Annotated in this window: 39 protein-coding genes, 1 tRNA gene and 6 pseudogenes; 20 read left to right on the top strand and 26 right to left on the bottom strand. The window is 69.5% G+C overall.

All coding sequences use genetic code 11. From position 1 onward, the window contains the following. Positions 1-295 precede the first annotated feature (295 nt). Positions 296-1,834, bottom strand: coding sequence for a flavin-containing monooxygenase (locus ACZ49B_RS32570; protein ID WP_468312957.1), 1,539 nt, complete (start codon positions 1,832-1,834; stop codon positions 296-298). Between the two features lie 203 nt (positions 1,835-2,037). Here ACZ49B_RS32570 and ACZ49B_RS32565 point away from each other — a divergent pair, with 203 nt between their 5' ends. Together ACZ49B_RS32565 and ACZ49B_RS32560 are read left to right on the top strand one after the other, a co-directional pair. After that, positions 2,038-3,735: an SWIM zinc finger family protein gene (locus ACZ49B_RS32565; protein WP_468312954.1), complete on the top strand. Its 1,698-nt coding sequence runs from the start codon at positions 2,038-2,040 to the stop codon at positions 3,733-3,735. 133 nt (positions 3,736-3,868) lie between these two features. After that, a complete protein-coding gene (locus tag ACZ49B_RS32560) occupies positions 3,869-4,453 on the top strand; it encodes a hypothetical protein (RefSeq protein WP_468312951.1) in 585 nt (194 codons plus the stop codon). A 171-nt stretch (positions 4,454-4,624) separates the two neighbouring features. Here the strand turns inward: ACZ49B_RS32560 and ACZ49B_RS32555 are convergent, their stop codons facing one another. Then, positions 4,625-5,176 (bottom strand): YbaK/EbsC family protein, encoded by a 552-nt coding sequence (locus ACZ49B_RS32555; RefSeq protein ID WP_468312948.1) that lies wholly within the window; start codon positions 5,174-5,176, stop codon positions 4,625-4,627. 524 nt (positions 5,177-5,700) lie between these two features. Here ACZ49B_RS32555 and ACZ49B_RS32550 point away from each other — a divergent pair. Further along, complete coding sequence (locus ACZ49B_RS32550) at positions 5,701-6,096, top strand: hypothetical protein (RefSeq protein ID WP_468312976.1); 396 nt, start codon at positions 5,701-5,703, stop codon at positions 6,094-6,096. Positions 6,097-6,364: 268 nt separating this feature from the next. Here ACZ49B_RS32550 and ACZ49B_RS32545 read toward each other — a convergent pair. Continuing rightward, positions 6,365-6,526: pseudogene (locus ACZ49B_RS32545) on the bottom strand (IS630 family transposase); the annotation flags it as partial. A gap of 215 nt (positions 6,527-6,741) precedes the next feature. Between ACZ49B_RS32545 and ACZ49B_RS32540 the strand changes: the two are divergent. Next, the gene (locus ACZ49B_RS32540) at positions 6,742-7,956 is read left to right on the top strand and encodes an IS110 family RNA-guided transposase (RefSeq protein ID WP_468312945.1); all 1,215 of its coding nucleotides are present in this window, start codon (positions 6,742-6,744) and stop codon (positions 7,954-7,956) included. A 149-nt stretch (positions 7,957-8,105) separates the two neighbouring features. On the opposite strand, the gene ACZ49B_RS32535 is transcribed toward ACZ49B_RS32540, so the two are convergent. Beyond that, on the bottom strand, positions 8,106-9,071 hold the full coding sequence (locus ACZ49B_RS32535; protein WP_468312942.1) for a hypothetical protein: 966 nt from the start codon (positions 9,069-9,071) through the stop codon (positions 8,106-8,108). Next, positions 9,062-9,346 carry a hypothetical protein gene (locus ACZ49B_RS32530; RefSeq protein ID WP_468312939.1) on the bottom strand — a complete coding sequence of 95 codons (285 nt, stop codon included), beginning with the start codon at positions 9,344-9,346 and terminating at the stop codon, positions 9,062-9,064. The genes ACZ49B_RS32535 and ACZ49B_RS32530 overlap by 10 nt, the downstream gene beginning before the upstream one ends. A 727-nt stretch (positions 9,347-10,073) precedes the next feature. Between ACZ49B_RS32530 and ACZ49B_RS32525 the strand changes: the two genes are divergently transcribed. Then, positions 10,074-10,571 (top strand): hypothetical protein, encoded by a 498-nt coding sequence (locus tag ACZ49B_RS32525; protein ID WP_468312936.1) that lies wholly within the window; start codon positions 10,074-10,076, stop codon positions 10,569-10,571. On the opposite strand, the gene ACZ49B_RS32520 is transcribed toward ACZ49B_RS32525, so the two are convergent. Beyond that, positions 10,543-11,289, bottom strand: a complete 747-nt coding sequence (locus ACZ49B_RS32520; protein ID WP_468312932.1) for a DUF4238 domain-containing protein — start codon at positions 11,287-11,289, stop codon at positions 10,543-10,545. The genes ACZ49B_RS32525 and ACZ49B_RS32520 overlap by 29 nt on opposite strands. A gap of 93 nt (positions 11,290-11,382) precedes the next feature. On the opposite strand from ACZ49B_RS32520, the gene ACZ49B_RS32515 reads away from it, so the two are divergent. Further along, a protein-coding gene (locus tag ACZ49B_RS32515) for an IS5 family transposase (protein ID WP_468312929.1) occupies positions 11,383-12,206 on the top strand; the annotation gives its coding sequence in 2 pieces (ribosomal slippage) (positions 11,383-11,706 and positions 11,709-12,206; 822 coding nt in all). A gap of 4 nt (positions 12,207-12,210) precedes the next feature. Then, complete coding sequence (locus ACZ49B_RS32510; RefSeq protein WP_468312927.1) at positions 12,211-12,537, top strand: hypothetical protein; 327 nt, start codon at positions 12,211-12,213, stop codon at positions 12,535-12,537. Between the two features lie 204 nt (positions 12,538-12,741). Here ACZ49B_RS32510 and ACZ49B_RS32505 read toward each other — a convergent pair whose 3' ends face one another. Continuing rightward, positions 12,742-14,049 carry a serpin family protein gene (locus ACZ49B_RS32505; RefSeq protein ID WP_468312924.1) on the bottom strand — a complete coding sequence of 436 codons (1,308 nt, stop codon included), beginning with the start codon at positions 14,047-14,049 and terminating at the stop codon, positions 12,742-12,744. A 387-nt stretch (positions 14,050-14,436) separates the two neighbouring features. Then, positions 14,437-14,913, bottom strand: a complete 477-nt coding sequence (locus ACZ49B_RS32500; RefSeq protein WP_468312921.1) for a hypothetical protein — start codon at positions 14,911-14,913, stop codon at positions 14,437-14,439. A gap of 577 nt (positions 14,914-15,490) precedes the next feature. Here ACZ49B_RS32500 and ACZ49B_RS32495 point away from each other — a divergent pair. Continuing rightward, positions 15,491-15,564: transfer RNA gene (locus tag ACZ49B_RS32495), tRNA-Asp, on the top strand. On the opposite strand, the gene ACZ49B_RS32490 is transcribed toward ACZ49B_RS32495, so the two are convergent. Beyond that, positions 15,525-15,926: an anthrone oxygenase family protein gene (locus ACZ49B_RS32490; RefSeq protein WP_468312970.1), complete on the bottom strand. Its 402-nt coding sequence runs from the start codon at positions 15,924-15,926 to the stop codon at positions 15,525-15,527. The two genes, ACZ49B_RS32495 and ACZ49B_RS32490, sit on opposite strands and share 40 nt — an antisense overlap. After that, complete coding sequence (locus ACZ49B_RS32485) at positions 15,926-16,381, bottom strand: hypothetical protein (protein ID WP_468312919.1); 456 nt, start codon at positions 16,379-16,381, stop codon at positions 15,926-15,928. The genes ACZ49B_RS32490 and ACZ49B_RS32485 overlap by 1 nt, the downstream gene beginning before the upstream one ends. A 360-nt stretch (positions 16,382-16,741) precedes the next feature. Between ACZ49B_RS32485 and ACZ49B_RS32480 the strand changes: the two genes are divergently transcribed. After that, the gene (locus ACZ49B_RS32480) at positions 16,742-17,695 is read left to right on the top strand and encodes a PIN domain-containing protein (protein ID WP_468312916.1); all 954 of its coding nucleotides are present in this window, start codon (positions 16,742-16,744) and stop codon (positions 17,693-17,695) included. A gap of 469 nt (positions 17,696-18,164) precedes the next feature. On the opposite strand, the gene ACZ49B_RS32475 is transcribed toward ACZ49B_RS32480, so the two are convergent. Then, positions 18,165-18,443 (bottom strand): hypothetical protein, encoded by a 279-nt coding sequence (locus ACZ49B_RS32475; protein ID WP_468312914.1) that lies wholly within the window; start codon positions 18,441-18,443, stop codon positions 18,165-18,167. 1,240 nt (positions 18,444-19,683) lie between these two features. Here ACZ49B_RS32475 and ACZ49B_RS32470 point away from each other — a divergent pair. Then, positions 19,684-19,950, top strand: a complete 267-nt coding sequence (locus ACZ49B_RS32470; RefSeq protein ID WP_468312912.1) for a hypothetical protein — start codon at positions 19,684-19,686, stop codon at positions 19,948-19,950. Between the two features lie 39 nt (positions 19,951-19,989). Continuing rightward, positions 19,990-21,315: a hypothetical protein gene (locus ACZ49B_RS32465; protein WP_468312909.1), complete on the top strand. Its 1,326-nt coding sequence runs from the start codon at positions 19,990-19,992 to the stop codon at positions 21,313-21,315. Between the two features lie 128 nt (positions 21,316-21,443). Here the strand turns inward: ACZ49B_RS32465 and ACZ49B_RS32460 are convergent. From ACZ49B_RS32460 to ACZ49B_RS32440, 5 genes and pseudogenes are all read right to left on the bottom strand, one after another. Further along, positions 21,444-21,686: pseudogene (locus ACZ49B_RS32460) on the bottom strand (transposase); the annotation flags it as partial. Between the two features lie 465 nt (positions 21,687-22,151). Continuing rightward, the gene (locus ACZ49B_RS32455) at positions 22,152-22,502 is read right to left on the bottom strand and encodes a hypothetical protein (RefSeq protein ID WP_468312905.1); all 351 of its coding nucleotides are present in this window, start codon (positions 22,500-22,502) and stop codon (positions 22,152-22,154) included. A gap of 84 nt (positions 22,503-22,586) precedes the next feature. Further along, positions 22,587-24,791: pseudogene (locus ACZ49B_RS32450) on the bottom strand (polymorphic toxin type 30 domain-containing protein); the annotation flags it as partial. 96 nt (positions 24,792-24,887) lie between these two features. After that, positions 24,888-25,421 (bottom strand): hypothetical protein, encoded by a 534-nt coding sequence (locus ACZ49B_RS32445; protein WP_468312902.1) that lies wholly within the window; start codon positions 25,419-25,421, stop codon positions 24,888-24,890. A gap of 362 nt (positions 25,422-25,783) precedes the next feature. After that, a complete protein-coding gene (locus tag ACZ49B_RS32440; protein WP_468312900.1) occupies positions 25,784-26,170 on the bottom strand; it encodes a hypothetical protein in 387 nt (128 codons plus the stop codon). A gap of 955 nt (positions 26,171-27,125) precedes the next feature. On the opposite strand from ACZ49B_RS32440, the gene ACZ49B_RS32435 reads away from it, so the two are divergent. After that, positions 27,126-27,506, top strand: a complete 381-nt coding sequence (locus tag ACZ49B_RS32435; RefSeq protein ID WP_468312897.1) for an endonuclease — start codon at positions 27,126-27,128, stop codon at positions 27,504-27,506. A gap of 14 nt (positions 27,507-27,520) precedes the next feature. Here the strand turns inward: ACZ49B_RS32435 and ACZ49B_RS32430 are convergent, their stop codons facing one another. From ACZ49B_RS32430 to ACZ49B_RS32420, 3 genes are all read right to left on the bottom strand, one after another. Then, the gene (locus tag ACZ49B_RS32430) at positions 27,521-28,117 is read right to left on the bottom strand and encodes a hypothetical protein (RefSeq protein ID WP_468312895.1); all 597 of its coding nucleotides are present in this window, start codon (positions 28,115-28,117) and stop codon (positions 27,521-27,523) included. Positions 28,118-28,768: 651 nt separating this feature from the next. Beyond that, entirely contained in the window at positions 28,769-29,131 is a 363-nt protein-coding gene (locus ACZ49B_RS32425; protein ID WP_468312892.1) for a hypothetical protein, read from the bottom strand. Positions 29,132-29,933: 802 nt separating this feature from the next. Next, positions 29,934-30,380: an anthrone oxygenase family protein gene (locus ACZ49B_RS32420; protein WP_468312890.1), complete on the bottom strand. Its 447-nt coding sequence runs from the start codon at positions 30,378-30,380 to the stop codon at positions 29,934-29,936. A 91-nt stretch (positions 30,381-30,471) separates the two neighbouring features. Here ACZ49B_RS32420 and ACZ49B_RS32415 point away from each other — a divergent pair, with 91 nt between their 5' ends. Next, complete coding sequence (locus tag ACZ49B_RS32415) at positions 30,472-31,050, top strand: TetR/AcrR family transcriptional regulator (RefSeq protein ID WP_468312887.1); 579 nt, start codon at positions 30,472-30,474, stop codon at positions 31,048-31,050. 429 nt (positions 31,051-31,479) lie between these two features. On the opposite strand, the pseudogene ACZ49B_RS32410 reads toward ACZ49B_RS32415, so the two are convergent. From ACZ49B_RS32410 to ACZ49B_RS32400, 3 genes and pseudogenes are all read right to left on the bottom strand, one after another. Next, positions 31,480-31,848 (bottom strand): annotated as a pseudogene (locus ACZ49B_RS32410) (GmrSD restriction endonuclease domain-containing protein); the annotation flags it as partial. 82 nt (positions 31,849-31,930) lie between these two features. Beyond that, a complete protein-coding gene (locus ACZ49B_RS32405; protein WP_468312973.1) occupies positions 31,931-32,176 on the bottom strand; it encodes a hypothetical protein in 246 nt (81 codons plus the stop codon). Between the two features lie 79 nt (positions 32,177-32,255). Continuing rightward, positions 32,256-32,462 (bottom strand): annotated as a pseudogene (locus ACZ49B_RS32400) (hypothetical protein); the annotation flags it as partial. 117 nt (positions 32,463-32,579) lie between these two features. Between ACZ49B_RS32400 and ACZ49B_RS32395 the strand changes: the two are divergent. The 4 genes from ACZ49B_RS32395 (at position 32,580) to ACZ49B_RS32380 (ending at position 33,989) form a co-directional block, all read left to right on the top strand. After that, on the top strand, positions 32,580-32,819 hold the full coding sequence (locus ACZ49B_RS32395) for a hypothetical protein (RefSeq protein WP_468312885.1): 240 nt from the start codon (positions 32,580-32,582) through the stop codon (positions 32,817-32,819). Continuing rightward, positions 32,816-33,082 (top strand): hypothetical protein, encoded by a 267-nt coding sequence (locus ACZ49B_RS32390; RefSeq protein WP_468312882.1) that lies wholly within the window; start codon positions 32,816-32,818, stop codon positions 33,080-33,082. The genes ACZ49B_RS32395 and ACZ49B_RS32390 overlap by 4 nt, the downstream gene beginning before the upstream one ends. Positions 33,083-33,286: 204 nt before the next feature. Continuing rightward, positions 33,287-33,730, top strand: a complete 444-nt coding sequence (locus ACZ49B_RS32385) for a DUF732 domain-containing protein (RefSeq protein WP_468312880.1) — start codon at positions 33,287-33,289, stop codon at positions 33,728-33,730. Positions 33,731-33,821: 91 nt separating this feature from the next. After that, positions 33,822-33,989 (top strand): hypothetical protein, encoded by a 168-nt coding sequence (locus ACZ49B_RS32380; protein WP_468312877.1) that lies wholly within the window; start codon positions 33,822-33,824, stop codon positions 33,987-33,989. A 37-nt stretch (positions 33,990-34,026) separates the two neighbouring features. On the opposite strand, the gene ACZ49B_RS32375 is transcribed toward ACZ49B_RS32380, so the two are convergent. Continuing rightward, entirely contained in the window at positions 34,027-35,124 is a 1,098-nt protein-coding gene (locus tag ACZ49B_RS32375) for a MerR family transcriptional regulator (RefSeq protein WP_468312966.1), read from the bottom strand. 67 nt (positions 35,125-35,191) lie between these two features. Here ACZ49B_RS32375 and ACZ49B_RS32370 point away from each other — a divergent pair. Then, a pseudogene (locus tag ACZ49B_RS32370) lies at positions 35,192-35,353 on the top strand (zinc finger domain-containing protein); the annotation flags it as partial. 67 nt (positions 35,354-35,420) lie between these two features. After that, positions 35,421-35,639: a hypothetical protein gene (locus tag ACZ49B_RS32365; RefSeq protein WP_468312874.1), complete on the top strand. Its 219-nt coding sequence runs from the start codon at positions 35,421-35,423 to the stop codon at positions 35,637-35,639. On the opposite strand, the gene ACZ49B_RS32360 is transcribed toward ACZ49B_RS32365, so the two are convergent. After that, positions 35,611-35,889, bottom strand: coding sequence for an LbetaH domain-containing protein (locus tag ACZ49B_RS32360; protein ID WP_468312963.1), 279 nt, complete (start codon positions 35,887-35,889; stop codon positions 35,611-35,613). The two genes, ACZ49B_RS32365 and ACZ49B_RS32360, sit on opposite strands and share 29 nt — an antisense overlap. A gap of 92 nt (positions 35,890-35,981) precedes the next feature. Between ACZ49B_RS32360 and ACZ49B_RS32355 the strand changes: the two genes are divergently transcribed. Then, positions 35,982-36,305 (top strand): hypothetical protein, encoded by a 324-nt coding sequence (locus ACZ49B_RS32355; RefSeq protein WP_468312872.1) that lies wholly within the window; start codon positions 35,982-35,984, stop codon positions 36,303-36,305. Positions 36,306-37,180: 875 nt separating this feature from the next. On the opposite strand, the gene ACZ49B_RS32350 is transcribed toward ACZ49B_RS32355, so the two are convergent. Further along, positions 37,181-37,528: a hypothetical protein gene (locus tag ACZ49B_RS32350; RefSeq protein WP_468312869.1), complete on the bottom strand. Its 348-nt coding sequence runs from the start codon at positions 37,526-37,528 to the stop codon at positions 37,181-37,183. Positions 37,529-38,586: 1,058 nt separating this feature from the next. Next, positions 38,587-39,846: a protein-glutamine gamma-glutamyltransferase gene (locus ACZ49B_RS32345; protein WP_468312866.1), complete on the bottom strand. Its 1,260-nt coding sequence runs from the start codon at positions 39,844-39,846 to the stop codon at positions 38,587-38,589. Positions 39,847-40,387 lie beyond the last annotated feature (541 nt).

The following is a 40,387-nucleotide window of genomic DNA, read 5'->3' as shown; positions in this document are numbered from 1 at the left end:
ACGCCACCCCCGCAACTACCTGGCCTTCCTCGGCCTCGCAGCAGCCATCTGCTGCTACAAGCGACTTGTCCGCCTCACCACATAGGACATGGTCTAAACACGAGGGCCTGGCACCCGATGCCAGCGGGTGCGCGGCCAGCGTAGGGACCGGCACGAAAACCGAGACCGGCGTGCGCGCACCGCCGAGCCGCCTGCCGGTGTCGTTCAGCGCCTGCTGTTTCTTCGGCCAGGCCGGCTGGTGACGTCGACGATGGTCTACTCCCCTGGTCCACGGCCCTGAGCCGACCTGCGCGTACTACGGCCTGCCCGACGGGGCCGCCGGCAGGCCGTCCTGCGCGGCGCGAGGTGCCGGAAGCACCCCCGGCAGGGTCCAGGTGTAGACGTCCGGGGAGAAGGCGTGCAGACGCTTGACGAGCCTGGCGGTCGACCAGGGCCAGCTGAAGGTGTTGACGCCCGGGAGGCCGAAGTAGTATCCGGATCCGTTCTCGGGGCTGTAGACGGTGGTGCGCAGCGCCTCGTGCAGGGCCTGCTGATGGGCTTCCTCGGCTTCGGGAATGACATCGAGCGCGGCGTAGCCGTGGGTGCGCAAGTGGGTGAGGGCCGTCGCGACGTAGCGGAGCTGGGCCTCGAGGACGGTGGGTACTGCGGTGGTGCCGGTGAGCAGGTTCGGGCCGACGAGGAGGAAGAGGTTGGGGTAGCCGCTGACGCTGGTGCCCAGATAGGCGCGGCGGTCGTCGGCCCAGGTCCGGGCGAGCGGGGTGCCGCAGGTGCCGTACAGCCGGCCGGCCAGGGGGACTTCGCCGACGTGGTAGCCGGTGGCCAGGATGATGACGTCGGCGCGGGTACGGGTGCCGTCGGCACCGATGACGTGGGAGCCCTCGACGGCGGCTGCCCGGGTGGGATGGAGCCGGACGTTGGGCCGGCAGAGGGCGGGGTAGTAGGTGTCGGACGTGATCAGGCGGCGGGCCCCGAGGCGGTAGCCGGGGGTGAGTGCCCGGCGCAGGGCCCGGTCCGGTACGGAAGTGCGCAGATGGAGGCGCGCCACGGCTTCCAGGGGCCGCAGCAGGCGGGGGTGGCGCAGGGGGAGGCCGACGGCTTCCTGGGTCCAGTGGTGCAGGCCGCGCAGGGCGCGGCGTGCTGCCGGGTGGAGTCCGAGGAATCGGTGCAGGCGGGCGGGGAGCGGGTAGTCGGGTTTCGGGAGCACCCAGTGGGGAGTGCTCTGGAAGACGTCGACGTGCGCGGCCTGCGGCTGGATCTCGGGCAGGAACTGTACGGCGGACGCTCCGGTGCCCACGACCGCGATGCGGCGACCGGTGAGGTCGGCGTCGTGGTTCCAGCGGGCGGAGTGGAAGGCCGGGCCGGGGAAGGTGTCGAGGCCGGGGATGTCGGGGTGGCGGGGCCGGTGCCATGGGCCGGTGGCGACGATGACGGCGCGGGCCGTGCAGGCGCCCGCCGTGGTCTGCAGGCTCCAGCGGCCGGCGTCCGGCTGCCAGCGCGCGTCCAGCACCTCCGTGTCGTAGCGGATCGCCTCCTCCACCCGGTGGGTCGACGCGGTGGTCCGGAGGTAGTCGAGGATTTCGGACCGGTCGGCGAAGCCCCGGCTCCAGGGGTGGGGGGCGAAGGAGTACTCGTACAGCATCGCGGGCACGTCGCACCCGCAGCCGGGGTAGCTGTTGTCGCGCCAGGTCCCGCCGAGACGGTCGGACTTCTCCAGCACCACGACGTCGTCGATCCCGGCCCGGCGCAGTGCGATCACGGCGGCCACACCCGAGAGGCCGGCCCCGATGACGGCCACCTCCACCTGGCGGCAGCTGCCGGAACTTTCACGGGTCACGCTTGCTCCCTCCCTGCCTCGGGAGCGTCCCGGACGGTGCCGGAGCGCTCTCGACAGTCACCCAGAGCGCATGATCGTAGGGGTCTGCGTGATCGCGCGGGGATGTGCGGCGTACGCGTGGCCCTTACGAGTGATCGTGCAGGCGGGGTGGTGGCGTCCTGAACCTGCGGCACCGCGCATGGTCGTCCGGTTGAATGGATGCCGTGACGCATGGCCCGGGTTTCAGTGAGGAAGATCTGCGCCGGCTGGCGGGGCCGCGCTCCTTCGAGCGCGGGGTCGGCTATCTGTCGGCGGTGTACCGGCTGGAGATCGGCGACGAGGCGATCAGAGCAACCGTGGACGGCAGCGACGCGTACGAGGTCGAGCTGACCGAGGACGAGGGCGGCGGGCTCAGCGGCTGGTGCGACTGCCCGTACGGGCAGGAGGGCAACTTCTGCAAGCACTGCGTGGCGGTGGGCCTGGTCGTCCTGGAACAGGCCGAATCGGTGCCGCAGCAGCGGTCGGCCGCCGCCTCGCGCACGCGGCTGCTGGACGAGTGGCTGGAGTCCCGCACCCGAGAGGAACTGGCCGCCCTGGTACGGGAACAGCTCGCCGGGGACCGTGGCCTGCGCCGCCGGCTTGAGCTGCGCGCGGCCAGCGCCAGGGAGGACACCGCCCTCATGCGGGAGCGCATCCTGAGCCTCCTCGACACCCGGCCCTTCGCCCGTCACGGCTACGTCGAGTACGGCGACGCCCACGCCTACGGGCAGCAGGCGGCGGAGGCGGTCACCGCCCTGCGGGCGCTGACGGCGGGCGGCCGGGCCGCCGACGCGGTGGCGGTAGCCCGCGAGGCCCTCCGGACTCTGGGCCGTACGTACGGGGAGATCGACGACTCGGACGGCCTGATCGGGGATGTCGCCACCGGGCTGTCCGAGGCCCATCTGGAGGCCTGCCTGTCCGCCCGCCCCGACCCGGTGGAGACCGCCGAGTGGCTGGTGCGCCACCTGCTGGACGAAGAGGGCGACATCGGCGACATCGCCGACGTCGACCTCTTCGACTACCGGGAGGTCCTGGGTGAGCCGGGCATGGCTCGGGCACGGGAACTGGTGGTGGCCGCCTGGCGGATCAACCCCAAGTCGTGGACCGAGAAGTACCTGATGGAGCGCCTCCTGAAAGCGGACGGCGGCAGCGTGGACGCGCTGGTCGCCGTCCACACGGCGGACCTCGCCCCGAACGGCCACACCCACCTGGTGATCGCCCGAGAGCTGGAGGGGGCGGGCCGCCCGGCCGAGGCCCTGGAGTGGGCCGAACGCGGCCTGCGGGAGGCCGAGTCCGACGGGGGGCCGGATGAGGAGCTGGTCGCGTTCGTCTGCGACCGGTACGCGCGGGCCGACCGTTTGGCCGATGTGGTCACGATCCGCCGGGACGCTCTGCGGGCCCGCCCCTCTCTGGCCGCCTACCGGCATCTGCGTACCGCGGCCCGCACGGCCGGGGTCTGGGAGGTCACCGAGCGCGCGGGCGCCTTGGATGTGCTCAAAGCCTCCGACCGGCCGCCGAAGGGCCGTTGGTACGGCGGCTCGGCGCTGGTCGATGCGCTCATGGACGACGCCGACCTCGAGGCTGCCTGGCAGGCCGCCGCCGACGGGTACGCGGACCGGCTGCAGTGGCTGGCCCTGGCCGACCGGATCCGCGACAAGCAACCGGCCCGTGCACTGACCGTCTATCTGCGCTGGATCGAGCCACTGCGCAAGGAGACCGGTGGCAGCACGTACGAACGCATGGCGGAACTGCTGCTCAGCGCCCGCGCCTGCCACCGCATGCTGGGCACCGAGTCCGAGTTCGCCACCTACCTGGCCGCCCTCCGCGCCGACCAGAAACGCAAGCGGAAGCTGATGACGACGCTTGACCAGCACGGACTGTGAGTGGTCCCTTCGTCCTCGACGAGGCACCAGGCGGCGGGGCCGCAACGCGACGCGCGTCCACCGGGGCCCTCCGCGGCCGACACACCGTCCCGGCGGCCCGGTGTACCGGAACGAGCGGCCGAGGGTGGCCCCCATGGGTCACGACAGCGCTGCCGGTCCCCACCCCCGTCCTGGCGGCGGAGGGTCCCGGGAAGGCGCTGGCGAAGGCCGTACCGCAGAGCCGGAGGCGGCGGGAGATCCCCGGTTCACGGCCGCCGTCCTCAAGGAACGCATCTACGCAACGATCACCGTGATCTCGGTGGTCATCGGGCTGCGAGCAAGCGGACACGTCGACACGGCCGGCGCCGCCGCGACACTGGTGACCACGGCGGCCGGGTTGTGGCTGGCTGCGATCGTGGCCGACCAGCAGGCCCACCGCGTGGTGCACGGCCGACTGGCCACCGGTCCCGAGCTGCGCCACATCCTGTCCGTCAGCAGCCCGCTCCTCCTGTCCGCCGCCGGCCCGCTGGTCTTGGTCGCCGCCGCAGAACTGGGCGTGATGACCATCGACACGGCGCTGCTGGCCGCGGCGGCGGTCAGCATCGCCGGCCTGTTCGCCTGGGGCTGCTACGGCGGCGTCCGCATGGGCGGCGGCGCCCTCGCCGCCTTCCTGGCCGGCGCCCTGGACGCCGCGATCGGGCTGGCCGTCGCCCTGGTCAAGGCCGCCGCCGGACACTGACCCATCGGGGCAGCAGCCCCTGGCATGCGACAGAGGCGCGGGCCGAGAGCACACGGATCCGAGGCCTCAGCGGCGAGCAGGAGCCGCAACTGCGGTATGAAACCGGCAGGTCCGGCCCCGCCGGGGCACACAGGCCGTGCGCATGCCGCCGGCCGGAACGGGGGGCAGGGGTCAGGCGGCGAGGGCCTCGATCACCTCGGCGCCCGGGAGCTGCGCGAACAGCTTCCCGGGAACGATGAGCTTGCCGCGGCGGCCGCTGCCGACCAGTACGTACGGCAGCCCGACCACGACGGAGTCCACCAGCAGCGGCCAGTCCGACGGCAGGCCGATGGGCGTGATGCCGCCGTATTCCATGCCGGTGAGCTGCACCGCGGTGTCCATCGGCGCGAAGGACACCTTGCGGGCGCCGAGGCGACGGCGCACCACGCCGTTGACGTCGGCGCGCGCTCCCGAGGGGACCAGGCATGCGGCCAGCGTGGACGCGCCTCCGCGCTTGGCCGAGACGATCACGCAGTTCGCCGACTGCGCGAGGAGCTCCTGCCCGTAGTGCTCAACGAAGGCGGCGGTGTCCGCGATGGCCGGGTCGGTGTCGACGTACACGATGTCCTCGGCCGGGACGGTGCCGTGCCAGGTGCGGACCGCCTCGGCAACCGGCCCGGTGAGTTCGGCCAGGCACTCCGGCGCCGGGCGGGCGTTGTCGAAGGATCCGATGGGTGCGCGCATCCGTGCCATTGTGCACGGTCGGCGTCTGGCTTGCGGTGACGGGCCACGACGGCCGCCTACTGCGGCCGAGCGGCTGCTGCTCGGCCCCCGGCTGGGCGCGGCCGGCAGCGCGTCCGTGGGGGCCGTCGCCGGCGTGTGATGTCCAGGTCTGTCGCGCAGGCGTCAAGCAGCGGCAAGATCCCTCGTCCTGCCCGGGGAGCGCTTCGCGGAAATCCTCGCGAGGCGCTCCGCGGCCGACCGGTAGGGCTTGCCTGCCCCGCGTGTTGTCTGCCGTTTCCACCTGTCGCGGCAGGCACATTGATATTCCGTTAGAGAATCCTTTCTTCTACCAAGATGCGGATTCGCATCAGGAAGGGGATTGCCTTTGAACGGAACCATGCGGCAGGCTCGAAAGGGCGGTGCCCTATCGCCGTTGGCGCGGTCGTACGGGCGCCTCCCGCGAGTCCGGGGCCGCTTGCATCATCAAGTTCGTTCCTCCTGAAGGCCTTCGTGAAGACCTTCATCACCGCAGCAGAGGTTCAACGGTGGGAAATTTCCAGGAAGACAAGGAAGAACACCTGCGCAGTCTGCGCAAGGCGCGTGCGGACAAACAGTACCTCGACTATGTCGAAACCCTCGTGGAAGCGGCACCGGACGTGGCCGTGGGCTACGTCGTCGGCCCCGCCGTGGCAGGGGCAGTGACTGCAAGCGGGGGCATCGCGGGGTTCCTGACCGCCGGCCCGACGGGCATGGTCGTCGGTCTCACCGCGGGCGCTGCGGGCGGAATCTATGCGGGAGGGAAAGCCGAGGAGGCGTACCAGTCGGCGTCCACGGAAGACCGGGCGCGCATGCGCGCACTCGGTCAGAAAGCAGTGGAGGCCGGCGCCTCAGCCCGCGGAGCGTGGAAAGTCGGCCGCACCGTCTTGAAGTTCGTGAAGTAGGGGCGCGCGAAACGGCGGAGCGCAGGCGTACCGGGTTCAACGGGCCCGCGTCGTCTGCTTGGTCGGGACATGGCCCCTGGAGCCGCCCGAGGCCCGCACCGGCCTGCTGAGGGACGAAGTCCCGTCCTCGGACTCCGGGGCGCGGCCGAGGCTGCCATGTGCCCGGCGAGGTCGGAGCCATTGCGGTCCCGCCGCTCCGCAGGGACCCGCGGCCGGCCGGGGCTCCCGGGCTCGCTCCATCGGGCCGTGCGGCCGATGAGCTTTCCCGGACCCCGGCACTGGCCAGCTGATGGACGCCGTCGACCAGCGCGATGAAGTCCCGCTCGCTCACGCTGCGGCGCTTGCCCTTGCCCGCGGGGTGGGTCCGCAGACGGTGGCACAGCCGGGTCCGGGAACCTGGCCGCATAGCGATCAGCCCGGCCACTGACATTGATACTCGTACGCGGGTTCCGGTGGTCGTGGCTCTGCCACTGACTGACGTCCTGCTGGGCTGTCTTCGGGCTGTACCGTCCGGCTGCCGGGGCCCGTTCTCATGGCTCCGGCCAGGTGGAACATGACCTGATAGGAGCTTGGCCAGAAGCCCCCTCAATGTCCTGTCTGCCCCACCTGGCCGGTGTCACCTCCGGCTAGGAAGGCGCCTCCAGCATGACAGCAGCGGGCACGGTGGGCACGGTCACCCAGTGGGTGTTCGGCGGTGTGGATTCCCATGCCGACACCATTCATGTCGCGGTCGTCACCGACAACGGCGGCCACCTCGCCGACGCAGAGTTCCCCACGACCCCCGCCGGATACACGGCAGCCCTCGCGTTCCTGGGCGCCCACGGGGACGCGGTCGCGATCGGTGTCGAAGGCACCGCGTCCTACGGAAGCGGGTTCACCCGGGCGGCCCGCGCCGAGGGCCTGACCGTGGTCGAGGTCAACCGCCCCGACCGCGCCGAACGCCGCCGCAGCGGCAAGTCCGACCCCATCGACGCCTACGCCGCCGCCCGAGCCGCACTCTCCGGACGCGCCTCCAGCGCGCCCAAGGACGAGACCGTCACCGGCATACGCGCCCTCCACAACGCCGCCCGGTCCACGGTCAAAGCCCGCACCGCCGCCATGAACCAGATCGGGCACATACTCATCAGCGCCCCCGACACCATCCGTGACCGCTACCGGGCCCTGCACGCCAAACCGCTGATCGATGCCCTGGCACGCCTGCGTCCAGCGGGAGATGCCGTCCACAAGGGTGTCCTGACCGCCCTGAAGAGTCTGGCCCGACGCGTCCAGGCCCTGACCGCCGAGCACGACGAGCTCACAGCCTCGCTGGACGACGTGGTCACCGGACACAGTCCAGGTCTGCGTGCCGCCTACGGCGTCGGCCCCGACACCGCAGCCCAGCTGCTGATGGCCGCCGGCGGGAACCCCGACCGCCTTCGGACCGAGGCTTCGTTCGCAGCCCTGTGCGGCGTCGCCCCCGTCCCGGCCTCCAGCGGCAAGACCAACCGTCACCGCCTCTCCCGAGGCGGCGACCGCGCCGCCAACGCGGCCCTCTACCGGATCGCCCTCGTCCGCATGGCCAGCGACAACCGGAGCCGCGACTACGTGGCCCGGCAGACCGCGGCAGGCAGGACCAAGAAGGAGATCATCCGGCTCCTCAAACGGGCCATCGCCCGCGAGGTGTTCCGCTACCTCACCACCACGGTCACCGTCCCGGAGACCGCGGACCTGCGGCCGGCACGCCAGGCCAAGAACATCACCCTCACCGCTGTCGCCCGTCACTTCGGCGTCTGGCCCGCCGTCATCTCGTGCATCGAACGAGGCACCCGCCGCGACGACAACCTCGCCAACGCCTACCGCGACTGGCTCACCACTGCTTGACAGCCAATAGGAGCTTCATCCCGCGTCGTCTCCCACTGACATTCTGATGTAAAGCGCACCGGCATACCTCGCTGCCGAGATTGGGTACCGCCAGGAGGGTCAGGTGCGACTGGGCGGAACCCTCTCGGCCTGGACGCTCCTGCACCCGGTCACCGGGTGGTCGGTCCACCGGATCGGAGCCCCTGGGCTCCGATGGCCGGCGCTCGCGCCGGTCGCTCCGAGGACCACCGGTCAGCACATGACGTGCCTCCCGTACGGGACCATCTCGGCGGCGAGGGCGGCGCCGCAGCCGTCGCAGGCCGGGGTGCCCTTGGGCGCGGGCCGTGCGTCGGCGAGCGCGTCCAGGTCCTCGACGCTGGGCAGGTGGACGGGCGGGACGTCGCCGCGCTCGAAGTGGTGGTGGGCGTCGGGGTCGTGGCGGAGCTCGGCTCGGCGCGGGCGTACTCGGCGGCGGCCTGCGTGCGCTCGATCTCGACGGCCGCGTTCTCGGCGTCGGTCGGGTCGGCGGTCGCGGCGCGGGCGGCGGCCTGCTGCTTCTCGGCCTCGGCCCGGCGTTCCCATGCCTGGGCCCACTGCTCGGGCGTCCGGTCCTGCACCGCGCTGTCGACGGCCTTGCGGCGGTCGCGGCGGGCCTGGCGGTCGGCCTGGCCTCGGCGCAGCTGGTCGACGGTGGGCAGGACGGGGCCGGACATCTGCGCCGGGGCGCCGTAGGCGGTGCCGTGGACCAGACCGAGGCTGTCCAACACGGCGATGGCACCGGGCAGGCCGCCGACCTCAGCGGCGTGCAGGATGTCGGCGCGGGCGCCGTAGACGGGCACGATGGCCCGCCACCAGGCGTCACGGGCGATCAGGAGCGCCGGGGCCTCGGGGGTCTCGGCGACCTCCTCGTCGGGGATCTCGTCGTCCTCGCGCTCGTCCAGCTCGACCAGCGGGGCTAAGCGCTCGCGCAGGCCACGGCTCCAGGTCAGGCACTGGACGCCACGGGTGGCGAACTCGAACTCGTGCCAGAGGTCGATAGCCTGCTCGTTTCCGGCCGCCGCGTACGCGGCGAGCTCCAGCGCGGTCTTGCCCTTCTGTCCTCGGGCGACCTTGAGGTCGGCGCGGGTCATCTCCATGGCGAGGGCGCCGCCCTCCTGGAGCTTGACGACGTACCGGCCGAGGGCATCGGCCTTGTCCCTCGTGGCGGGGTGACGTCGACTCCCTTGCCGACGCGCTTGCCGTCGCTCTTGCGGATCTCGCCGCGGGCGGGGGTGGGCAGGCCGACTGCCGTGCAGCGCTGGGCCCACCGGTCGTAGAGCTCCTGCTCGATGAACTCGGCGTGGTGGTCGCTGGCGGGGTCCTCGGTCCAGATGAGGACGTGCGCGTGGCTGTGCCAGCCGTTGGCGCCCAATGTGATCTCGATCGTGCGGGTGGTGCCGACGATGCCCCACCTGTCGGGGAAGCCCTGCTGCCAGACGGTGGCCGGGCCGCCCGGGCGGCCCTGCTGGTCGTACTCCTGCCGGCGGGCGTACCGGCCGTCGGCCTCCAGCTCGCGCCGGGCGGGGCCAAGCCCGCTACACCCCGCTGTGTGATCAAGAACCTGATGCGTGGCCTGCCCGCGCTCAACGGCCTCAGACCAGTGACGGAAACGCCGGATCCAGCCACGGACCGTTCCCTCAGCCAGGCCCAGACGAGCGCCGATCTGGCGATGGCCCAGGCCCAGGGCCGCTATCTCCAGCCCGGACCCAGCACCTCGGCCGCATCCATCCGCAGCGGCCAGACCACCTCCGGCAGGAGGACATGCGTGACCTGGCAAGCCGTGCAGCGCGAACGGCAAGGACGTACGAACAGCCGGGCCCGGAGTCACCACGGACCTCCCGAGGCCGACCGTGCCCCCAGGGCGCGAGCACAGCCCCACATGGCGGACACGTTAGTTCGCCGGCCCGCAGCCGGCGTTCCACCAGCAGGCCGTCCGAGTCCACGATCAGCACCAGTACGTACGCCTGACCTGCAGCAATCAGCCGGAACCTTTCCAAACGGGCCAGCATTCATGTTCAGATCACCCGGCCAGCGGCCTCGTCGAAGACAGCCTCACCCCGCCGTGCTGCCTTGCCTGGGCAGCAGGGATGATGCCTCGCGTGGCGACAAACCTTGAGCTCTTCGCGGACTACTTCCAGATCCACGTCCTGGACGACGACTCCGAGGCAACCGAGACCGGCATCGGCGACGTGTGGACCGAACAGGCAGTCCTGGACGGGCTCGGCGTCGCCGAACACGCCCTGGCCATCGGCACGGCTGTCAACGTAACCGTCGACGTCACCGTCGACCTCCTCACGGGCCAACCGGACGATGACAGCACCGACTTCGACCACGTCGTCGAGGCAAGTCTCAACCTGGCCTCGGGACGAATGGTCGTGCTGGGCTGCACCGATTACGGCCCCGACGCAGCACGCTTCGACATGCCGACCGGATGGATCCGCGTCCGAACGTCTCGGCGGAATCTCGAAGCCGCGGCCTTCCCCGACCCTGACTGCGAGGAAGAGCCCGAAGACATGGAGGAGATCCGGATCCAGGCATGGCCTGCACCGCACTCGCTGCCCAACGTCATCAAGCGATGGACACCGCCCGACGCATAGGCCGCGAGTGGGTGTTCGTGTTCAATCTGTCGTCGCGCACCAAGCACTTCTCAAGCACCAACGACCTCCCCGGTACATCGCCATCGTGGGTGTCGCCAAACCGCTGATTCCTGCTCATGCTGAGAGTCGTCCAACACCCTGGCGCGGCCTGGGTACGACCGCGCAAGAGAGTCGCGACGAACCCAGCCGTTGTGAGGGGCCGTGCTTCCTGGCGCGCGCGGTCCCTCAGCCATGCGCTGTGCACGTCCAGCAGGCGCTTCGTCTGTGGTGTTCGATTCCGCTGGAAGGCGAGCACCACAGCCAGCGACATGAAGTCGTCGAAGTCCACATCGTCGCCTGATGCCCACCCTCGCAACATACGTAGAAGGCGCGCAGTTTCGTCATCGATGACAGCCAGCATCGCCTCGGCCTGATTGTGAGCCTCACCATTGCTGCCCGACACACGGTAGAAGTTCTCCTGAACCCATGTCGCCCGCAGGCCGCGCAGCTTGTCGAGGCCATTCACCGTGTCCAGAACACGTATACGCTTGACGTCCGCACTCCGCGCCCTCATGTAAGCCTGAGGAACGCAGTGATGCCTCCGAGAAACACAATCTCGCCTCGCACCGCAGCAGCCACCTTTGCCATGTAAGACTGCACCCGCGGGTTGACTGCTTCCCCACCAGCCGACAGCGGGACCTGGCCCCAAGGATTCGCCACACTGCCGACGAGCTTCCACCCCATGCCGCGCCCCCACTTAGAACGCCTAACACAATGAGGTGGATCGGGCCTGGTGGCCGTGTCCTGTCGTCGGGTTCGACGTTGTCCGGTTATGGGGGCTTCGCCGTGGATCGTGTCGGATGACCTGTGGGAGCGGATCGAGTCGCTCTTGCCGAAGCGGGAGAGACGGTTCAGATACCCGGGTCGCAAGCCGGTCCCGGACCGGCAGGTGCTGTGCGGGATCCTGTTCGTGCTGCACACCATCATCGAGTGGGAACACCTGCCCCAGGAGCTCGGCTTCGGGTCCGGCATGACGTGCTGGCGTCGACTGCGAGACTGGAACAAGGCCGGGGTCTGGCAGCAGCTGCATGAGGTGCTGCTGGCCGAGCTGAACGCGGCGGCCCGCCTCGACTGGTCGCGGGCCGTTGTCGACTCCAGCCACGTCAGAGCGTTAAAAGGGGGCTCCAGACAGGCCCGTCGCCAGTCGATCGGGGACGGGCCGGTTCCAGGCACCACCTGATCACCGACGGCCACGGCACCCCGCTCGCCGTCATCCTCACCGGCGGCAACCGCAACGACGTCACCCAGCTCATGCCCCTGCTCGATGCGGTCCCTGCAGTCCGAGGCAGGACCGGGCGGCCTCGCCGCAGGCCTCAGTCGGTCTTCGCCGACCGAGGCTACGACCACGACGTCTACCGCGACCAGGTGCAGGCCCGTCGGATCCTCCCCGTCATCGCCCGCCGCGGCAGAGCCCATGGCAGCGGCCTGGGCACCTACCGATGGGTGGTCGAGCGCTCCTTCGCCTGGCTCCACGGTTTCAGACGACTCCGCGTCCGCCGGGAACGCCGAGCCGACATCCACGAAGCCTTCCTGACGCTCGCCTGCTGCCTGATCACCCACCGCCAGGTGCTCTCCTTGGCCGGCCCGGCAAACTGATCGCATGAACCGAGACGCCCTGCAATCCGTACTGTCCCAGGACGGCAGCATCTCTGCCCGCACGGCCCTGGCCGAGATGGAGGCAGGCGCGGACTTCGAGGTCTTCCTGAACCAAACGGTCTCTGCACTAGAGCTCTGGGACATCTGGTCCTGGCGGCACGAAGTCATGCTCGACACGGGCGTCACACCTCGGCCCGGACTCGCCGAAGCCGTCGCCGGACTCCAGGGCGCAGGAACAGCTCAGGTCTACATGGCGACCGTCACCGGATCGCAGAGACGCTTCATCCTCTTCCTGTCGGAAGACCTCACCCAATGCGTCGCCTGCTGGTGACTACCTCATTGTGTTAGGACCTCTTACTCGCCTTGCCAAAGCACTGCGCGCAGTCAATCAGGCCCGCACACGATCAGCCCACCAAACGTCCGCACCCCGCCAAACCCGCTGACACCCACCTGCTGACACCAGCACACACATTCACAGTGATGTAGCGAGGTTCGTGTCACTGTGATGAGTTGGCCTGGACAACCTCGGCGACGCTCACTGCGCTTGCTCCGCCCGCTCCGCCGAGGCCCGCTGCTCCGCCTCCCACTCGGCCTCCGCTGCCTCTTCCTCGGCCCGCTTCTGCCACTCCTCGTACTCGGGGTACTCGGGCTCCTCGTACGGCAGGGGATCGGTGACCCAGCCCGCTGCGAGCACCAGGCGGGAGGTGCGGTGGACGGCGAGGAAGCCGAAGGGGCGGTCGAAGCAGACCTCGGCCTGCCGGGTTCGGTAGCGGAACCGGGGCGTTGCGGCCGCGCCGACGCACGCCGCGACGGCCGTCACGGCCGCGGCCTCGAAGCCCTCGGCGTGGAAGCGGGCCATCGCCGACTGGCGTGCCGAGCCCACGGCCAGGGGGCGGGGGCTGATCCCCGGGAAGTGGCCGGCGCCGGTGTCCGAGGCGGAGGCGAGGCCGAACAGGCCTCGATGGTCGAGGAGATCGTGCTCGGCGGTCACGTCGAAAGCCGTCGTCTGGATGAGGAGATACGGCTCCGGACCCAGCGACAGGACTGTCCCGATGCGCAGGCCGGGGCCCGGGTTCCCCTCGGGCAGCAGGCTCGCGCCGGTGGCCGCGAGCGCGCGGGTCACCACGTCCACCCCTGCCGTCAGCACCCGGCGCGGCGACGCACCGGGTGCGCCCAGCACCAGGTGGACGTCCACGCCGCCGTCGCCGACCACCTCGAGCACCGTGACCGGACCCGCCGGGGTCTGCGCCACGCGGACCCGGTCCAGGAGGGTGGTGCTGCGGCGCAGCGCGGTGAGGCCCCGTCCGGCCCAGGGCCCTTCGGACGGCTCGACGATCCCGGAGCGGAACGGCTGGATCCAGCGCAGCCGCTGGGCCAGTGCCGAGGCGAGCACCAGCTGGGTGTGCGCGGGGGGCGGCGGGAAGTCGACCGGCATCCGCTCGACCAGGCCGCCCGTCCGTTCGGCGGCCCAGGCGTCGAGGGTCTTGGCGTCGGTGTCGGGGTCGCCGGTCAGCAGCCCGTGTGCGCCGTCCGGGAGCGCGTCCAGCCACCGCTGTTCCAGGGGCAGCTCCTGCAGGGCCCACAGCCCCGTGGCCGTCTGGAGGCCCCGTACACCGGACAGGTCGGCGAGGAGTTCGCGTGCGGCCGCGGCCGCCGAGTCGGCGGATATGCCGAGGGCTTCGGAGAGTTCCCCGCGGGCGGGGCCGGCCGCGCCGTCGGCCAGGAGGGCGAGCAGGGGCCAGACCCCCACGGCCGTGAGGACCGTGCCGGTGTCGCCGGCGACGGCTTGTTCGGCCCAGCGTGCGGTGAGCCGGTTGACCGCACGGATCGTCGAGTTGCGCATGGTCGGGAGGGTAAGGGACGAACGCCGCCGGGCCGCAGCGGATTTCCCCGGTCGCCGCTCTGCGCCGTGCCCCTCCTCGCGGCTCCACCCGCACACTCCGCCCCCCGCCACCACGGGGGCACCAGCGACCGCCGTGGCGGGCGGCCCAGCGGTCTTCGGGCCCCGGTGCCGCTGTTCGAGGCGATCGACGGCTACCCGTCGCAGCAGAGCACCGGGAGGGCTACAAGCGGGACCTGTACAAGCACTGGAACAAGGGCCTCAACGCCTGAGACGGCTGCGACACCCGCAAGGAAGTCATCCTCACCGAAGCCCTCGAAGCGCCGCAGGTCGCGGCCGGCTGCAAGCTGACCGGCGGATCCTGGCGCAGCGCGTACGCCAACGTCGTGGTCACGGACGCGGCCCGGCGACAAGGGCGGGGTCGAGTTCGACGGAGGTGACGTTCCGGTCGCCTGCAAGCGCGTAGAGCAGAGCGGCGTTGTAACCGGCGCCCGCGCCGAGCTCCAGCACCCGGGCACCTGCGGCAGACTCGCCGAGACCGGCCAGAAGCAGCATGCGAGCCACCATCGACGGCATCGAAGCCGAAGAGGACGGCAGCCCGTCGGTGAACTCCGTGACCAACGGCTGGTCCGAGAAGGCCGCGGCCATCCACCGGGCGGGCTCGGTCGCATGGTCCAGGGGCACATAGCCGCCCGAGCCGTCCCGCAGCCAGACCCGGGCGGGCAGGAATCGGTGCCGGTACACACGGTGGAACGCCTCCTGAAGCCGGGCGGGCAACGGCGCGCCGAGCTGCACGGCGACTGCCTCCAGCAGGCCCTCGACGAGCGGGACGGCGGCAACAGCATCGTGGTTGGGGCCGGTGGCCACGGGCTACTTCTTCTTCCCGGACTCGGTCGGCGGCGGAGGCGGCGGAGGTACCGGCCGGTTCGGCTGATGCCCGTCATCTCCGATCGGCGACCGGTGCTTCCCCTCCACGATCCCTGCCACAGAGCCCTCCCGACGAGTCCGGAAGCTCCATCGGTAGAACCGGAACAGCAGATACGGCAGAGCGCCCCCAAGACACCGTCAAACCCGGGCCACCGCGCGTGGACCACGCCACCGCAGCCTGGGCCGCCGAAACGGGGGTGACAGGCTGGACACGTCAGGTGTGGAGGCGTGCCAGCCTGTGTGCCTCCTGATGGAGTTGGAAGGTCTTGTGGTCGCCGTCGCTCATGTCGGGGTGCCACTTCACCTCGGCTGCCCTGTAGAGCTTGGCCGCTGATGCCCTCACCCAGCGCCCCGTGGTCCTCCGGCGTCAGATTGCCGAGGTGCAGCAGATGCCGGTATGCGACCGCCTGGACGTCCCGCGGCTGTTGCCGTCCGCTGCAAGGCTGCGGACCGCAGGCTCGAAAAACCGCTACGCGGGTCCTGGCTGGAGCGCATAGGGTGCGCGTACCGCGGCGGGGGAGCTGTAGCGCAGAGGTAGACGCGCCCTCTTGTCAGGAGGGGATGACGCCGGTTCGAATCCGGCCTGCTCCCCCGCCGTGCGTAACTGCTTGAATGCCGCCGACCGGGGCGGTGCCGGCGACGTTGTCGTTGGCCACCAGCCAGGCCACAACCGGGCCCCGTTCGAACTCGGGTGCATATCCGTGCCGCCTGGCCGAGGCGGGGAAGTCTGCATGCTGGCGGCGCCAGGGCACCACCGCCGCGTCCTCGGGCCGGTTCTCGGGGGTCCACGCCTCGCCGCGGTTGTTGATCGGGACGAGCAGCAGGATCGACATGATCACGCTGACGATCAGCAGCGCGCCGGCGGTGACGACGAGGCCGGTGCCGTCGTGATCCCATCCGGCGATCGCCCAGACCGCGACGAGGATGAGCGAGCCGATGTACCAGACCGGCATCACGGCGCCGAGCATCCGGCCCCCGTGGCTGCGGGCCTGCTGGCCTGCTGGCCTGCTGGCCAGCGTCGTCGGGGAGGGCGCTGAAGATGCGCGGGCTTCCAGCCCCGTAGATCGGTGCGGCTCAGGTCCAGTTCCAACCCCTGGTCGCTCTCCGGGCGCCGCCGCACCAGCACGTTCATCGCCGCGCTGACGTCGGCCATCGGCGCGGCTGTGGGAATCGGGGCGTGACGGTGGACGTACGCGGACAGCACTGACACCGCGGTGGCCTGGTCGCGAGGAGAGTCGTTCATGATGCGTTCCAAGGCATAGATCCCGCCCAGCCGCACGTCAATGGAGCCCGATCCCAGGTTGCCGATGGCCGCGTTGAAGCGGTTGGTGATCTGGCCCTCCTCGGAGATCCGCAGTTCCTTGCTGGTCTGGCTCACCTGGAGCCAGGTGAAGAGCAGGGCGGCCACAGCTGCCAACCCTGGCAGGCTCAGGAGCAGCAGGGAGAGACGGGAGGACGGGCCACTTCGGATCCCATGCCTGCGGCGCTACGACGCCGGTTCCTCAGGCGGCGTCGCGCGGCATGCCGGGACGCGTTCCGGCGGAGTCGGGTGAAGGGGGGGCGTCCTGGTCATCTGATCATTGGCACACGCCGGGGTGGAACACTCTGGCCGCCACACCGCGCCTCCCCCCTTTGGGAGCTGCGGTGCGGCGGTGAACATCGACCACAGCCCGGGCGGGGTACTTCCCGAAGTCGTGCACGTCTGCCCGCCGGGGAACCGGTGAACAAAACCAAGGCGCACCAGCGGACGCGCTGGCAGGATCACCGCATGCTCATCACACCGCGCCCTGGCGCAGATCGGAAGAACATCCGCCAGGCCCTCAGTAGCGTCCACACCACGGCGATGAACCTGCAGCAGCGGCAGTACGGCAGCGCCTTCGACGGGCTGCTGACGTATCTGGAGTGGGCCACGGAGTCCGCGCGGGTGCTGCGCTCCCAGATCAGCGACCGGGACCTCGACCAACTCGTGTTCACCGACCGCTACCGGGCGCTGCTGGGCAGCTGCGGCACGCTCGCCGGGACCGCCCAGCAGCGCCTCGTGAACGGCCTGGTGCAGCTTGAGGTCGCCGAACGGATCGAGGCGGTCGCGGCGGCCTTGGCCGCGCTGGATACGCAGATCGGCCGGTGGAGCCAGCGGGAGGTGTTCGTCGTGGCCGACTCCAGCTTCTACATCCAGAACGCGGTGAAGCTGGCCGACGTCGACCTGCACGAGGTCCTCGACGTGCCGCGCTGGCAGTTCGTGCGCCTACTGTTCCCCATCGTGGTGGTGGACGAGCTGGACGACCTCAAGGACGCCAGCAAGCAGCGGGCCCGCTGGCGTGCCGCCCACACGCTCGGTCTCCTCGACGGGGCCCTCAACGGCGGCACCCACGGGGTCCTGCACGTGGGGGAGGACACCGTTCAGGACGGCGAGACCCGCGGCAGGGTCAACGTGGAGATCGTCCTCGATCCCCCCGGCCACGTGCGCTTGGACCGCCCCGATGTCGAGATCATCGACCGGACGGTGGCCATCCAGGGCCTGGCCGGCCGCGACGTTCGGTTGCTGACGTGCGATACGAGCCAGCACACCCGGGGCCGGGCCGCCGGGCTGCAGGTGACCAAGGTGGCGACGAAGGACCCCGGGGACGAGCCGGACTGGTCGGGCCTGGACAGGCCTGGCACTGGCGTACGCGCGCAGAGGCGCGCCCGGCAGGCCGAAGCCGGGGCTCCGACGGCCAGTTGAGAATCGGGTTGCCGAGGCCGGTGCCGACCTGGACCCGGCGGCGATGTGGCAGGCACTGGAGGCGGGGTCGGCCCGCGTGAGGAGGTCGAGGCCGCCGCCGCGCTCCTGGGCGTGCTGCTGCCGCCCCGCCTGGCGACGGCAAGTCCGAGGCGCAGATGCGCCGCCAGCTCGCCGGCCGCTACCACACCGTGCGCCACGGCTGCTCGGTAGCAATCGGGGCGGTCCGGCGGGGAGCCCCAGGTTGGGTGGTGGAGGGTGTCGGTGTGCGCCAGAAACGGGGCGTTGTTAACGCGCCAGCACTGCCCTTGTGACCTACGCCACAGTCAGCCGATGTTAGCCTTAAGAGTCAAAGGGCTGAGGCGGCCGCAACTATTGGGGCTGGTTCAACCCGCGTGGAGAGCGATCTCCGGACATGAGAAAACCGCCCGGCACCTGGCGACCAACCTTGACCGGACGGCTTCTCATACAGCTAGATGCAGTTAGTTACAGCGGCCCCACCTCCCTGGTGCGGGCCGTTCTGCGTTCCGGCGATAACCCCTCCGGCGACGAGGCCGGCGATGATGGCGCCCGCGAGCAGCGTGCCCACGACCGTCCCCACCCCCTCGGCGACGCCGTTGAGGAAGCTCCCCCCGAGCCGCTTCGGCCCGCTCTCGTTCTTGGATTCGACCGACCGCTCCGTTCCGGAGTCCTCCGGGTCAGGCGGGTCCTCCTTCGGCTTGCGGCCAAGGGGGTTCGGCGTATCCGACATGCGATTCTCCTTCGGGTGGACCTGGGAAGCCCAGGTGCCAGAAGCGAGGTGCTCCTGGTCTTCCTCGACCATCCGATGGAGATGTCATAACTCTACCTGGCAGCCCCGGCGTTATCGGGGGTGGGAATGCGGGGCGACATCACACTCGAGGCCGGAGGGTACTCATCCACATGCTCAACGTTGTCGGGCGGGGGGAGAGTTCATCGCGTTCGGCCCTTGATAAAAAGATCTTGAAAAAATTCGAGAGAAGGTGCGCGATATACGGAGGGTGAAACTAAGCCCTGAATTTCCCGCAGGCCCTTGATCGAGGGGGAGAAATCGATGTGTGCCCTGGTCAGACACGTCGTCAGGTGGCCGGCGAGACTTCGGCCGTGAGCACCATGCGACGCCCACTTGGGCACGGACCAGCCCCTACGTGCGACGACCAGGCAGTGCGTGCTGCGTGAGGTCCCACAGCCGCTGAACGGGCTGCTGAGACCATATCTGACCCGGCGGGCTCGAGTACGTCGCCGGGGCCTGTGGGTGGGCGGAGGGTGCTGGGACCGCGGGTGTGAGTAGTTGGGGTACAGGAATCCCGGTGAGATCGATCTTGGTCGACTAGCACACCGTTCTGCGGCCTTGCGCGGGGTTCACGAAAGATCGGCGGGTGGGTGCCGCCGCTGGCTACGGTCCGCCTCGTGCCGGTGGAGTTTCTGACTGATGAGCAGGCCGAGGCGTACGGGACGTTCACCGAGGCGCCCACGCGCAGTCGGGGCGCGCCGCTGGGTAGGTGGCACGGTCGAGGCGAGCTATCCGCCGCCGAACGAGAAGTCACCGCCGGGCAGCGTCATCCCGAGGGCCAGCGCACACCACCGCGCCTCCGAGACCGCCGACATGACCGACCTCTACCGCGCAAGCTGGTGTGACCAGCCCCGCCATCACCGCACCGTGCCAGCAGACCTACGGCCACTGACCCGACCCAGCGCGGAACGGCCGAAACGGCATCGCGGCCGCCATGGCCGAGTCCGAGCGCGACTACATCCGCGGCCGGACCCTCGAAGGCCAGGAGGGCGCCCGCAAGGCCGGCCGTCACGGCGGATGCCCCTGCGTCACCGACGAGGACCACCCTTGCCAAGCTCCTGCACACCCAAGGCGTACCCGTTCCCGACATCGCGCAGCGGCTCACGATCTCCAGGGGGAAGAACGCGGGCGCCCGTCCGTACGGACCGCCTACCGCCTACTCGGCCAGGAGTAGCTGTCGATGAGTTCGGGAGTCGTTCCACTGGAGGCGTACCGCGAGGGCGCCGCTGTGAAGGCCCTCGCCCGCGAGTACAAGATCGCCCCCAAGACGGTCCGCCGCGTACTCGACACCGCACAGACCCGCCACGTACCCGACGACCTGCCCGGCCTCCTCGACAGCGACGGCCAAGGCCAAGATGCCGCCGGCCGCCAGGCGCCGGGGTGGCCGCCGACCCGCATATCCCGTTGGAGGACGAGGCGGGGGGTGCTGGTAGCGTCCGTCTGCTGATCGCCAGTCGGCGACACAGCGGTTTACAAGGGGGGAACAATGGCAACTCGTCGTGCCCTGCTGGCCTGCGCCGCAGCACTGGCCGCCGGGAGTCTCGTACTGGGCGGCACCACGGCCGCGCACGCGGACAGCGGAGTCACCGGCATCACGGTCCAGGAAGCTCACAACGACTGGACCAACAACGGCAAGATCGTCCTGTCCTTGACCGCGCCGAGCGCCGTCAAGAACGTCAAGGTCAGCCTGTACTCGATGGAAACCCAGCAGACCGTGGCCACGGTGGGGAACTTCGGTCTGACCTCCGGCACCGCCGAGAACGGTACGTGGAAGAACCGCGGGCGCATCCAGTTGCCGGACCTGGGCAGCTACCGCATAGACGTGTCGGCCTCCGACGAGGGCGGCGACACGCTTTCCGCCGCCGGCGTGGGCTATTTCTACTACGCCGTGCAGACGAACCTGAAGGACACGAAGGTCGACCGCACCACGGTCGACTACCAGCACCGCAGCGTCACCATCAGCGGTCACCTGATGGGCCAGTGGCCGGGTTCCGGCGCCATCACCCCGATGGGCGGGCTGACCGTGGCGGTCAACTCGTACATGGAGTACGCGGAGGTGACGACCGCGGCGGACGGCAGCTTCTCCGCCACGCTCCCGGTCACCGACCAATACCAGAACAGCATCGAGGCGGCCTTCCAGTACGACCCGAACCACCTCTTCTACAACCAGTCCTCCTCGAAGACCTTCCCGATCACGGTGAAAAAGACCGCCACCAAGATCGTCGAGACCCCGAGCGAGCGGAAGGTCCCGTTCAAGGGCACGGTGAACTCGACCAGCGCCACCCTGCTCTGGAACTCGCCCACCGGCTGGCAGCCGCTGGCCGGCAAGACGATGGGCTCCAACTCCTTCGGCGACTTCGTCCAGCGCACCACGGACGCCGGCGGCAACGCGCTCTTCCCGGCGACCCAGCCGCTCTGGAGCAACTCCTCGATCGCGGTCGGCTGGCACAGCGACGACCTGTTCCTGGCCGACGCCCAGGCGAGCGTCGACATCATGGTCGTGCAGCCCGCCGCGTTCCGGTCCCTCACCGCGACCCGCTCCGATGCCGCGACCGTGGAGGTCGGCGGCAGCATGGGGTTCGAAGGCAACTCGACGCCGGGCACGATCCCGGTGAACATCCAGTACTCCGCCACCGGCAAGGGCGGCTGGACCACCGTTGCCACCGTGCCGGACGCCAGGTGGAACGGTGAGGGCTACGCCTTCTCCACCACCGTCTCGCAGGCAGGGGCGGGTTACTGGCGTGCGACCTACACCGGCGCGCCGCAGTTCGAGAACGCCGTGAGCCAGGTCGTGTACGTCGCCGCTCCCTGACGGCCCCGCGCGCGGTCCGCAGCCCCCGCGGCCGGGACCCGGTCCGCGAGCACGGCATGACGAAGGCCCCGCCTGCGGTTGCAGGCGGGGCCTTCGCTCGTCCCGCCGGCCGGGGCGGCGGCGCAGGACCACCGACCGCCAGCGACGAGGTCCTCGACCACCCGGCGGACCTGGCGGGCGGTACTTCGGCGACGTCGTCCTCGGGGCCGAGCCGCACGGCGTCCAGCAGCTGGCACCAGGAGATGCGGCCCGATTCGAGCGCGGCGACGAACGAGTACGGCCAGCCCGGGACCATCAGGTGCTGGTCCCGGCCGCGGCCGAAGTGTGTGGCAGAACAGCCGGTCCGCACTGCACTCCGCATCGGGCCGCAGCAGTTGGTCAGGGCCCTGTTCTCGTATAGCTACGGCAGGCGGACATGTAATCGGAGAGCGACCGTGGTCCCCAGCCTGTCGTGGGAAGGCAGTCCCCAATCCGGGTGTCATCAGAACTTCGATCTGGCACGCCATCCGATCGGTGCAGGGGCGCCCCCCTACCGTGTCGCCATGACGATGCCGGCCAGCCTCGTCGACCACCTCAGCGCCGTCCCCGGCCCGACCCCCTCTGTCACCCCGGCATCGAACCAGAGCACCAGTTCTGGTACTCCCCTCTGGGCGACGCTCCTTCATCGTGGGGAACCGTTTCAGAGTCAAGGGGCCCGGACGACAGGACCGTCCGAGCCGTATGTCCTCGATATGCACCCCGTGGGAATTATGCCGGTCCCGTTGTATCTAGGGTGACGCTGTGATGGATGGTCGCCTCGGATCTGCTACGACCTTCAGGCGAGCGTATGTGCACGCTCACTCTGCGGTGCTGCCACTCGCCCCCGCGATGTGCTGGGCGAAATCATCCATGTACTCGCGGTGTTCCACATGGATCACGGATTCCGGAATTGCTCCCAGAGGCGAGAGATCGACACCTTCGAGCTTCCCGCACCCGTCGAGATCGGACAGCGCGTGCAGGAGGGCTTCCAGGGCCACTCGGGACTCTTCGTGCGGGGCCAGCATGGCAATCAGGTCGCCTACCACTCTGGCCTGAGTGGCGGACAGCAGGTGCACGAAGTCCTGAACGCGGTCACTCGCCTCCGTGCGCACCGCTTCATCGCGACTCAGAAGATCCCGGAGGAAATCGACGTAATACTTACTTTCCATAGGTCCTGCTTTCCAGATCAGTGTGGATATGGTACCGGAAGGTGGCTGGGCCACGGAATGTGGGTATCGTTGATCGCCGTTTCATCATATGTTCGGGCTACTCGGGTTCCCGATTTTCCTGTGGTAGAGCTGACCCGTCACGTCCTGGAATTGATTCCCGATCTCGATGCGATAGATGGGGCCACTGCTGGCGTTGGGGCCAGCGTTTGGGCCGAGGTCAGGCCCGTGCACGCGCATACGCACCGTCCTACCTGTGACATCGTCCGCCCACTTCCACTTGATACCGTGCTCGACACCGCCCGGGATCGCTCTCCACGGTTCCTGCACGGCGTCCTTCGGAATGATGCTCAGCGGGTTTTCATCCCCACGGAGGTCCCAGCCTCCATCCTGGATCCGGGGCGGACAGGGACTGAGCCCGAGCGGGTCGCTCCACGTGTGTGGGTTGTGGACGTACGTGACCGGGTTGTCAGCTGGGCCGAGACCGAGGGGGTCCTGGCTGAGGTATCGGGCCGATTCCGGGTCGTAGTAGCGGAAGTAGTTGTAGTGGAGGCCCGATTCGGGATCGAAGTACTGGCCTGGGAAGCGGAGCGGGGTGTATGCCGTGGCGTCGCGGTTCCACGTCGTCGTGCCCCAGAGTGTGGTGCGGGTTCGCCAGACCAAGTCACCGTATTCGTCGACCAGTTCGGTCGGGGTGCCGATCAGGTCGGTGACGATGGCAAAGAAGCGTTCGTCGTCCGTGTCCGTGCGGCGTTCCGTCTGGGACAGGGGCCGCTGGCCTACGTGGTCCCAGGTCAGGACGACGTTTTCAGTCGTCTGTTCGCAGAGGGTCGTGCCGTCCCAGGTGAAGTGGACGGTCTCGGAAGGGGACTGCTTGGATATTCGTCGGCCCAGGGGGTCGTACGCGTACCGCCAGATCGTGCCGTCCGGTGTCGTGACCGCGGTGAGGCGGTCTTCCGCGTCCCATTCGTAGCGCCAAGTGTCGGGCTTTCGGGAGAGCCGGGTCCTCTGGCGCAGGACAACTCTGCCCTGGCCGTCGTGTTCGTAGCGAACGGCACCCGCGCTGGCGATCCGAGTGCCCTCGTAGGTGCGGGAACCCGTAGCGGAGTGCGACGGGTGGGTCGCCGGCCACGAGGCCTCCGTCTGGTTTCCGGCGTCGTCGTAGGCGTACCGCTCGGTCCAGCCCCGCGCATGGACGGCCGTGACGCGACCGGCCGAGTCCACGTCGAAGCCGCGGGTACCGGAGAGTGCGTCTCTGATGCCGACGAGACCGCCGCCCGCGCCATAGTCGTACGCGCGGTGCTGGAGACCACGGCCCCCGGACGTGACGTCCTGGGCCGTCAAACGGTTCATCTCGTCGAACGACGATGTCAGTGACACGAAGTCCGATACCGTGCGCCCCACCTCACGGCCCAGGGCGTCAAAGGAGAAGGCGATATCGCGCCCGGACGTAGTGAGCTTCGTATTGCGGCCCGCTGTGTCGTACGACCATTCACTGACCGCACCGCCGGGCGTCGTCCTCCCGACCCTGCGGCCCAGTTCGTCATACGTGTATGTCAGCGTCCGGCCGTTGACCTGTTCGGACTGCAGACGGCCGTAGCGGTCCCGCAGGCGTTCCAGTCCGGCGTCCGGGCCGGCGGCCACCACGAGCTCGTCGAAGATGTCGTATTCGAATGTGGTGACGCCGCTGCCTTCGACCTCCTTGCGGATCACCTGTCCGAGGGCGTTGTGCGCGAAGCCGATGCGCTGGCCCAGGCCGTTCGCCCGGGTGGCCAGACGGCCCGACGTGTCGTAGTCGTAGCGCAGGACCCGGCCGTCGAAGTCCGTCTCCGTGACCAGTCGGCCTGCCGCGTCGTAGGCGTAGTCCCAGGTCAGACCCTGCGGATTGGTCACCCGCGTGAGCCGGAGGTTGGTGTCGTAGGAGAATTCGTGGCGAATGCCATCCGGGCCGGTGCGGGCCGTCAGCAGGTCGAAGTCCGTGTACGCGAAGAGGGTCGTGCCGCCCATCGAGTCGGTGTGGCTGAGGCAATTGCCCTCGCCGTCGTACGTCCAGGACTCCACCGTGCCGTCGGGCGCCGTGCGCCGGGATGGCCAGCCCTCGACCGTCCACTCGAATCGCGTCTGGGCGCCGAGAGCGTCGGTGATTCGGACCATGCGGCCGAACGCGTCGTGTTCGAATCGGTCCGTGGCACCCAGTGGATCGGTGACCTCGAGGGGAAGACCCCGGCGATCCAGAATGAACCGGGTGGTGGCACCGAGCGGTTCCGTCACCGAGGTGAGCTGGCCCGCCTCGAGCAAGTTCCAGCTGCCGCCCCCGTCTGCCACCGGACCCCGCCGGAGTTTGATCGCCGTTCACTCCGCCCGGATTCTGGTCGGGCTTACTTTGCGTCAGGGCCGAGGGCAGCGCTCATCGAACCAGTGAAGGAACTGTGCGACCGTGCCGATCCGGGCGATCCGCTCGTGGATTGCCCGCTGATCATGCCCTGCCACGAACTCACGCTGCAGCGGCACCGCTTCCCCGCACCCACACCCACACACTCCCCCGTCGAGCGCCGAGGAGACGTACTTGATCGGGTTGCGCAGGCCGGTCACAGGCGCCGGCTTGCCCACGTATGCCAACCGCACAGGGTGCCCTTCCGGGAGGATCGACCCCTCGATGCAGCGCCTCCCGTCCTCGTCTCGCTCGTCCGTACCGTTGGAAGCACGAATACGATCAATCTCCACAGCCGTCCTGACGATGCCGTCGGCGACGAACAAGGCGTACCGCTCCCGGTCTGCGGGAGCTCCAAGGACCCACCGACCACGGTTGATCCGGTAGATGTCCTCTTCGCTCATGTTCGGGACGTAGCCGTTCCACGACCGCCCCATCGGACAGGTCACCGGGTCGAGCGAGTTGCGCCCGCTCAGCGTGATCTGCAGCATCAATACCCCCAGAGCTCGGGATAGTTGAGTATCCCGGCCTGAAGGTATATCGCCGCGTCAGATAACCGCAACCCCCGGCATTCAAAGGTATGAAGGGCGCGAGCCGCCAGGCCCACCGAACTCGAAGGAGGTCCACTGATAGAGATCGAGAACGCCGAGGCCGCAATGGTGAGGGTGGCATCACGGCCGGCCTTGCGCATCAGCAGCCGGTGCCGGACCGACGGCCCCGTACACGCGCCAGGGAGCGGTCGGCGTCGTACTCCGTGACCTCACAGGGGGCGGAACAGACGCCTCTGGTTCCAGATCATCTTCGAGGGCCGCCTGCGCCGAGCACCACCTGATCACTCGACCAGGATCATCAGCTATTGAGTCACCCTGACGACAACGAAGCTGCCGAAGCCGTTCGGGTGGTAGTACTTCGTATAGGATCCCAGCTCCGCACCGTCTCCTGTGCACGAGGAGCTTTCGTACGCCACGGAGGCCGCGTTGGTGTGGTTGTTGACGTTCCGGAGGACGGCGCCTTCAAGATCAGGGGCCACATCGGCCACGGTGTAACAGCGGCCAAGCGGGGGATCCTTTACCTCGACGGTCTTGGACTCGCCCGCCGGCGAGTCGGCCGTGAAAATCACCCAGCCCGTGGCATTCGTTGGCCTTGGCGGCGGGGTGGGCGCGGCGGCGAGGGTGAACAGCACTGCGGCTCCGGCAGCCACGGGGATGCTGGCCCAGCGAGAAGCAAAGATGCGGCTCATCAGGTCCTCCTTTGCTCTTGTGGAGGCTGCCCTGGCCCGGCGATGATACGGCTCTTCGCATTACCGGGCGGTATCACCCAGTCTGCGTCCCGGGCGTTGTGCATGCCACCGGAGGCCAGCGGAATCGACGGGCCTGCGAAGACCGGCTCGGCGCGCTCGGCCTGGCCCTCCACGCCATCGTGCTCGCTGTGACCGGCCGTCACCCTTGCCCGTTTTGAGCGTCACAGCCGGCCAGGCCGTCTGACCTTCGCGGGCTCGTGCAGAGGTACGGCAGACCGATCACCAACGTTTGCGATCAAGGCGCTGCCCGGCGTGCACCCGCACCACACGCGGGGCCCGACGGGTATCGGCGCCCGCCTCGTCCGAGAGCCTGTGCAGGGAGCGCGGAATACGCACGAATGAGGCCCCGACCGGCCTGGGGGGGGGAGAGGCCGGTCGGGGCCGGCCCTGACCCAGCCGGGGGGGGGATGGCTGGTCAGGGCGTGTGAGGGGCGAGACGAGCCGGAACGGAGCATCTGCCGTCAACCCGTCCGCCGAACCCCTGTCACGGTACCTCTCGCAGGTGGCGGAAGGGGGTGCAGCCCCGCGCTACGCGCAAGTGCCGCACACGCAAGGCCGACCCGCCCCCGCCGGGCCAGAGCCGACAGCCGCGGCATCCTGCTCATCCGCCGCGAAGTGCAGCTGCGACCACCCCAGGCGGCTCTCACGACCCAAGCTCTGATCCTCATCCGCCCTGCCCGTCATCATCACGATCGCTTGACGAAGGGGATAGGGGCGCCCCCCGGCTACGACTGGGTATGCCAGCAGGCCATCAAGGACGCCAGGGGCGAGGAGCTGGAGCTCGCGAGCATGGCCGATAACCCGGTAGGCGACCCGGCAGTAATCCCCCCAGCACGCTGGGCTTCGGCACCGCCACCGGCCCGGCACCGGCCTGCACCACCTGCCTCCCGAGGACGTGCCGGTCAACAGCACCCGCGGCAACAAGGACTTCGACATGGGCGGGAGCCCGGTCGCCAGGCCCCCGGCAGCTGCACCAGACGCCGACTCCTTCGAGCCGCGCGACGCGGTCAAGGGCGAGGTCGCGCGGATGCTGCTCTACATGGCCGTGCGCTTACGAGGTCGGGGACGGCTTCCCCGACCTGGAGATGAACGACAAGGTCAACAACGGCACCGCCCCGCTCTTCGGCCGCATCAGCCTGCTGAAGCTGACGCAGTGAACCAGATGGACCCGCCGGACGCCTTCGAGCAGCGCCGCAACCAGGTCATCTACGACACCTACCAGCACAACCGCAACCCGTTCATCGACCACCCGGAGTGGGTCGACTCCATCTGGTAGGCGGCGCCAGCGGGCTACTTCACGTAGATCTCGTCGAGGGTGTCGATGACCCCTTCCGCGTTCAGGTGGTAGCGGAAGGGGAGGCCCTTGTCCGGGTGGGTGTCCAGCCAGGAGGTCAGCTCGCTGGTGGAGATGGGCTTGCCCATCACCGTCGAGGGTCCGAGGATCGGCGCCGTCGCGGTGATCTTGGCCTTCTCCGAGATCGGGATGTACGTCCACGGGCCCGACGGTTCGAAGCGCCCGGGGCAGCCGTACGTGCCGTGCTGGACGATGAGGCTGGTCATGCCGCCCTCGGGCGTGTAGCGGTGCACGGCGATCGTGTCGGGCGAGACCGGCATCCTGTGGTCGGCGCCGCAGGCCGGCGCGGAGGGCGGAGCCGGGGCAGGGGGATTCTTCCCCGCCGGGGTGGCGGTCGCCGAGGGCTGGGGCGCCGCGCCGGTCTTCGAGGGGGCCGGCACGGCGGTCGTGGCGGTGGGCGCCGCCGGTGCGGCCGCACTGGGCTTCGCGTCCGGTGCGGCGGCCTGGTCGTCGCCGTTCTGACAGGCGCTCAGCGCCAGCATCCCGCACACCGCGAGGACGGCCATGGCCGCCTGCCCCCGTACCGCTCTCATGGTCTTCTCCCTCTGCGAGTTCCGCCGTCGCGCAGACCGTAGCCCCCGGGATCCCGCCGGGGCGATGGCCGGATGTGATTCGTCACCGGGCCGGGATCGGCTTGTTGCGGAGTACTAACCTCCGGCCCCGTGCGGCGGACGTCCCTGCCAGCCGCCGGGTCCAGGAAGTCGTCGTGTCGGCGACGCCAGTTCACGACCGCGGCCCGGCCCACCCTGGCCATCCACTCCACTCCGCCAACAACACCCACGAACCACAGCAAGCAGCAAACACCCGCCACATACCAAGAACCAGTGAATCTGCGCCGTACTCAACCCACCTGCACAACCCAGCCCCGAGCTGGACAGTCCACAGGTCAGACGGCCGGCGCACCCGTGTTCTGCACAGTTCCAGTAAGTCAGCACAGCCATGACTTGCTCAACCAACCTGCACAACCCCAGGTCAGGACCCCGACGAATGCGCAGACTCACTGACCATCGACAGCGGCCCACGGACAACCAAGCGCGGCGTAGCAGCAGGTTCCGGTAAAACCCCCCTCGCCCATCGACTGGCCGCCGGCACCCGAGGAAACGGGGCACGGTGGTCGCCCGCCGACGCGGCAAGGGGCAGGTGTCCATGCGGACGCCTGCCCCTTGCCGTTGTCCGTGTGGCGGTCAGAGGCCAGAGGGGACCTTGCCCCGGGTGTCTGCCCCCGTCTCAGGGTCCTTGAAGTCCGGCTTCGTCGCCGGCTTGGTCTCCGGCTTGAACTCGCAGTAGACCTTCTTGCTGACGAACTTGCAGCCGGGCATGTTCTCGATGTCCCGGGCCTGGTTGCCCCTCTTGTCGCCCTTCTTCTTGCCGTCACCCTTGTTGCCGTGGTGATTCTTGCCGTGGTCGCCGTACGTCGAGATCACGGCACCGGTGTGGGAGTTCGCGGGGGCGGCAAACGCACTCGTGGGCAGCAGCGCGGCACCAGCGGTCAGGGCGGTCGAGACGCCGAGCATCACCAGACGCTGCTTCCGAGAAGTGCGAATCATAAAAGTCTCCTTAAGTGGGGGTCGAGCCCTCTGCCCGCGTGAACCCGTTCCTCAAGTAAGCCCCGCCACGTAAGCCACGTCATGCCACAACATCTCGGGACTTGACAAAAGCAATATTCCGGATAGAAGCGGCATTCTCGACAAGACGGGCAGGGCGCCGCGCCCGGCAAAGGGGGCGGGACGCGGTGACTGGGGCGCGGTCCTCGGAACCTCCCAGATCTGCCGCCCCCGCGGATACGGGCCCAGATCGACTTCGGGTCTCGGCGCGCAGCAGGACCGTCTCTATGCCATTCACTGTCGTGCGGGTGCCCCCGATCAACGTGTACGCCAAGGCCCGGCCCCTCGCCGCGCCCGCCTTGACCAGGGTGTCCCCCAAGGCGGCCTCCAGCCCGGCGACCGCCGCCATTCACCACTTCGGGTCCAGGCCGAGCCCGGGCGAACTCGGTGAACGCTGCGGAGACCTCTCGCACCGGCAGGCCGCCACGCCCGGCAAGGGGGGCGGGCCAGGGCCGGCGACGTCAGGGTGGAGCGGAGCGGAGCCTGCCGTTGCGGGAGGGCGGCACACCGGCTGCTTCCTGGAGGGAGGCCTCAGTAGCCACCCCGGCGCGAAGCGCCTTCAAAGGGGCCCAGGAGCGAAGCGACCTGCCCGAAGAGCAGCTCTTTTGCCCACCAGTGCCCGAAGGGCACATAGGGGGCGGGCCAGCCCGCAGAGCTGCCCATTAACCCCCATTGGTCACACAAGAGGCGCGGCACACGGCCGCCCCTCCTTTCACCTATCCGGCCTGCCGAAGCAGCGGTGGTATCAGGTGAGCGCGGCGACCAGCAGGGTGAACGCGGCGATGATGACGGCGACGCGGACGTAGTGGTATCGGTCCCAGCGGTCCCCTTGCTCCTTCCAGTCGGCGGGCCGGTTCTCGGGGGTCCACGTCTTGCTCCGGTTGTTGATCGGTACGAGCAGCAGGAGCGACATGATCACGCTGAGGATCAGCAGCGCACCGGCGGTGACGACGAGGCCTGCGCGGTCGTGATCCCATCCGGCGATCGCCCAGACCGCGACGAGGATGAGCGAGCCGATGTACCAGACCGGCATCACGGCGCCGAGCATCCGGCCCCCGTGGCTGCGGGCCTGCTGGCCTGCGTCGTCGGGGAGGGCGCTGAAGATCGGGTTCATGACGAAGGCGACGGAGAACTCCACCCCCACCATCAGGCCGACGGCCACGGTGGTGAACGCCTCGAGTGCATTGAGCATGATGCCCCTCCCAGGGATCTAGCGCTGCTAGCTGATGAGGCAACGCTAGTACTGCTGTCGCTCGATTGTCTAGCGGTGCTAGGATCGAATCATGTCGGTACAGGAACGCAAGCAGCGCGAACGGGCGGACCGCGAGCGCCTCATCGTGGCGACGGCCCGCGAACTCGCCGAGCAGCAGGGTTGGGACGCGGTCACCACCCGCCGGCTCGCCGAGCACATCGAGTACAGCCAGCCCGTCCTCTACAGCCATTTCCGCGGCAAGCGCGAGATCATCGGCGCCGTCGCCCTCGAGGGCGCCACCGAGTTGGCCGCGGCGGTGCGTGCCGCGGCATTCAGAGCGAACAGCCCGCGCGAGCGGGTTGCCGCCCTTGCCCGCGCCTACCTCGACTTCGCTGAACGCCATCCGGCGGTCTACGACGCCATCTTCCAGCTCGACGGCGGTCTCGCGTACGCACAAGAGGACACCCCGGAACCGCTCAAGGACGCTTTCGCCGCCCTGCTGGAAAGCCTCGGCGAGGTCGCCGGGGACGGCGTCCACCCGGGACTGTTCACCGAGACGTTCTGGGCGGCCCTGCACGGCGTCGCGACCCTGACCCGGGCGGGACGGCTGCCGCCGGAGCACACCGAGTCGAGGGTGGAGCTGCTGGTGAACCGGCTCGCCATGCTCTGACACACCACCCCGGCGGGCACGCAGCCAGGGCCCTCGACTCCCGGTCCACCCCAGCGATCAGGCCCGCCTCCGCGAGGTTACCCGGCCCTCCCCCGCCACCACCGGAACCATCCCCGCCAGCAGCGAGCGGCGGCCCGGCCGGGTTCGCGGTCTGCCCGCCAGCCCGCCCCCACATCGACTCCCGGTACGTGATCGGGGACCCTGTCGACCACCTCACCAGGGACGATCTGGCCCAGGTCGAATTCACACTCGCCCGCCTGCCCCAGCTCCGCCTCGAGCTCGACTGGTAAAAGCACCCGTACGTGCGGCGGCGGGGCACTCACCTTGCGTGCCTCCGCCGCGGCGCCGCGAGACCACCAGAGGGGTCCCACGGTTCTGCCAATCGCTGAACTGATCGCTCAGCTCGACCCTGCACGGCAGCGTCTCGGTCTAAGGAGCGGGGGTTAACTCCACCTCCGTGCCGCCACAGCCCGCCGCGATATCCAGCAGCCGCTCCCGCTCCGCACCGTCCGCCGCCAGGCCCCAGCGCAGCTTGGTCGCCGTCCACTCCGCCCCGTACCGGCACAGCGCATCCGGCGCCGGCGGCAGCCACTGCGCCGGATCCTCATCCCCCCTTGCCACGGTTGGTGGCCGCCGTCACCGCCACCAGCGAGGCCAGCTGGCCCTGGTCATTGGCGTACACCTCACGCTGCTTCGCCGTCCACGCGCCGGCACCAAATCCCAAGCCGCCGCGAGCGGCACCATGTGGTCGATGTCGAGGCGGGACGCGTCGGTGACGGTGACCTCGTCGTAGTACGACCCACCGGCCTGCGGCTCGGCCGGCCTGCCCCCAACGTTGGCAGCGCCCCGGCAGCGCCAGCCCGCTACGGCCCTCGGCAGGTCAGGGCCGCAATGCGTAGTGCGTCAGGCGGGAGCGGGCTGCGTCTTCGGTGAGCCCCAGGGCAGTTCCGATCGACTCCCAGGACAGCTCATCGGCCTCAGCCATGTAGGCGGCCTCCCGGGCCACCCGCCGGGTCACCGTCTCCAATGCCGCCACAGCCTTGAGCGCGGCCATCGGCGCCTGCCGTACCAGCACGTTCAGCTGTTCCCCGACCTGCTCCAGGAGTTCGGCCAGTTCCCCGGGCACCGTCCGCGCCTCGACCTCCTCGAGGTGCTGCTCCCAGTCCTCCTGCGGGCCCTCGATAACCGGCTCGAAAATGCTGGCCGGTGCGGTACAGGCTCATCCGCTGCCGGGGCCGGTCCAGGTCGTACGCGCGCAGCCCGGACCAGGCGACGTGCAGGGGCAGCTCCACCACTCCGTGGGTCGGGCCGGTCAGCTCGCCGAGGGCGGCGGGCAGGTGGTGGGTGTACCGCTCGCGCAGGACCTCGGCGGCGGCGGGCGCCGGTGAGACGGGGGACGAGAGCTGATCCATGGGGTCCGTGTCCCGGGCCACGGCCCTCACAGGTCCAGTGGATCGCGACATCCGTCCCGTCCTTGGCCTGCGTCGCTCCCCTCGCGCCACAAATCGAACACATGCTTGAATTAGTGGATGCAGTGCACCTTCTTCCCCGACGACCTGGTCTGCCTCCAGGTCGAGTGGCTCCGTACCTACCGGGAACTGTCCCGGCGGCCCGCAACCGCCGGCACGCCCCCGCTCCGCCGACGGCTGATCACGCTCTCGCGCGCGTTCGCCGCTCATCCGTACTGGTCATGCCCGGCCCGTACGGCGGGCGGCCCGGTCGAGCTCCGCCGCGTGGCGAGGGCCAGGGCCTGGGTGAGAGCGGCATGACGAGCGCCTGCCCCGGAAACGACCCGGGACCCGACGCGCCGACCCCTGCTCCCCGCCTGGTCGTCCATCCGCCGGACCACCGCGGATGGCGCCGGGTGCGGTACGAGGGCCAGAGCCTGGGCACGGCATACCGAATCAGCGACATCGCCGTCTTCCTCGCCGCGACGGGCATGGAGAACGCCGAGGACTTCGACGTCACGGACCCCGCCCTGGTCGACTGGCGCGGCGGCGGCCCCGACTGCTGGACACCACCGCCGGCGTAGCGAGCCCGGCCGGTGACGGCGGCGACGCCCGGCGGCGAAGGCGGGGGCACGCTGATCGGCTCGCATGCGGCCGCTTGGTAGATCCACCGCGGGCGCGGGGAGCAGTGCCCGGACACAGAAGCCCCGCCAACGTGCGGGGCTTTCGCGCGTCACAGATCAGCCACAGCCCACCCACACCGGTCCCGGCGCCGACACCATGACGCCATGCGCACACACCACACCATCACCCTCCTAGCCGCCTGCCTCCTCGCCCTCACCGGCTGCTCCGAGGCCGTCACCAGCGAGCCCAAGCCCGACGACAAGGTTGCCGCCTCGCCGTCCGCATCGCAGTCGAGCATCGCCCCCGAGGCGCTCAGCTCCGCAGCCGCAGCCGCCGGCATCCCGCCCAGCCCCGCCCCCAAGCAGCGCGCCATCTACCTCGCCGCGCTCAACAAGATCGACCCCGAGATCGTCAACGGCAAGGACGACAAGGCCGTCAGCCGCGGGCTGAGTCAGTGCCAGTCCATGAAGGACGAGAAGGACCCGACCAAGCGTGTCGAGTCCACCAACCGGCGCTTCATCAGCCCCAACCACCCGGACGGCTTCGGCCCCACCAAGGCCGCCTTCATCCTCGCCGCCGTACAGACCAACCTCTGCCCCACCTACTGACGGAACCACAGACCACCACGGCGCGGATGGGTGCGGGTACGGCCACCCGGGACGGGAGCCCCGGGCGGCACCCCGCAGATGGGGAGGCGACATGGCCAAGCGGACCGACCTCACCACCTACGCCTACCGCAACCAGCGCGCCCGCCTCCTCGCCGAGTCCGACGTCTGCCACCTCTGCGGCCATGCCGGCGCAGACGTCATGGACCACCTCGTAGTTGCGGTACAGGAAGTGCCGCTGAGGTTGTTCATGGTCGGCTAGCAGGAGTAATCCGGGGCAGTCCGGAACCGGTGCCCATTCAAGCTATGAGCAGGCGGAGGCCGAGGTCTGCCGTGTCGAGGTGGGCGAGGTCGCTGTTGCGCTCAGCCCACCGGCCGGAGTCGAGGTCGTCGCGGAGGCTTCGCACCGCCCGCTGCTCGGCGTCCGGCCCGACCCTCGTCCACACCGACATCGCACGGCGGACGTGCTCCTCTAGATACGCCCCCGGTCTGCGCCAGTACGCCTCGAACAGGCCGTCAGCGCAGTCCCACGGGATGGGCACCGGCTCAGCGCGGGCGCCAATCGCTTCGGCCATCCCAGCAAGGGAGGGAAATTCTGCGAGGACGGTGGCGAACTCGGGCAGGTAGTCGCGGGTAAGCCAGAACCGGTCCTGCCATCCGGGCTCGTCGGTGTCGAAGGTGAGCACCACCACTCGGCGGGCCACGCGCCGCATCTCGCGCAGCCCCGCTATCGGGTCCCCCCAGTGGTGAACAGTGGAGACGGCCATCGCGACGTCGAAGGACTGGTCCTCGAACGGCAGGCTCTCCGCGGCGGCGGCCACGCACGGCGCCGAGCCGGCAGGCCGCTGACGCCGCATGACCTCCGACGGCTCCACCGCGGTCACCTCGCGATCAGTCGGCTCGTAGGAGCCGGTGCCGGCCCCGACGTTCAGCACCGTCCGCGCGTCCCCGAGCGCGTCCAAGATCTGCGCTGCGATCCGCGGCTCGGTACGCCGCGTCGCCGTATAAGCGCCGCCGATCGCGTCGTACAGCCGTGCACCGAGCATCCCCAGTTGCTCCTCCGGTGTCACCTTCAGTCCCCTCGCCCGTGCCTCGAGTTCCCTGTCAATGGCCGCCACCATGGCGTCAGCACGAGCACGCCGCTCCAGCAGCAGGCCACGCAGTCGGCGCAGGTGCGCGACCGCGTCGGTGGCCGAGTCGCCGACCAGTTCCGCAACCTCCCGCAACCCGAAGCCCAGCCGCCGGTAGGCCAGCACTTCCCTCAGCCGCCCGACGTCACCCGCCGAGTAGGCCCGGTACCCACCTGGGGTCCGCGCCGACGGACGCACGAGCCCGATCTCGTCATAGTGATGCAGCGTGCGGACGCTCACGTCAGCCAGCTCGGCCACGCGCCCCACGGTCCAGTGATCTTCCACGGCACCGACTATGCAGCCTGACGTCACGTGAGGGTCAAGAGCCGCACTCATGACCCGCAAGAGCCGACGCGGAGCCGGGGCCGGCATCCGGGGCATGACGGCCCCTCAAGCAGCCTCCCCGAGCGACGCGGACGACGTCGAGCGCCACCCCTGCTCGCGCTGCCGGGCCGAACCCGGCTCACCGTGCCGCTCGCGCTCCGGCGCGGTCGCTGGCGCCTACCACACCGGCCGCTTCACCAAGGTGCCCAGGCTCGCCAAGCTCCTGCGCGTGCCCACCCTTGCCGACCGCGGGCCCGGTCAGCCGTGGCGCCCCGGCACACCGGTCCCGCTCGCCCTCGCGCCGGACACCCCGATCGCGGATCCGCATCGGGTACGCCCGCTGCTCGACGCTCGCCCAGGAACTCCAGTCCCAGCTCGACGCCCTCGCCAAGGACGGCATCGACCGCGACAAGGTGTTCTCCGAGAACATCAGCACCCGCGTCCGGGTCCGCCCGTGACGGTGCAGTCTCTCGGCACGGTGCGGATCGCCAGGGCCACGCCGTTGGTGATCTGGCAGCGGCGGCCGATGGTGACGCCGGGCCCGATGCTGATGTTGTTGCCGGTCTGGGTGTCGTCGCCGATGACCGCCCCGAACTGGGTCGTGCCGCAACGGGAGAGGCCGGTCATGGTGCGGATGATCACTTCTCGGTCAGGCCTGCGCATGTCGGCGGTCACGTTGATCGCGGAAAGATCCATGTCCATGAGCACCGACAACACTCGATGATGCGCACGGTCGGCCGCGAGCTCGCCGCGCGCCTGGCGAGACCGTACACCGCCTCGACCTCGACAACCGTGCGTTGGTGATGGACCGCGCCCACGACGAGGAGGAGGACCTGGCCCGCATGCTGCTCGCCAGCGCCTGGTACCAGGTGATGGCCCGCAACCCGTACGGATTCACCTACACCCAGCTGTATCTCACCGCGCTGGAGGACCCCGGCGGCTTCACCCTCTACCGGCTCTTGCAGCTCCCCCACCAGGACACGGTTGGCCTTGTACACGAGGAGCGACGTCATTTTGACGCGACCTTGGGAGTCGCGCGCTCGCTCCGCACCACGAGCACCCCCCGCCGCTTCCTGCCCTGCGGCACCAGGACACCCCCAGCGGCGGCCTCGTTCTGCCACTGACGACACATCCAGGCCCAGCCCCCAGAGCTCCGAGCTGGCCCCAGCGCGCTCGGCGTTCAGGGGCGAAACCCAGCCCGTCCGGCGACCCCCGAAGAGTCTCCCCAAATGATCTCGGGCGGCGAAACATGGGCCGTGGTGGGGGTGTCTGAGGCACCAGCTCCAGTGGCTGACAACCCTGGACCTGGGCCGCAACGCGCTGACGTCAGTGCCTGAAGAACTCGATCCGGCTGAGCCAGAGTCTCAGCCGGGCCGCGGACGCACGCGCGGAAGGAGATGCCGGCTCCTGGCCTGCGCAGGCAGGATCTCTCTGTGTCGACCGACGTCAGCGGAATGATCGAATGCCGGCCGGGGCCCGCCTATGGCACCCGGCGATGAGGACTCCGTATGGGAGCTCGACATTGATCTCTTGCTCCTCAACAGGGACAACGCCTACGACAGCCTGGCCTGCCTCTTCGGTATCCGCAACTCCTTCTGCTTCCGTCCCTTGGCAGAAGATCGTGGTCTTCCGGACGACGCCTCGGATGGGCTGCGAGGCGTGTTCGCCGGCTACGGCAGCCCTCATGATGTCCATCGGACCACCTGGCTGACCTGGGCCGAGGTGGACACCACGACTGGCAGGAAACCGACGCCTCAGGCACACGAACCCGTGCCTCAGCCGCAGGGAGCGACACCAACTGGGGCCGGGTCTGGAGCGTCATGCGCATCGCATCCTCAGCGAAGTCCACGGAGCCGAGAAGCTACGCCTTGTCGTCTGGTTCCACTGACTCGCTACTGAGTACCTGGTTGGCCGGACGGGCCTACGAGGCTCCGGCCGCTCTTCCGTGATGGCTACGGCTGCACGGCGGCTCGCGTCCAGGCCAGTCGATCGGGGCAGTTCACCCGGGTGAGGTCTGCCCGTCGGCTTCACTGCGGTGCACCTGATCGATGAGGCGGCGCAGCAGGGCGCGCGCCGCGGCGATCTCGCTGCCGGGGATGCCGGCGGTCAGCGCGCGGTGGGATTCGGCGGCCCGGGCTGTGATCTTCTTCAGTACGCGCCGGCCTCTGGGGGTGAGGGTCAGGAGGGGTGAGCCGCGATGCTCGGGGTCGGGCCGGAATTCGGCCAGGTCCTCGTGGACGAGATCGTTGGCGACGCGCTGTACCCCCTGGCGGGTGATGCTGGGCCGGCCGGATCCCCTGGCGCCGCAGATGTCGGCGGACCGCACGCCGTATGCGGGGCCGGCCACCCGGTCCGATGGCGCCCCGGAGGTAACGCGCCCGGGGTTGAGGGAGTCACGCCCCCGGGCCCGCATCACCCGGCATTGGAGCAGGCTCCCGGCTCCATGCCCTCTCCGACGTCGACGCGGGACCGGCCACCGGACTATGGGGTGCCTCAGGCAGCGACACCCCCGACTCCCGGGCCGCGCGAAAGCCCGCAGGCACTGCCGGCCGCGCGGCCCCCCGCCCCGACCCCGGCGGAGCCGTAAGCGACCCGCACCCCCGCAGCCAGGTGGCCGCCGGCCTGGAGAGCCTACTCTGGGCGGGGAATTGCTTGACCGACGACACCGGACAGGGGCAATACCGAGATGGCCGAGGAAGCCCGTCCTCTCCAGCGCGAAGCCGTCGACGCGGTACTCCACACCCTTGAACTGCGGGCAAGAACGGCTGTCCCTACTCGCGGACTTCGTACGCAGGTAGTCATGGTGACCTGATCGCAAAAGACCTGGGTGGCGGTCCGCAGCTCTGAGGAACTCCAAGCGGGCCGCGTGCCAGCCGTGTCGTTTCAGTAGCCGCCATACCGTCGCCACCGACCCGACCGCAGCCGACGTCGGATCACGGTCTGGACCCGGACCAGGTCCAGCGATCGCCTTCGAAGCATGCGCCGACGGCCCGGGCTGACACCGCAGAAGCCGTTCTCACACGACCTGCAACACCCCAGCTCACCGAGCCTCAGATACCGCAACCACCCTCCCCCTCAACGGCAGCAGCTACGTCAGGCCAACCTCGCTCTGGCGCTCCTACGGTTCCAGTGGGTGAACGCATTGAGCGGCCCCGACGCATGTGGGCCGGATCCTCGCCGAGCCCGATGCCCGGGATCGGGCCGAGCTCGTGGTGATCGCGTACGAGAACGGCCTGCTGGGGGGGGGGGGGGGGGGGCGATAACCACGACCCCGCCGCCCCCCCCCCCCCCCCTCCGCCCCCCCCCCCCCCCCCCCCCCCCCCCCCCCCCCCCCCCCCCCCCCCCCCCCCCCCCCCCCCCCCCCCCCCGCGGCCGTCCCGAAGGGCGGCCCGCCGTCCGCGGCTGTTACGGCCAGCCCTGCTTCACCTTGGTGGGGGCGGTGTTCCAGCTCTTGGGTATGAACGTGACCACGTAGGTCCCGCGGTCGAAGTCCGCGTACCCGGCGGACCAGTTGGGGAAGGCGCTCTCGTACACCTTCATCGGACCCATACCGCCCTCGGGCGAGTGGTAGTGGTTGGCGTGGGTCCACACCGTCTTCCTGGGATCCGGTTCCGTCTGATCACCGAACCAGCCGTAGTCGAAGTTGACATAGCCTTCGCCAGGCTCGGCGGGGCTGCGGGAGACATTCCTGTCCCCCGACATGTCGACCAGACCGGTTGCCTGGTCCGGGCGGAAGGCATCGGGGTCGCCGTACTTCCGCTTGTCGGACGAATTCCTCGGATCCTGCCCGCTCCAGAAGTGCTTCGAGTAGACGACCGCCTTCATCCTGGACGGGTCGTAGTTCCCCCCATCCCGATCCCTGAACGACGGCGTGCTGCTGAGAGCCGAATAAAAGACCGAGCGGTCGTCCTCCCGCAGCAGCGGGTCGTCGTTCTTGGCGAGCTCCGCCTTGAGGTTGTTCACGTAGGCTCCCACGTCGTGGGAGTTCTCCAGGGCCTTGTTCATGACGGACGCCACATCACGAGCCCGCTTGAAGCCCTTCGTCTCGTCGAAGCTTCCCTTCGCGACGCGCCCCTCGAATTCGGACCGCGTCTCGCCCGGCCGCGGGCCGGTGTTCCTCAGGTCGCTGTTGTACTTGCTCTCATCGAAGGAAGCGAACGCCAATTTGTTCGTCGGATAGCGTCCCGAGTTGACCCAGGTGATTCCGACACAGCCGTACGACAGTTGCTCACGCTGTTCCTCGCTCATCTGCCGCGCCACACCGTCGCGGCGGCTGTAGACCTGCTGCCACTTGCGTATGTAGTTGCCGATGTCCGTGGCGGCCCTGCCTCCGTAGGCCCGGTACGCGTCAGGCATCCTGCCGAGAGGCTCGGCCGGAGGGGTCACCCGACCGTCCGCCGACGCGGAGGGCCTGAGGGACTCGACGGGACCCGCCGGTAATCCGCCCGGGGGCTTGGCGGGCAGTCCCAGGTCCAAAGCCCGCTCGTTCAACGCGTTGATGTCCCTGACGTCATCCACCGTAAGGTCATGCCTCTCGGCGTACGATTCCTCCTTTCCCTCACCGTCGTCGCGGCCGGCGGCCAGACTCACCGATGGCATGAGGACCGTGGTGCACATCACCACGGCCATCGTGGTGAGGGCGAGATATCCCCGACGTTTATGCATGAACTCGTAACTCCTTTGGAGTGAAGCCCCTTCGTGTGCCCTGAAAGGGATTCACACATCTCAAGCCGCACCCCGGATCGGGATCGACTGGTATGAAGAGTGATCATGTCTCTGCGCCAACTCCCCGGCAACACCCCGACTTCAGAATCGGCCACCCCGTCCGACAGACGGAATCCGGTCATCCGTCCAGCTGCGGCCGGTGGGGAATACACAGCGGCGGGTTCCCCGCTTCCGCTTCCGGGCCTTGCCGGAACAGAGCCGCCGCCCGTCCGGACGGACCGCTGGATCCGCGCCACTCACGTCCGCGGCCTCTCATCCGGCGCACCGTCCCGGACAGTGCCGCCAGTACCCCCGCCCTGCGCAGAACGGCTGGTAAGAACGCTCTGCGCAGAACGTGCGCGCGGGCTCGAGAAGGGTGCCGCCGAGACGGGAACCCGCAGACAGGTGTGGGGGGGGGGGGGGGGGGGGGGGGGCGCCCCCCCAGCTCTTTTTGCGGGCGGGGGGGTCCTTCCAACCAAAGGAGGGGTAAGGGGTTCGGGCG

This window comes from Streptomyces sp. NPDC031132, from assembly GCF_055570595.1.
The sequence above is the reverse complement of the archived record's forward strand: the minus strand, read 5'-3'. Positions and strand labels throughout refer to the sequence as shown.

Excerpts from the sequence above, each read along its gene's own strand:
- ACZ49B_RS32420 (WP_468312890.1), bottom strand. The coding sequence starts at position 30,380 with ATGCTCAATGCACTCGAGGCGTTCACCACCGTGGCCGTCGGCCTGATG.
- ACZ49B_RS32385 (WP_468312880.1), top strand. The coding sequence starts at position 33,287 with ATGCGCACACACCACACCATCACCCTCCTAGCCGCCTGCCTCCTCGCC.
- ACZ49B_RS32540 (WP_468312945.1), top strand. The coding sequence starts at position 6,742 with ATGACAGCAGCGGGCACGGTGGGCACGGTCACCCAGTGGGTGTTCGGC.
- ACZ49B_RS32455 (WP_468312905.1), bottom strand. The coding sequence starts at position 22,502 with ATGGAAAGTAAGTATTACGTCGATTTCCTCCGGGATCTTCTGAGTCGC.
- ACZ49B_RS32380 (WP_468312877.1), top strand. The coding sequence starts at position 33,822 with ATGGCCAAGCGGACCGACCTCACCACCTACGCCTACCGCAACCAGCGC.
- ACZ49B_RS32395 (WP_468312885.1), top strand. The coding sequence starts at position 32,580 with ATGCAGTGCACCTTCTTCCCCGACGACCTGGTCTGCCTCCAGGTCGAG.
- ACZ49B_RS32390 (WP_468312882.1), top strand. The coding sequence starts at position 32,816 with ATGACGAGCGCCTGCCCCGGAAACGACCCGGGACCCGACGCGCCGACC.
- ACZ49B_RS32425 (WP_468312892.1), bottom strand. The coding sequence starts at position 29,131 with ATGATTCGCACTTCTCGGAAGCAGCGTCTGGTGATGCTCGGCGTCTCG.
- ACZ49B_RS32510 (WP_468312927.1), top strand. The coding sequence starts at position 12,211 with ATGAACCGAGACGCCCTGCAATCCGTACTGTCCCAGGACGGCAGCATC.
- ACZ49B_RS32535 (WP_468312942.1), bottom strand. The coding sequence starts at position 9,071 with ATGGAGATGACCCGCGCCGACCTCAAGGTCGCCCGAGGACAGAAGGGC.
- ACZ49B_RS32445 (WP_468312902.1), bottom strand. The coding sequence starts at position 25,421 with ATGCTGCAGATCACGCTGAGCGGGCGCAACTCGCTCGACCCGGTGACC.
- ACZ49B_RS32490 (WP_468312970.1), bottom strand. The coding sequence starts at position 15,926 with ATGCCGGTCTGGTACATCGGCTCGCTCATCCTCGTCGCGGTCTGGGCG.
- ACZ49B_RS32555 (WP_468312948.1), bottom strand. The coding sequence starts at position 5,176 with ATGCGCGCACCCATCGGATCCTTCGACAACGCCCGCCCGGCGCCGGAG.
- ACZ49B_RS32480 (WP_468312916.1), top strand. The coding sequence starts at position 16,742 with ATGCTCATCACACCGCGCCCTGGCGCAGATCGGAAGAACATCCGCCAG.
- ACZ49B_RS32440 (WP_468312900.1), bottom strand. The coding sequence starts at position 26,170 with ATGAGCCGCATCTTTGCTTCTCGCTGGGCCAGCATCCCCGTGGCTGCC.
- ACZ49B_RS32475 (WP_468312914.1), bottom strand. The coding sequence starts at position 18,443 with ATGTCGGATACGCCGAACCCCCTTGGCCGCAAGCCGAAGGAGGACCCG.
- ACZ49B_RS32470 (WP_468312912.1), top strand. The coding sequence starts at position 19,684 with ATGAGTTCGGGAGTCGTTCCACTGGAGGCGTACCGCGAGGGCGCCGCT.
- ACZ49B_RS32430 (WP_468312895.1), bottom strand. The coding sequence starts at position 28,117 with ATGAGAGCGGTACGGGGGCAGGCGGCCATGGCCGTCCTCGCGGTGTGC.
- ACZ49B_RS32560 (WP_468312951.1), top strand. The coding sequence starts at position 3,869 with ATGGGTCACGACAGCGCTGCCGGTCCCCACCCCCGTCCTGGCGGCGGA.
- ACZ49B_RS32415 (WP_468312887.1), top strand. The coding sequence starts at position 30,472 with ATGTCGGTACAGGAACGCAAGCAGCGCGAACGGGCGGACCGCGAGCGC.
- ACZ49B_RS32465 (WP_468312909.1), top strand. The coding sequence starts at position 19,990 with ATGGCAACTCGTCGTGCCCTGCTGGCCTGCGCCGCAGCACTGGCCGCC.
- ACZ49B_RS32505 (WP_468312924.1), bottom strand. The coding sequence starts at position 14,049 with ATGCGCAACTCGACGATCCGTGCGGTCAACCGGCTCACCGCACGCTGG.
- ACZ49B_RS32345 (WP_468312866.1), bottom strand. The coding sequence starts at position 39,846 with ATGCATAAACGTCGGGGATATCTCGCCCTCACCACGATGGCCGTGGTG.